Below are 56638 nucleotides of genomic sequence, written 5' to 3'. Positions count from 1 at the left end.
TCAGGGGGCCGCTGGCGTCGACCTCCGCGCGGTAGTTGTTCCATGAACCCGCGCTGGCCGAGAACTGCAATTGCTTGTCGGCCGTCGGACGCTTGCGCACCATGTTGATCGTGGCGCTGGGCGAGCCGGCCCCTTGCAGCAGGCCCGTGGCGCCGCGCACCACCTCCACGCGATCCAGCGTGGCGGCACTGCTCGTGAAGCTGTTGGCCTGGGGGTAGTAGAAGGCGCGGTTCACCCCGTCGTACTGGTAGCTGTCCACGCGAAAGCCCCGGGAGTAGACATAGCGCCCGCCCATCGGGCTGTCGTACATCGTGATGCCCGTGGTCTGCGCCAGCACGTCGTCGATGGTGTGCAGGTTCTGGTCGTCCATCTTCTGGCGCGTGACCACCGTGACGGACTGGGGGATTTCCTTGAGCGTCTGCTCGCCCTTGCCGACGGTGACGATGCGGCTGGCATATGACCCCGAGCCCTCGGTGATCGCACTGCGCTCGGCCTGCGCCGTGACGCGCACTTCGCTGAGCAGGTGGCTCTGCGCGTCCGCGGGTGCGGCCGGTGGGGTCGCGCCCGGTGCCGGATGACGCAGCGTGTAGCCGCCGCCTGCGCGTGCGACCGCTTCGAGGCCGGTGCCCGCGAGCAGTCGCGAAAAGCCGTCGCCGACCGCATGGGTGCCGCGCAATCCACCGGTGCGGCGGCCTTCTGTCAGCGAGGGCTCGAAGGACAGCGTGACGCCGGCCTGTGCGGCGAAGCGAGACAGCGCCGGGCCCAGTGCGCCTGCGGGAATGTCGTAGGCCTCGGTGGCGGCTGCCGGCGGGTTCGTCTGTGCGGTCGCGGCGCCTGAAGCGGCGAGCGCGAAGGCCAGGCAGAGGGTTCTCACGCCGTGGGTCACGGCGCTCGGGCGCGCGGGCACGCAAAGGGAAAGTGGCCGCATGGGCGCGGTGCGGGAGGAGGGCAATGCCATGGTTCGGTGGTCCTGTTCTTGCCGTACTCGCAGCACGGCTCCATGGCTTGCCCGACCAGGCTTCAAAAAGGGACAGGAATCAGCGAAAAAATTTTCGATCTCAGGCCGGCACCACCGTCACCCACCACCGCGTGCGCGTGAGCACCTGCACGGGCAGCGTGGTGGCCACCATCGAGAGCACGTAGTCGGTATCGCGCAGCTGGAACGCACCGGACAGGCGCAGGTTCGCCACCTCCGGGCTGCAGTGCAGCAGGCCGGGCCGGTAGCGCGACAGCTCGGTGCAGAAGTCGGCCAGGCGCATGTTCTCGGCGTAGAGCACGCCTTGTGTCCACGCCTGGCTCTCGGGTGAGACGGCGGTGAGGGCCGAGGCGCCCTGGGCGTTCAACACGGTCTGCCGGCCGGCCGCAACGATCCCCGCAGGCGACGACGCGCCGCGCAAGGTGACCTCGACCGCGCCTTCGGTGACGGCCAGACGCACATCGGGCGATGCGGTCTCGTGCGCGTCGTCGCCCAGGCGCACGGTGAAGCGCGTACCGAGCGCGCGCAGCCGGCCTTGCACCGTTTCCACGATGAAGGGGCGCGCGTCGGCCGCGGTCGTGACCCGGATGGCGCCCGCGCGCAGTCGTACCGTGCGCTGCGTGCCGTCGATGCGCACGTCGATCGCGCTGCCGGTGTCGAGCAGCACGCGGCTGCCGTCGGCCAGCCGCACGTCGCGCCGTTCACCGGTGGCGGTGGCGTGGTCGGCGGTCCAGCTGTCCCACGGCGCCAGGCGCCAGGCGAGCCAGGCGGCCGGCGCGGCAGTCGCCAGGACGGCCAGCGTGCGCAGTGCGGCCCTTCGGTTGCCGCGTGCCTGGCGCGCCAGCACCGGCACGCCGATGTTCGCCGGCACGGCGCCGAACTGTTGCGACAGGCGCTCGGCACGCTGCCATGCACGCTCGTGCGCCGGGTCCGCATGGCGCCAGGCCGCGCAGGCCGCGTGGTCCGCTTCGCCTGCCCGGCCGGAGTGCAGCCGCACCAGCCATTGCGCGGCCTCGCCCAGCGCGGCGCTGTCGGGTGCGGATGCGGGTGGCCGTGCGCTCATTCCACCAGCGCCAGGCAATGCGCGAAGCCCAGGGCCATGTGGCGCTTGACGGTGCGTTCGCTGACCGCCAGGCGCTGGGCGATCTGTGCGTAGGTCAGGCCTTCGAGCTGCGACAGCACGAAAGCCTCGCGCGCCTTGGGCGGCAGGCCGTCCAGCATCGCGTCGATGGCGTCCAGCGTCTGCAGCAGCTGCAGGCGGTCTTCGGGCGACAGCGCCAGCGCCTCGGGCACCTGCGCGAGCGCATCGATGTACGCGCGCTCCAGGGCCTGCCGGCGCCAGTGTTCGCTGACCACGCCCTTGGCCAGCGTCGTCAGGTAGGCGCGCGGCTCCCGCAACGTGGGCAGCACCTGCGGTCGCAGCAGGACGCGAACGAAGGTGTCCTGCGCCAGGTCGGCGGCGCTGTGCGCACAGCCCAGGCGCCGGCGCAGCCACGTGCTGAGCCAGCCGTGATGCTCGGTGTAGAGCGCGTGCACGGTGTGGGTGTCGGCGGAAAGCATGAAGAGGGAAGGCGATGCAATTGAGAATTACTCTCATTTTAAGAGCATCGCGGCCTGGTGCGCTGAGCGCAGCGTTCGGCGTTGCTGCGCAATGCAGCCAGACGCCGTCCCGGTACGGATCACGAATCCCGCAATCCGCGACCCCTCACCGCAACCCCGACTGCCGATCCGCCGCCTCCACCAGTTGCATCAACCCCGGCCCGATGGTGTCCAGCAGCTGCGCCTTTTTCCAGCGAAACCCCGGCACCGCGCAGTTGAACAGCAGCCGGCGCGGCCCGTAGCGGATGCGTGCGGCGGCGCCTGCGGCAAGCACGCCAAAACCTGAATCCCCAAGATTGATCGCGAAGCCGCGTTTGCCGTAGTGCGCCACGCTCTCGCGCACGCCTTCGAGGCAGCGCGCGTGCTCGTCGGGCCGCTCGTGCTTCACGCGGGCCAGGAACTCCTGGCGTTCGCCCGCGGGCAGCTGCGCCAGCCACGCACGGCCCATGGCGGTTTCGACGATGCCGCGCACGGCGCCCACGCCGGGGCGTTTGAGGGTGCCGCCCTCGTGGGCACAGGTTTCCAGGTAGACCACGTCGAGGTCGCTGGTCACGCCGACCGACACCGCGCCCTCGACGCGGTCGGCCAGCTGCTGCATGGCCGGGCGCAGCAGGGCCAGCATGGGCGTGTTGATGACGTAGGGGTAGCACAGCGCCACGGCGGCGGGGCCGATGAAGTAGCGGTCCAGGCGTTCGTCGTGGTCCAGGAAACCCATGGTCAGCAGGGTGCGGCACAGGCGCGAGACGGTGGGGCGCGACAGGCCCAGCTTGGCGGCGAACTCGCTGTTGGCGTGCGCGCGCGGGTCACCCACGAAGGTCTGCAGGATGAGCAGGCCCTTGGCCAGGGTGCCGGCGATGTACGGGTCTTCGTCCCGCACCCGGCGCAGGTCGTCGGAATGCTTCATGGGCTGGCGGCGATTCTGGACAGGGCGGGGCATGGGAGTGAATCGCAGTTTCAATGATTGAAATTCAGTGCCGGCAATTGTGGACCTGCTTCCTACAGTCGCGGCCACCATGATCCGAGACACTCCCCACTTCGAGGCCCTGCGGGCCGACATCCGCGCCTTCGTTCGCGAACGCTGGCATCCGCTGGAAGACCAGGTCAGCCGCGACAACGACATCCCGCCCGACGTGGTCGACGAACTGCGCCGCAAGGGCTACTTCGGCTGGAGCATTCCCGAGGCGTACGGCGGCCTGGGCCTCACGACCGAGGAACTGGTGCTGTGCGCGATGGAGCTGTCGCAGTCGTCGGTGGCGCTGCGCGCCCGCGTGGGCACCAACACGGGCATCGGCTCCGAAGCGCTGGTGGCCGACGGCACCGAGGCGCAGAAGCAGCGCTGGCTGCCGCGCATGGCCACGGGCGAGCTCACCGGCTGCCTGGCGCTGACGGAGCCCGAGGCCGGCTCGGAGGCGAGCAACGTGCAGACCACCGCGCGCCGCGAGGGCGACCACTACGTGCTCAACGGCAGCAAGCGCTTCATCACCAACGCGCCGGTGGCCGATGTGTTCACCGTCATCGCCCGCACCGAAGACGGCTCGAAGGGCAGCAAGGGCGTGTCGGCGTTCCTGGTCGAACGCGGGCCGGGCCTGACGACGGGCGCGCCCTACCGCATGATGGGCCAGGCCGGCTCGTTCGTGTCGGACGTGCATTTCGACGAATGCCGCGTGCACGCCGACCAGCTCATTGGCGGGCGCGAGGGCATGGGTTTTCAGACGGTGATGAAGGTGCTGAACAAGCAGCGCCTGCATTTGGCGGCGCTGTGCACGGGCCCGGCCATCCGCATGCTGGACCTGGCCATGGCGCACACCAGCGGCCGCAACCAGTTCGGCCAGGCCGTGGCCAACTTCCAGCTGGTGCAGGCCATGATCGCCGACAGCCGCACCGAGATCTACGCGGCGCGTTCGATGATCCTCGAGGCGGCACGCGCGCGCGATCGCGGCGAGGACGTGGCCCTGTCGGCCTCGATGTGCAAGTACTTCGCGTCGGAGATGTGCGGCCGCGTGGCCGACCGCGCGGTGCAGATGTTCGGTGGCTCGGGCTACGTGGCCGACTTCAGCCCCATCGAGCGCTACTACCGCGACGTGCGCCTGTTCCGCCTGTACGAGGGCACGAGCCAGATCCACCAGCTCAACATCGCCAAGCTGGCGCTGCGCGAGGCGGGCGCGCGATGAACGTGCGCACCGACCTCGTGCCACGGGTGCGCGACTTCGTCGAGCGGCATTGCATTCCGCTCGAATCGAATGCCCATGTGCACGACCCGCTGGCGCTCGACGCCGCGCTGTCGCAGCTGCGCCCGGTCGCGCGCGAGCTGGGCCTGTACCTGCCGCAGATGCCGTTGGAGGAGGGCGGGCTCGGCCTGTCGTCGGTCGAGCGCGCGGCGGTGTTCGAGGAGGCCGGCCGCAGCTACCTGGGCCCGGCCGCGCTGAACTGCGCCGCGCCCGACCAGCCCAACATGATCAGCCTGCTGCGCCAGGGCACGCCCGCGCAACAGCAGCACTACCTGCGGCCCTTGGCCGAGGGCCGCATCCGCTCGTGCTTCGCGATGACCGAGCCGGCACCCGGCGCGGGTTCCGACCCGTCGATGCTGCGCACCACCGCGCGGCGCGAGGGCGATGGCTGGGTCATCGACGGCCACAAGTGGTTCATCACCGGCGCGGTGGGCGCGGCCTTCTGCATCGTGCTGGCGCAGACGGACGAAGGACCCACGCAGTTCATCGTGAGCATGGACCACCCGGGCCTTTCGCTGGTGCGCGCCATCCGCGCCGTCGACCCCTTCGCCGTGGGCGGCCATGGCGAGCTGCGCTTCACCGCCTGCCGCGTGGGCGCCGACGCGGTGCTGGGCGAGGTGGGCTCGGGCTTCGTGGCGGCGCAGCAGCGGCTGGAGCCTGCGCGCTTGTCGCACTGTCTGCGCCTCATGGGCCGCGCGCGGCGCGCGCTCGAGATCGCGCAGGCCTATGTGAGCGAGCGCACGTCCTTCGGTGATCGGCTGGCCGACCTGCAGCAGGTCCAGGCGATGGTGGCCGACTGCCACATCGACCTGCATGCCAGCCGGCTCATGAGCCTGGACTGCGCGCGCCGCATGGACGAGGGCCTGTCGGTGAAGACCGAGTCGGCGATGACGAAGGTCTTCGTGTCCGAAGCCCTGAACCGCGTGGCCGACCGCGCGGCGCAGATGTGCGGCGCACTGGGCATGTCGGAGGACGCGCCCATCGCCCTCATCGTGCGCGAGCTGCGGCCTTTCCGTATCTACGACGGCGCCTCCGAGCTGCACCGCGCCACGCTCGGGCGCCGCTTCCTCACGCACTGACACGTTGAACACACAGAGAAACTGGAGACTGACGATGACGTCCTTGATCAAGAAAATTTCGCACGTGGCTGCCGGCCTTGCATTCGGCCTGGCCGGCTCGCTGGCCCTTGCCGCCTTCCCCGACCGCCCCGTGAAGCTGGTCGTGCCTTTCCCCGCCGGCGGCAGCACCGACCTGGTGGCGCGCGAGGTGGCGCTGGAGCTGGGCCATGCGCTGGGCCAGCCGGTCATCGTGGAGAACAAGCCCGGCGCCGGCAGCCTCATCGGTTCCGAGCTCGTGGCCAAGTCCGCGCCCGACGGCTACACGCTGCTCATGGCGGGCCTGACCAACATCTTTCTGCCCTACGTGCACAAGGGCCTCACCTGGAACCCGGTGGACGACTTCGTGCCCGTGGGCCTGGTGGCCGACCTGCCGAACGTCCTAGCGGTCAACGCGAAGACGCCGTACCAGAAGCTGCCCGAGCTCATTGCCGCCGACAAGGCCAAGCCCGGCCAACTCGCCTTTGGCTCCGCGGGCCCGAGCACGCCCTCGCACCTGGTGTGCGAAATGATCAACCACCAGGCCGGCATCAAGATGCAGCACGTGCCCTACAAGGGGAACGCGCCGGCGGTGAACGACCTGATCGCGGGCCACATCCCGGTGATGTGCAACAACCTCGGCGGCACGCTGCCCTACATGAGCAGCGGGCAGATCCGCATCCTGGCGCAGACCGGCCGCACGCGCTCGCCCTCGGCGCCCGACGTGCCCACCTTCGCCGAGCTGGGCCTGCAGGGCTTCGACAGCGGCCTGTGGGTGGGCATCGTCGCGCCCAAGGGCACGCCCGATGCGGTGACGCGTCCGCTGCGCGCGGCACTGGCCAAGGCCTTGCCCGCGGTGAAGGACAAGCTGGCCAAGCTGGGCGCGGCCGCGCTCGACCCGTTGCTGCCCGCCTACGGCCAGCGCATTGCCGCCGACCGCAAGCTGTGGGACCCCGTGCTCAAGCGCGTCGACCTGAAGGGCAACTGATGGGCCAGCCTGCCGACCACGCGCCCCTGCACGGGGTGCGCATTCTCGACATGGCGACCGTGCTCGCCGCGCCGTTCTCGGCCACGCTGTGCGGCGACATGGGCGCCGACGTCGTCAAGCTCGAGCTGCCGGGTGGCGGCGATCCGCTGCGCGGGCTCACGCCGGTGCACGAGGGCCACCCGCTGTTCTGGAAGACCGCGAACCGCGGCAAGAAGGGCATCTCGCTGGACGTGCGCAAGCCCGAGGGCCGCGCGCTGTTCCTGCGGCTCATCGCCGGCTTCGACGTGCTGGTGGAAAACTTCCGCACCGGCACGCTGGACGGCTGGGGCCTGGACATCGCCACGCTGCACACGGCCAACCCGCGCCTCATCGTGCTGCGCCTCACGGGTTTCGGCCAGACCGGCCCGTATGCGCGCCGGCCGGGCTTTGCGCGCATCTTCGAAGCGATGAGCGGGTTCACGCACCTGACCGGCGAGCCCGATGGTCCGCCGCAGCACATGAACTACCCGCTGGGCGATGTGGTGGCGGGCCTGTTCGGCGCTTTCGCCATCAGCACCGCGCTGGCCGAGCGCAATGCGTTGCCGCGCGATCGGCAGCGGGGCGCCGAGATCGACCTGTCGGCCACCGAGGCGATGTCGCGCCTGCTCGATCCGCTGGCGGCCGAGCACCGCATCGGCGGGGTCGTGCGCGAGCGCACGGGCTCGCGCGCCACCTACACCGCGCCGTCCAACGTGTTCCGCGCGCTCGACGGCGTGTGGTTCACGCTGGTGGGCACGGGTGGGCCGATCTTCGCGCGCATCTGCCGTGCCATCAACCGCGACGACCTGCTCACCGACGCACGCTTTGCCGACAACGCCGCGCGCATCCGCCACCTCGAGGCGCTGGACCGCATCATTGCCGACTGGTGCGGCAGTCTTCCATTCGCGGAACTGGCCGTGCGGCTGGACCGCGAAGACGTGCCCTACAGCAAGGTGTATTCGATCGCCGACCTGCGGGCCGATCCGCACATGCAGGCACGCGGTGCCTTCATCGACGTGCCCGACGAGCAGTTCGGCACCGTGCCCGCACCGGCGCCGGTGCCGCGCTTCGTGGGGCGCGAAGGCGTGCGCCCGGCCGCCACGGGGCCGCGCACGGGGCAGCACAACGCCGAGGTGTATGGCGAACTGGGCCTGGGCGAGGCGCAGCTCGAGGCACTGCGCGACGCGCAGGTGATCTGAAGCGCGCCTGCGCTTTCGCCTGCCCTGCGGGGTAGGCGTTTTGTCATGCCTGTCCCCGTGCCGTCGCGGGACACCTGACTCCCCCAGAAAAGGGCGCTCCGCTCATGTGCGAAGGCGGTGCGATTCCTACAGTCATCCCCATGCCGAACGCTTCTTCCCACACCGGGAAGGCCAGCGGTTTCGGCCGGCCACGACCACCGGGGACACCGCATGGAACCGCTCGAAGTTCTGCCGAGAACCGCCCTGAGCCTGCTGCGCGAAGACGCCGGCATGTCGTTCATGGAGGTTGCGCTGATCGGTGCGCTGGTGATGGTCGTGGCCATTTTGCTGGTGCTCGCCCTGCGGCGCAGTGCCTGAACACGGGGAGCCCGCCATGCAGGAATTCAACGCTGTTCTCGAACTGCTCGCGATGCTGGCGACCGACATCCGCATGCTGGCGCTCTTCGCGCTGCTCGGCGTGGCGGCTGTCAGCGACTGGCGCTCTTATCGGATTCCCAACTGGCTGACCTTCGGCGGCGCGTGCTTCGCCCTCATCTACGTCACGATGGCGGCACGCACGCCGGCGTCGGGCGCGGCGAGTGCATTCGGTGGCCTGGCCGTGGGCTTCGCCGCGATGCTGCCGTTCTATGCGCTCGGGATCATGGGCGCCGGCGACGTCAAGCTGATGGCGATGACCGGGGCCTTCCTCGGGCCCCAGCAGACGCTGATGGCCGTGCTCTTCACTTTCATCGCGGGCGGCGTCGCGGCGCTGGCCTTCGCGATCCATCGCCGCCGCCTGGTCCACATGCTTGGCAACGTCAAGGCCACAGCGCAGGGCATGGTCATTTCCACCATCGCAGGCATGCGGCCCGACGGGCGCCTGCAGGCGGGCCAGTCCGTGGGCAAGTTGCCCTACGGCGTCTGCATCGCGGCGGGCACGGTGGTCCAAGTGCTGGCGCACCAGCTGGGCTTTGTCTAGCTCCTACATGTTTCACCCCTGGCGGAGGTTCGTATGAAGAACATCAAGGCGATCGGGCTGATCTTTCTGGCCCTGCTGTTCGGGCTGGCGGCCGCGGTCTACGCGACCGGCTGGATCTCCCGACAAAGTGGCATCGCGTCCAACAAGGTCGTGGTGGCCGCCGTCGACATCGACCTGGGCAGCCGCGTCAATGCGCAGATGCTGTCCACGGTCGACTGGCCCAGCGGCTCGGTGCCGAACGGCTCCTTCAGCGACATCAAGGCGCTGAACGACCGCGTGGTGAAGGTCGGCGTGCTGCGCGGCGAGGCGCTCATGGAGGGCAAGCTGGCGCCGGTGGGCACGCAGGGCGGGCTGTCGGCAGTGATCGCCAGCGGCAAGCGGGCCATGACGGTGCGCGTCAATGACGTCGTCGGCGTGGCGGGCTTCGCGCTGCCGGGCAACTACGTCGACGTGATGGTCAACGCCCAACAGGACAAAGGGCGCGGCGAAGACGCGCTGCAGATCAGCAAGACCGTGCTCGAGAAGGTGCTGGTGCTGGCGGTGGCCCAGGAGGCCAACCGCGACGACACCAAGCCGAAGGTCGTGAGCGCGGTGACGCTCGAGCTCTCGCTCGAAGACTCCGAGAAGCTCGACCTGGCGCGCAGCGTGGGCACCCTGTCGCTCGTGCTGCGCAACCAGATGGACAAGACCACGGTCGCCACCCTGGGCATCACCAAGGGGCAGCTGTTCGGCGAGAAGAAGGACATCGTGCCGGTCTCCACCGCGGCGGCTCCGGATCGCCCGCGGGTGCGGCTGGCAGGTCCCGCCACGCCGCGAGCCACCGAATGCGTGGAGGTGATCCAGAGCGCCGCCCGTTCGGTCACCTGTTTCTGATCGTCCATCAGGAGGAACACCAAGTGCGCCCACTCACAACAACCATCGCCCGTCTGCTGGCGACCCTCGCGACAGTGGCGACCCCCGCCATGGCCGCGGAGGTCGTGGCAGCCGCCCCGGCCACGGCCGTCGCCATGCCTGCGCCTGCTGCAACCGCTGCAGCAGCAACTGTTGCGGCAGCACCCGCAGCCCCGGCCAGCCGGCGCTGTACTGCCATCATCCCGGACTCCGAGCCGACCTATGCCGTGCTCGGCAAGTCGGTGGTCATTCCGTTGAAGGCGCGCGTGGTGCGCATCGTGTTCGGCGGACAGCCGCAGGGCCGGGCGACCGCGCCAGCAGCACCGGCGCAGCCCGGAGCAGCGATGCCGGCGCCCAATGCGAACGTGGGCGACGGCGTAGCTGACATCGAGGTCACGCTGCTGAGTCCGACCGACCTGTTCTTCCGCGGCCGCCAGGCCGGCTCGATGAACGTGGTGCTGCAAAGTGCCGACGGCACCTGCTACATCAAGGATGTGGTCGTTACCGTCGACCCCGGGGCGCTGCAGTCCAAGCTGGCGGAACTGATGCCGGAAGAGAGCCGCATCCGAGTGCGCAGCGCGGAAAAATCCATTGTGCTCACCGGCGAGATCAGCGACGCGCTCAAGCTCGATGACGTGATGAGTCTGGCCTCGGCCTACGGCGCCGACGGCAAGAAGGTGGTGAACCTGCTGCGTGTCACTGCGCCACAGCAGGTCATGCTCGAAGTGAAGATCGCCGAGATCAGCAAGAACTTGCTGGACCGCCTTGGCGCACGCGTCGGGCTGGCCCGCTCCGGTAACGGTGGTCTCAACAGCTATTCGCTGATCTCCAATTTCCTGAGCGGCGGTGGCGGCCTGATCGAGGCGTTGAGGATCGGTCGCACGTCGATCTCCATCGACGGCCAGAAGGACGACGGCCTGGTGCGCATCCTGGCGGAGCCCAACATCATGGCCATCAGCGGCCAGCAGGCGAGCTTCCTGTCGGGCGGCAAGATCTTCATTCCGGTGGCGCAGAGCTCCTCCAGCGGCAATGGCACGAACATCACGCTGGAAGAAAAGGAGTTCGGCATCGGGGTCAAGTTCACCCCGACCGTGCTCAACGGCGGCCGCGTCAATCTCAAGATGGTCTCGGAGGTGTCGGACCTGTCGCAAACCGGCTCGCCTTTCACCACCATCGGCGGCGTGACCGCCGTGCTGCCATCGCTCACGGTGCGCCGTGCCGACACCACCGTGCAACTCAACGACGGGCAGAGCTTCGTCATCGCAGGGCTCATCAAGAGCAACGTCACGGAGTCCATCAAGCGCTATCCCGGATTGGGCGAAGTGCCGGTGATGGGGGCGTTGTTCCGCAGCACGGAGTTCCAGAACGACCAGACCGAGCTGATGTTCGTGATCACGCCCCGCCTGGTCCGGCCGCTGGCCGAGTCGCCTCGCCTGCCGACCGACAACCACGTCGTTCCCAGCCGTGCGGAGGTTTATCTGAACGGCAGCCTCGAAAGCGCCACCCCGGCACCGGCCGCACCGGCCACCAATACCCAGTGAGGAGCATCACCATGTTCATCAAGTCGACGACTCTCGCATTGACGCTGCTCCTGGGCACCGGATGCTCCCACGTCACTCCCAACTACGACGCGCGCTTCGGCGACGCGGTGCGCGACGCGAAAAGGAAGATGACGATCAATCCCGATGCCGGCAAGGACGGCAATCCGGTGGCGGGCATGGACGGCCGGGCGGCACGGGAGTCGATGGTGCAGTACCAGAAGTCCTACAAGGCGCCGCCGCCGGCGGTGAACGTCATCAACATCGGTGGCGGGATTGGTGGTGGAGATAACGGCGGCGGGGGTCGTTAGGCGGCCCTCGAACGATTCTTGAATTCGATCAGAAAGGAGTTGCCACGCAAAGATAGAAGTCAATCAACCCAAGAACCAACGCAAGATTTTTCTGTTTTCTTACTGCAATTCAAAGGTGAAAAAAATGAACCAACTTTTTGTCCGTGCCGGCAACTTCATGTCCTCGTTCGTCAAGGAAGAGGATGGTGCTCAAGTGATCGAGTACGCGCTCATCATCGCAGTCGTGTCGATCGCCCTGGTCATTGCACTGCAGGGCCTGACCACCGGAGGTTATTTCACAACCTTCATTAACCGCGTGGCCGCTTGCCTCCAGGGCAACATGGCCGTCTGCAACCCTTAAGCCCGGCAATCGCATCTATTGGAACGATGGCTATGGCGGTGGCGGTGGCGGGGCCGGCTTGTCCGTTGCCCGCCGCCGCCCAGTACAAAGCGAGGTACTCATCATGTTCAAGTCATTCTTGCGGGATGAGAGCGGCGCCCAAGTGATGGAGTACGCGCTGGTCATTGCCGTGATCTCGATCCTGCTGGCCATCGCGTTGCGGCCATTGGTGACGGACACCGACCTCAGCAATGTTGTCGATCTCGTCCGCACCTGCCTTGGCGGCGTGACATGTGGCTGAAGCACAGAGATTTTTCGAACCGCCACCCACACTCAGGAAGCCGATCATGAAAGCCCACACTTCCGGCCACAGCCAAGGCGGCGCGGTAATCGTCACCGTCGCTCTGGTCCTGCTGTTCCTCCTCGGGTTCATGGGCATCGCACTGGACTTCGGTCGCCTCTTCATCGTGAAAACGGAGCTGCAAACCGCCATGGACAGCTGTGCCCTGTCTGCCGCGCAGGAACTCGACGGCGCCAGCGATGCGTTGACGCGTGCCACCAGCGCAGGAAAGACCGCGGCCGATCTCAACAAGATCAATTTTCAGGGTGGGGCGACCGGCATCGCCCAGACCGATATCGTGTTCAGCGACTCGCTTATCGGCACCTACAGCCATACCTTTACGCCCGTAGCGAATGCCAGGTACGCCAAGTGCCTGCATACGAAGTCGGGCATCGCGCCTTGGATCCTCAATGCCCTTGGCGCGTTCAGCGGAAGTGCTACTTATGGGGCATCGCACAGCGTGGCCGCAGTCGCCGTTGCCACCAGGGCTCCGTCCCAGTCCAACTGCCTCATTCCAGTCGGTATCTGCCAAAAATCCACCGCCCCCGGCTGGGGGTTCACGCGGGGGGAATGGGTCGAGGGCGTGACCAATGACAACGACGATGTGGAGTCCGGTCAGTTTCACTGGGTGGATTTCACCGGCAGCGGCGGCGGGGCGCGCGAGATCAAGGATCTCCTGACCAGCAGCGGGCAATGCGGTCTTCCCGGTATGGATACAAACATCGGCAAGGCGGGCAAGACCAATGGAGCGGTTGCCGCGTGGAATACCCGCTTCGGCATCTATCAGGGCAGCCTCAACGCCGCGACTGCCGTTCCCGATCAGACCGGGTACGCCTGGTATGCCGACAGCGCTGCCGCCGTGAAGCCAGGCAGGTATGACGACCCCGGCTCGAACGGATTTGCTGCCAAGCGCAATTCATTCGCGCCTTACGAAGGGGACAACAAGAACCCCGACACCAAGAACCTCAAGACTCAGGGAAATTTCAATGCCACCGACTACACCAAGGGTGCCAATCGACGTGTGGTCACGACTGCGGTGGTCGACTGCCCGTCGATCACGCTCAAGGGTTTCGGCTGCATGCTGATGCTGCATCCGCTGGAAAAGAATGCGAGCGGAAAGAAGTCGAAGATGTGGCTCGAGTTCATTGGCGATGCGACGCTCGCCGGCAGTCCATGCGCCACTGCGGGTTTGGCCGGCGGCACAAACGGACCCCGGGTCCCGACGCTCGTTCAGTAGGAGCTGGCATGAAAAAGAAACAGAACGGCGTGGCTCTGGTCGAATTCGCCCTGATTCTTCCCTTGCTGCTCATCCTGACGTTCATCACGACCGAATTCGGGCGGGCGCTGTACCAGTACAACACCATCGCGAAATCGCTGCGCGACGCCTCTCGCTATCTGTCCGCCCAGGACCCGTCGATCGCAACCACGGATCCCTCCAAGATCACGACTGCCAGGAACCTGGTGGTCTATGGCAACCCGACCGGTGGCGGCTCGCCATTGGTCCTGGGCCTCGACACTTCTCACGTCCCCACCCCGACCTGGCAATTCAAGGGCAGTGGCCCGGCCATCAATACCGTGACCATCAAGGTCACGGGATACAAGTTCCGCCCGCTCCTCACCGGCGCGTTCGGGCTTGGTTTTGGTGATGCGAACGGAGAAATTCCCTTCGGGGATATCAGCGCCACCATGCGAGGTCAATCATGAATCGAACAAGACAGATGGGTGCGACCGCGGTGGAGTTCGCGCTGGTCCTGATGTTCTTCCTGACCTTCCTGCTGGGCATCATGGATTTCGTGCGCATGTTGTGGACGTGGAATGCAGCCGCCGAAGCGACGCGCTGGGGTGCTCGTGCGGCCGTCGTGTGCGACCGAAACGCCACGGTCGTACTTTCCAACATGCAGAAATTCCTGCCCCAGTTGACGGCAGCCAATGTCAGTGTCGACTGGTACGACGCGGCAGGCAGCATCAGCGCGACCTGTACTTCCGCCAATTGCAGCGGCGTGAACGTCCGCATCGTCGATCTCGACTACCAATGGATTTCGCCCATCGGATTCGGAACTCGTTCTCCGATCCCGATGCCGGGTTTTTCCACCTACCTGCCGCGCGAAATCATGGGGCAGGACCCGAACAGCAACGCCGTCTGCTCCTAGCAACACACCGGACACGACCATGACCATGAAGATCGCCATCGTTTCCCCCAATCCGAACCACCTGCAGGACATGCGCAAGGTGCTGGAGCCGCGCGGCCATGCCGTGTCGCTCTTCGAAGGCGGCAAGAGCCGGATGCAGGCGGTCGTCGACAAGGTCGCACCCGACCTGCTGCTGGTCGACGGCATGTGCTGCGACCCGCAGGAGCTCTCGCTGGTGGAGGCCCTGACGCTTCGGCATCCGGCGGTGGCGGTGGTGCTGCTGTGCGCGATGCAGACGCCCGAGTTCCTGATCCACGCGATGCGCGCAGGCGTGCGCGAGGTGCTGCCGTCGCCCGCCGACACCGCCGCGCTCGAGGCCACCGTCGATCGCATTGCGCTCAAGATGGCCGGCTCGCAGGCGCGCAGCCCCGGGCGGGTGGTGGCGTTCATGCCGTGCAAGGGCGGCAGCGGCGCGACCTTTCTCGCGACCAACATCGCGCACCAGCTGTCGCGCGAGCGCTCGGTGCTGCTGATCGACCTGAACCTGCAGTTCGGCGATGCGCTGTCGTATGTGAGCGACCTGCGCCCGACCGCGACGATGGCCGACGTGGCGCGCGACATCGGGCGCCTCGATGCCTCGCTGCTCGCAGCGAGCGTGGTGCGCGTGTCGCCCAGCTACAGCATCCTGCCTGCGCCCGAGGACCTGGCGCGCGCGATGGACGTCAAGGCCGAGCACATCGACGCCATCCTGCAGGTGGCGCTCGCACAGTACGACTTCGTGATCTTCGACCTCGGCCCGCGCATCGACACGCTCACGCTGCGCGTGCTCGACCGCGCGGAGCGCATCTTTCCCGTGATGCAGACCAGCCTGCCGCACATCCGCAACGTGACGCGCCTGATGCAGGTGTTCAAGTCGCTCGGCTACGCCGCCGGCAAGGTCGAGCTGCTGGTGAACCGCAGCACCGGCGGCGGCGAGATCGGGTTGTCGGACATGCGCCGGTCGCTGCCCGGCGCGACGTTCACGACGGTGCCGGACGGCGGCAAGGATGTCGACGCCTCCATCAACCGCGGCGTGCCGCTGGCGGAGATGTCGCGCGGCAGCGCGCTCGCCAAGCGCCTCGACGAGATTGCCCACACCCTCAGCCCGCGGCCGGAAACGACGCCCGGCTTCATGGGGCGGCTGTTCCGCCGTGCCTGAGACAGGGCGGATTCCCATCAATACCCAGGCGGAGGTGCCAACATGTCATTCAGGGAACAACTCAATGCGATCGACAGCGATGCCAGCGCGCGGCCGGCGGGGCCGGTCGTCGAGCTGACCGCGTCGCCTTTCGCCTCGGACACCTACAAGCTGCTGAAGGAGCGCATGCACCTGAAGCTGCTGGACCGCTTCGACCTGGCGGCGCTCGAAACCCTCCAGCCCGACGCGCTGCGGCAGGAAATCTCGACCATGGTCGGGCGGCTGCTGCAGGAAGAGCCCGAGGCGCTCAACGACATCGAGCGGCGCACGCTGATCCGCGACATCCAGCACGAGATGCTGGGCTTCGGGCCCATCGAGCTGCTGATGGCCGACCCGACCGTGTCGGACATCCTGGTCAACTCGCCCACCAGCATCTACGTGGAGCGGCGGGGCCGGCTGGAGCTGACCAACGTGAGCTTCACCGACGAGAAGCACCTGCTGCGCATCATCGACAAGATCGTCTCGCTGGTGGGGCGGCGCATCGACGAGTCCAGCCCCATGGTCGATGCGCGGCTGCCCGACGGTTCGCGGGTCAACGCCGTCATTGCGCCGGTGGCGCTGGACGGGCCGATGATGTCGATCCGCCGTTTCGCGAAGATACCGCTGCGCATGAACAACCTCGTGAACGATCTCAAGTCGCTCACGCCGCCGATGGCGCAGATGCTCGAAGGCCTGGCGCAAGCCAAGGTCAACATGCTGATCTCGGGCGGCACCGGGGCAGGGAAGACCACGCTGCTGAACATTCTCTCGGGCTTCATTCCGGAGTCCGAGCGCATCATCACCATCGAGGATGCGGCCGAGCTCCAGCTGCAGCAGCCGCACGTCGCGCGCATGGAGACGCGGCCGACGAACATCGAAGGCAAGGGCGAGATCACGCAGCGCGCGCTGGTGCGCAATGCGCTGCGCATGCGGCCCGACCGCATCGTGATCGGCGAGGTGCGCGGCGCCGAGGCGGTCGACATGCTGCAGGCGATGAACACCGGCCACGAAGGCTCGCTCACCACCATCCACGCCAACACGCCGCGCGATGCGCTGGCCCGGCTGGAAAACATGATCGGCATGGCCAACCTGAACCTGCCCCACCGCACCGTGCGCCAGCAGATCGCCTCGGCGATCACGGTGGTCGTCCAGGTGCTGCGGCTGATCGACGGGCGGCGCAAGGTCACCAGCATCCAGGAGATCACCGGCATGGAGGGCGAGATCGTCACCATGCAGGAGATCTTCACCTTCCATCAGACGGGCATGAGCCCCGACGGCCAGGTGCGCGGCCATTTCCATGCGACCGGCGTGCGGCCGAAGTTCATGGAGCGGCTGCACGCGTACGGCGTGGAGCTGCCCGACAGCATCTTCGATCCCGAAAAGCACTACGAATAGGAGCGCGCCATGTTCGACAACCTGGGGGGGAACACGCTGGTCACGGTCACGGTGCTGGTCTTCGTGACCGCGCTGCTCATGATCGAGGGGCTCTACCTGCTGTGGCGGTCTTACAAGGGGCCCGGCGCGCGCAAGATCGAAAAGCGCTTGCAGGCGATGTCCGCCGCGGTCGACCGCACGCCGCAGGCCCATCTCGCCAAGGAACGCATGCTCAGCGACATGCCGTGGATGCAGCGCCAGTTGCTGGCGCTGCCGCGGGCGCACCGGCTGGACCGCTTCATCCTGCAGGCGGGGCTGGACTGGACGGTGTCGAGCTTTCTGCTGGCCTGCGGTGCACTCGGTGCGTTCGCGTTCTTCGCCGTGTGGCTGGCGCACCAGCCCGTGTGGCTGGCGCTGCTGGCCGGGGCCGTGGCCGCGCTGCTTCCCATCCTGTACCTGCAGCATCAGCGCAGCCGCCGGCTGGATCGCCTCGAAAAGCAGCTGCCGGACGCGCTGGACCTCGTGACGCGCGCGCTGCGCGCGGGCCACTCCTTTGCCAGCGGCGTGCAGATGATCGGCGAGGAAATGCCCGACCCGATCGCCAGCGAGTTCCGCCTGGTGGCCGACGAGGTAAATTTCGGCGTCTCGCTGCAGCAGGCGCTGACCAACCTCAGCGAGCGCGTGCCGCTCACCGACCTGCGCTACTTCGTGGTGTCGGTGCTGATCCAGCGCGATTCGGGCGGCAACCTGACCGAGGTGCTGGGCAACCTGAGCCAGCTCATCCGCGCGCGCTTCAAGCTGCTCGCGCGGGTGCGGGTGCTGTCGTCGGAAGGGCGGCTGTCGGCCTGGATCCTGGGCATCATGCCGTTCGCCCTGGCGGCACTCATGAACATCTTCAATCCCGAGTTCATGTCGCCGCTGTGGACCGACCCGATCGGCCAGACGGTGCTGCGCTACATGCTGGTGCTGATGCTCGTGGGCATCGTGCTGCTGCGCAAGATCGTGAAGATTCACGTCTGAAGGAGAAGCGTCATGGCCATGTTGTTCCCCATCCTGGTTTTTCTGTCCGTGTCGCTGACGGTCATCGGCCTGGCGGTGTGGTTCTCCCCGTCGCGCACCGCGCAGCGGCTGCAGGCGGTGGCGATGCCGTCCGGCAAGTCGGCCTGGACCGAGACCGCCGTCAAGCTCGTCGGGCCGTTCGCGCAGCTGTCGTCGCCGACCGGCGACGCCGACCTGTCGCCGATGCGCGTGCGCTTTCTCAATGCCGGCATCCGCCACCCGGATGCGTACCTCATCTACTTCGGCCTGAAGACGCTGCTGCCGCTGGGCTTCGCGGCCGTCGCGTTCCTCATGCTGCGCGCGGCGGGTTCGGCGGGCGGCATGACGATGCTGCTGTGGCTGGCGCTGGCGGCGCTGGCCGGCTGCTACCTGCCCAACGCGCTGCTGTACCTTCGCATCCGCACGCGGCGCCGCGAGATCTTCGAAAACTTTCCCGACGCCGCCGACCTCATGCTGGTGTGCGTGGAGGCGGGGCTCGGGCTGGACGCCGGGCTGGCCAAGGTCACGGAGGAAATCCAGATCAAGAGCCGGGCGCTCGCACAGGAACTGCACTGGACCAACCTGGAAATGCGCGCCGGCGGCACACGCGAGAAGTCGCTGCGCAACCTGGCGCTGCGCACGGGCGTGGAAGAAATAGGCACCTTCGCCACCATGCTGACCCAGGCGGACCGCTTCGGCACCAGCATCGGAGAGTCGCTGCGCGTGTTTTCGGACGACCTGCGTCACAAGCGCCAGGTGCGCGCCGAGGAGCTGGCGGCGAAGGTGCCGACCAAGATGCTGCTGCCGCTGGTGCTGTGCATCTTCCCGTGCATCTCGCTCGTGATCCTCACGCCGGCGGCGATCCGCGTGATCCGGATGATCGGGCCGATGCTGACCGGGCATCAGTGAGGAGCCGACCGGGCCGGAAGGCCGGCTGGGCGCCGCTGCGGCGGATCAGGACGCCAGCGCGTCGAGCTGGTGCTTGATCGCGTAGATGTACAGCTCGAGCCGGTTCGTGACGCCCAGCTTCTGGTAGATCGCGCACAGGTGGTTGCGCAGCGTGTGCTCGGTGACGAAGGCACGCTCGGCGAGCGCCTTGTTGGAGGCGCCGCATCCGGTCGCGACGATGCGGATGATCTCGCGCTCCTTGTGCGTCAGCGTGGCCTGGCGCGCCGTGTCGGGGTCGGCCTTCGGCGGCTTCCTGGCCGACGTGAGTTCGGAGAAGACGCGGCCCATGGTCTGCGCGTCGACGCACAGCTCGCCACGGAACACGCGCTCGATGGCGTCGAGCAGCTGCTGCGCCGAGGCGTCCTTGCCCACCACGCCGCGCGCGCCGCGCAGTATGGCCAGGTCGAGCGTGCGCTGTTCTTTCTCGGCCGTCAGCACCATCACGCGCGACACCTCGTTGGTCAGCAGCCGGGGCAGGATGTCCAGCGCGCTGTGGCCGTCCAGGTCGAGGTCGAGCACGATGACATCGGGCGCGAGGCTTTGCGCCGTGGCCACCGCCTCGTCGCAACAGCTGGCCGTGCCGACCACCTTCATGCGCGGCTGTTCGCCGTCGATCAGCTTCGACAGGCCCCACAGCATGGTCTTGTGGTCGTCCACGAGCAGCACGGCAATGGGATGGTCGGGATGGTCGAGGGTTTGCATGACGGACTCCTTCCTGTGTCTGCGGCGGGCGGTCAGATCGGGATTTCGATCCGTACCGCCGTGCCGCCGTTTGCGCATCGGTCGACATGCGCCTGGCCGCCCAGGGCCGCGGCGCGCTCGGTGAGGGAGCGGGGGTGGAAGGCGGTGAAGCTTTCCTGGCAGGCGTCGTTCTCGATGCACAACGCCAGCTGGCCGTTCTTGTAGTCGATGCGCACGCTGCCGTGGCGCGCATGGGTGTGCTTGCAGATGTTGTTCAGCCCTTCGCTGACCATCTGCAGCAGCTCCGCGGTCACGCGGTCGTCCAGGTGCAGCGGGCCGTCGATGGCCATCACGATGTCGATGTCGATGCCGTACAGGCCCTTGATCCGCGCGGCCTGGCGCTCCAGGTGGGGCCGCACGAGCCCGCCGGGATCGTTCGTGCCGTGCCTGACTTCGCCGGCGTAGCGGCGCAGGTCGGCGATCACGCCGTCGGCCACGTCCGCGAGCTTGTCCAGGTCTTCGCGCAGCGGGTTGTCGGCGGCGGCCCGCTTGCGCAGCGCGCACAGGCCCATGCGCAGGCCGATGTAAGGCTGGATGGCCGTGTCGTGCAGGTTGAGCGCGATCTTCAGGCGCTCCGTCGACGCGGCTTCCGAGGCCATGCGGTCGAGCACCTCGATGGTCTCGATGACCGGGAAGATCTGTTCCATCAGGTGGGCAAGAAACAGCGCGTCGGACTTGCCCAGCCGCCCGTCGCGCGACGAGATGAACACCCGGCCTTCGCCCAGGCGCATCGGCAGCGGCGCGCTGATGAAGGCCCGCGCCTCCAGCAGGGCGGCGATGGTGGTGCAGTGCGCCGCGCCGGCTTCGTCGGCGCTGCGCCAGGCGGTCGTGCCGGCTTCGAAGACACGGTGCTGCGCGCGCAGGTGGTTCAGCGGCCAGGGCAGGCGGCTGCTCAGCACGACGCTGTCGGGCGCCAGGGCCATGAGCGGCGATTCCGCGAGGCGGCCGATGGTCTCGATGCTCACCTGCTCGCAGGTGTCGTCCTCGCGCAGCGTGCGCAGCAGCCAGGTGCCGGTGGCGAGGTCGCGCGTCAGCAGGATGCAATGGCTGGCCCGGAAGAAGGCCAGCGTGCGCTCCATCGTGCGGGCGATGGTGCGCCCGGCGCCGAAGCGCGGGTTCGACAGCTGGCTCACGTCGCCCAGCAGCGCCAGGCGCCGTTGCAGCGCCAGCTTGGAGCCGCCCCAGTACACGATCATGTGCCCGAGCGCGAGCAGGAAGGCGGTGCGCATCAGCAGCTGCGACGTGTCGCCCGTGCACGTGGCCAGCCCGCAGGCGGTGAACGAGGCGACCGAGGCGATCGTCACGCGGGCGCCTTCCTCGAAGCCCCAGCGGAACGAGGAGGTGAGGATGGCGAAGAAGTAGAAAAGGAAGAACAGGCTGTGGGTGCCGTCGGTCACCGCCACGATCAGCGTGAACCACAGCACGTCGGACCAGTGGATGGTCCGGCCCTGGAAGTAAGGCCGGCCCACCGCCGTGCAGACGTGGATCAGCAGGCTGTGAAGGATGTAACCGAGGAAGGCCAGCCAGACCGTGGCGGGAACCTGGTTGTGGCTATCGGCGGCGTCTACCGTGATCGCCAGCAGGGCCGAGATCGACAGCACGAGGCGCATGCGTCCCACCATGAGCGCATCCGCCGCCAGGCTGGCGTCGATGCTGGGGGCGGAGCCGCGCACTCGCATGGGGATGCATCCTGTGCATGGACCATGTCAGGCACCGCGAGAGATCGCGGTACGGACGGAAGCGCTTGGCAGTGACAGTTTGGAATACATTTTTCTTGCCAGAGACCACAACGTGTGACGAGTTCACATTACTACTTTGGTGTTCAGATGCAATTGAAATCTTGTTCCATTAACATTTGGTAACTATATTTGCATTAGATTTCATGCGGATAAATGGGCCACTGCACGAGGGTGGCGAGAGGTCATGGCGCCGGCAGGGGAGGCCCCGGAGAGGGTGAGGTACCTCAACGGGGGCGTCCGCCCGCCTTGGCAAAGGCGCAGGCCGCGGTGTAACCCGGTTGCGCGGCCTCAGGGCAGGAACAGCAGCATCCCGTACACCGCAAACAGCATCAGGTGCATGAGCCCCTGGATCGGCGAGGTGCGCTGCCCGTTGAAGCTCAGCAGGCTCAGCACCGCCGTCACCGCGAACAGCAGGGTTTCGGCGCCCGAGATGCCCATGAGCACCTGCTTGCCCGTGACCAGCCCGATGACCAGCACGGCCGGCACCGTGAGCCCGACGGTGGAGACGAAGGCGCCCAGGCACAGGTTGATGGCGCGCTGCATCTCGTTGTTCATCGCGGCGCGCACGGCGGTGATTGACTCGGGCGTGAACACGATGATGGCGATGAGCACGCCGCCCACGGCCGCGGGCGCGCCGGCGGCGGCAATGCCGTAGTCGGTGACCACCGCAAGGTAGTGCGCGAGCAGCACGATGGGCAGGATCATCGCGAGCAACAGCAGCGAGCGAACGACCACGGCGCGCTTGTCCAGGGCTTCGTGACGGGCCTGCACCGCAGGCGAGGGCGAGGTCGCCCGCACCGACATCCGCCCCGGCGCCGGCTGGATGAAGAAGCGCTGGTGGCTGCGCATCTGCATCCAGAGAAACGCGCCGTACAGCACGGCGGTGAGCACCGACATGCCGATCGCCTGCACCGGCGTGAACTCGCCCGCGCCCGAGGTGTGGTTGGGCAGCACCAGCGCCGTGCCGGTCAGCAGCACGATCATCGACAGGTAGGCGCCCGCGCCCTGTGCGTTGTACTCCTGGTCGCAGTGGCGTGCCGCGCCCGCGATCAGGCAGATGCCGATGACGAGGTTCAGGATGATCATCATCACGGCGAAGATCGAGTCGCGCCCGATGGTCGGAAACTCGCCCGGGCCCAGCAGCACCGAGGCGATGAGGATCACCTCGATCGACACGATCGAGAGCGTCAGGATCAGCGTGCCATACGGTTCGCCCAGCTGGTGCGCCAGGTGGTCCGCCTCGCGCACCACGCCGAACGAGGCGGCCAGGATGGTGACGAACAGTGCCAGGAAGACGCAGCCGGCCACCACGGGGCTGATCGGCGCGGCCAGCCAGCGGTCGCCGAAAGCCACGAAGAGCCCGACCACGAGCCAGGCGGCGGCGATCAGGGCCCAGGTGGCGGGCGGGACGAGGCGGGCGGGGGAAGGTGTTGTTGTCATGGGCGTTGTCACTCCGACATCAAGAGGGAAGCCAGGGCCACCAGGCCACTGCCAGCGAGGCTCAGCCCGCTGGCGGCCCACAGGGCTTTCACGTCGCGTAGCTCACAGCCTTCGCGGCGCGCATGCCAGGCGGCGTAGGCCAGGGCCCCCGCCATGGTCAGCGCGGGCCAGTGCAGATCAAGACCGTTCATCGCGCGGCTCCCGATGCGGCGCGTGCGCGAGGGCATTCGGCGCGGTACGACAGCCGGGTCGCGCCCGTGCGCACGTGCAGGCGCACGGCGCCGAGCGTCAGCCGGAAGGCATCCGGCACGGTGGCACGAGAAAGACGGAAACGGGAGAAGAAACGTTGCGCGGCGAGGCGCCAGGAAGGGAGCAGTGCGGCCATGTCGAAACTTCGCGAGAAGTCAGGAAAGGGCCGTCCCTTGCAAGGTGAAGGTGCAAGACCGAGGTCGTCCTCGGCCCGGTTCGCACAGGGCGCGCGAACGAAAAAATGATAGCAGGGAAATCGGGGTCGACGCCCTCAGCCCCCGCGTGCGCGCACCTGGGCCGCATGCAGGAGGCGGGCGCTGTCCACCTTCTGCTTGGACAGGAGCCGCATCTTGCTGCAACTCGAGCAGCGGTACAGGCGCAGCCAGGGCAGCAGGCGCATCCACCCTCTGCGCGGCTGGCGGTCCATGTCCTGAAGGTGGCAGGGGCAGGCGGAAACCGAATGAGTCGACGACATTTGTCAGAGTGACCATGCTGTCCAGATCCCACCCTGACCAAGCTCTGCGGCTCTTCGGCTACTGGGAATTGAAAGTATTCATTCTTACGACAAATGTAAACAAGCACACTCACCTGTTCTGGGTATTCGGTGGCCTTCCCCCGCGTGCTTGCCGGCGCGCCACTGGCAGCAGTTCGCATTGCAAAACGCGTTGAAAGTGTGGAGCGCCCCCTTGCGCAACACGTTCTCGTGCGCATCGAGGTCGTGTACAGCTGTCGCTACCAACACGCCCCGCTTTTACAAATTCGGCGAATTAGAAAGTTTGAACTTTTGGCTCAATTTATTTTTCACTCCCATGAATTGCCACCGGTTTGATCTCACACCTTAACAAGGCGTCATTTAAATCGGAGGCAGCCCGTTGCTCGATTGGAAAACGAATGGATTACTCTCAGTTCTCCTGTGAAAACTCCTCTGGCACGTGTGAGAAAATAGAGATCAAATAGAAAGAAAATTAACCTTCACATGATCAGGTAGGGAGCGTGCCTGATGTATTTGGATGCAATTGCGAAAGGCGGTGATTGCGCGCCTTTCTTGAAAACAAGAATCAAAGGGGGAGTCCGCGTGAACCACATCGTGGCGAGATTGTTCTTGCACGGTCGCATCCGATGAGCGACCCGTCGAGCCCTCATCTCGCGGAGCTTGTCGCAGACCGGCAGCACGACCGGCTGCTGCGACTGTCGTTCCCCCAGGGCGGGGAGCCCGCAGGTGGCGACCTCGTGGTCAACACACTCTCTGCGTCCGAAGGCCTGTCGCGCGACTTCGATTTCACGGTCGGGCTCCTGAGCAGCAATGCCGATCTGGCACTCAAGGATCTGCAGGGCAAGATGCTTTGCATCGAGCTGGTGCGCCCCGACGGAACGCTTCGCTATTTCACCGGCATCGTCTTCGAGTTCCGGCTCGTGCGCACGGACGGCAACCTGGCCTTCTATGAAGCCAGGCTCGGCCCGTGGTTGAAGTACCTGCGGCTGCGCGCGAACAATCGCCTCTTCCATCGCCAGACGCTGCGCGCGCAGACCGAGGCCATCTTCGGCGACTACGGCGTGCTGCCCCAATGGGAGTGGCTCGTTCGCGGCGACGACGCACCTCACACGATGGCCATGCAGGGCGGCGGGGCTGGTGGTGAGACCGACCATAACTACCTGCACCGGCGCTGGGAGGCGGCGGGCTACAGCTACTGGTACGAGCATTCGGCCGAGGGTCACACCCTGCATGTATGCGACGACAGCACGCTTGCCAAGGCCGTGGACGGTTCGGTGCCGGAGATCCGGTTCCAGGACGAAGGTGGCGCGCAAGAAGAGGATGGCATCGGTCAGTGGAGTGCGGTGCGCGAGCTGGTCTCGGCGCAAGCGGCCGTCAGCGCCTTCGACTTCAAGAACGCGCGTCCGCAGCATGCCTCTATGCCCAGTAACAACCAGCAGGGGGATGTGCCTCACCTGGAGGTGCATGAGTACGGTGGCGCGCGTCACTTCAAGACGTCGCTCGAAGGCGAAGGTGTGGCACGTCGGCGCATCGGCGAGATCGAGGCGAAGGCCAAGCGCTTCGAGGCGCAGGGCAACAATCGATTCGTGCTGCCCGGGCGCTGGTTCCGGCTGACCGACCACTTCGGACGCACGCAAGGCGAAAGCTCTGAAAGCGAATTCCTCGTCCTTTCGGTGGAGCATCGCGCGAGCAACAACTACCTGCAGGAGCCCGCCACCGCGGAGGGCAAACCCAAGGGGTCGCGGGCCGAGTACAGGAACAGTTTCGTCTGCAGCCGCCGCTTCGTCCCGTGGCGCCCTGGTCGCGGCTTCCACAGCGTGGAGCAGCGCGTCATGGCGCCACAGACGGCGACCGTGGTGGGGCCGTCTGCCGAGGGCAGCATCCACACCGACGAGTACGGCCGTATCCGGGTGCAATTTCACTGGGACCGCGAAGGCCAGAGCGACGAGCGCAGCTCCGCGTGGGTGCGTGTGATGAGCCTGTGGGCCGGCGGCGAGACCGGGGCGGTCTCCACGCCCCGCGTCGGCTCGGAAGTCATCGTGCAATGCCTGGACGGCAACCCCGATCACCCGATCGTCATGGGGGTGGTCTACAACGCGCAGCGCATGCCGCCGTGGAAGCTGCCCGAGCAAAAGGCCCTCACGGGTCTCAGAAGCCGTGAACTCGCGGGCGCCAGCGGCAACGAGGCCGGCGGCAAGAGCAACCACCTGCTGCTGGACGACACCGAAGGAAAGATCCAGGCGCAACTCAAGAGCGACCATGACAGCAGCTCTCTGAGCCTGGGGCACATCACGCGCATCGAAGACAACGCAGGACGCAAGGACGCCCGGGGCCAGGGCTTCGAGCTGCGCACGGACGGCCACGGCGCCATCCGGGCCCAGGACGGGCTCCTGATCAGCACCGAGGCGCGTGCCAACGCGCAGGCTCACATCACCGACATGGGCGAGACGGTGCAGCGCCTGACCCAGGGACGGGAGCTGCACGAGGGCTTGAGCGAAGCGGCGCAACAGGCCAAGGCACACGAGGCCGGCGACCAGGACGAAGTGACCCAAAGCCTGAAGGCGCAGAACGATGCGATCAAGGGCTCGGGCAGCGGCAACAAGGCCGAGGGCGAGTTCCCCGAACTCAACGAGCCGCATGTGGTGTTGGCCAGTCCTGTGGGAATCGAGGCCACCACGGGTGGTTCGATTCATCTGGTGAGCACCGAGCACCATGCGATCACCAGCGGGGCGCACACCAGCATTGCGGCGGGCAAGAGCTTGCTGGTCAGTGCCAAGGACGCGGTGCGCATCGCAGCCTTCGAGAAAGGCATGCGGCTCATCGCCGCCAATTCCGACATCGACATCCAGGCCCTGAAGGACAACATCAACATCCTGGCCAAACTGGACGTCAAGGCCGAAGCCAACAAGATCACGATCACGGCCAAGGAAGAAGTGATCATCAACGGCGGTGCCAGCTACACCCATTGGAACGGAGGAGGCATCGAGAACGGCACCACGGGCATCTGGCGCGAGCACGCGGCTTCCCACATCACGACGGGCCCTAAGAACCTGCCGGTGCCGGAGATGCGTTTACCTCAAGCCGTGTGCAAAGAGTGCATGGCAAAGGCTGCAGCGCGCGCTGCCGCAGTGGCACCTCGACAGTGACCGTGTCAGCGTATCCAACCCAACAAGCGATGCCGGTCGACGGCGGTCTGCAGCCGCACGAGCTCGTGGTGTTCAACAAGGAAGTCGCGCAGACACTGGTGCATGACATGGGGGTGCTGCTGGCCTGCAGTGCGAGCATGCCGCGCTATGCGTTGGTCGAACTCGGCCAGTGCGAGATGGCCGATCGCGGGGCCATTGCCCTCGGTGTCCAAACGCATGGGCTGGAGGTGGAGCGCTTGTTCGAAGGCACGCCCGAATCCGAACTGGCCGATCAGGGGCCGTGGTTGATCCGGTTTCCGGCACAGCCTGCGGGCACTCTGCTGGAGACGCTGGCCCTGCATGCAGGCGTTCATCATGCGTTGAGCATGGTGGCCTCACCCCTCGCTTTGGGCGATCTGGCGAGCCACATGAGAAGCTGGCTGGAGGGCCTGATTCCGCCGGACCCGATGATCGAGGGCGATGAACCCTGCGGTGCGGTGCTGCGCTGGTTCGACCCACGCATCGGGCTGGACATGCCCGGCTGCTGGCCTGCAGCGGATCGCCAGCAATTCATGCAGGCATTTCGTTGGTGGGCCGCCTGGCGTGCCGATTTCTCACCGCGCTTGATGCAGGGGCCCAGTTTCAACAGGGCAGCCCCGCGCGCCGAGCCGCTGCCGCTTGACCAGACGCTGCTGCTGGCACTCGACCAACTCAACACGGCAGAAACCATGCTCGCTTCCGTGCGTGAAAACGACATCGAGCCCGGTGAACTCGATCACATGGCGCCGGCGTTGCAACACCGCCTGGCGCATCAGTTGCGTGACGATGCCCGGCGTCTTGGCTTGGAGGACTGGGCCGATCAATACATGTTGCTGGCCATGGGGTTGCGCCTGCACCCCGACATTGCCGATGCACAGGCACTGCAACCCATCCTTGCCGCGGCGGCAACCGGCGAGCGGGGCCTCGGTGCCGCCATCGCGGACATCGACAACGCGGTGTGGCAAGACCTGGTCGAAGAGGCGCCGCAGGTGCTTGCGCTGCATTCGCACGCACTGCTCGAACCCCTGCGCCAACGACGTCTCGCTGCCGTATCCGCACACCCCTTTCACATCCCGCGCACCGAAGTTCGCTGAATCATGGCCACCGTTCCCAACCTCGGCAGCAGCGCTGCCAACGCGCAATCCGCCAAGAACCGCATCCCGGGCGTTTGTGATTGCAGTGACCCGGTCGACAAATCGGCGCTCATCCTTTATCCGAGCCTGGGAACGCCGTTGCTGCTCAAAGAAGGGCAGACCAAGTGCAGCATCTTCATCGTCGGCGAGTCGAGCTTGAAGGCGGCCTCGGGTGCAGGCGCTGCCATCCCCGCACCTGCGCCCAACCTGCATGTCTTCGTCGACCGTCATCTGAGGCTCTACTCCATCAAGGAAAAGGGCACCCAGACCGACACGACCACCGGCACGCTGTTTGGCGATGGCAACACCTGCGCAACGGCCCCGCAGCACATCAACGCCTGGCGCGTCGGTCGCTTCGGAGCAGGGGTACTGATCAAGGATCGCCACGGACGGCCCTTTGCCACTATCGCGTCGATGGCGGCACAGGTCTACAAGGATCTGCAAGGCGGCGACATCTACGAGATCGAGATCGATCTGAAGGCCGCGCCGTTCCAGGGCATCAATTCGGGCGACTTCATGAGCTTTGCCTGGATGGTCAAACTCAACGACGCCGGCAAGCAACTCCTGCCCAACGCCACGCACGCCGAGCCGCAGGACCTGATGATTGCCAAGTTCCTGCGCGAGCAATCCACCAAGGACCCTTTCCACTTCGCGAACCTCCACGAATTCGACCTGTCCAAGGGCGCCCGCACCACGGCCAACCAGTTGCCGCCGCAAAAAACCGGTGCAGGCGAACGCCTGCAAAGCTGGCACCCCGTGAAGTACATGCCCGCGCGTCCTTTGAAGCTGGGCCACCTGTCCGACGTGCATGTAAATGTTCGCCATACCGCGATGGGCAAGAGCATGGCCCAGGTGCTCGAAGGCGATGTGGCCGATGTGAAATGGAACACACCAGTCGGCACCAAGGTGTGCAACAGCTTCGATGCGCTGCGCGCCTTGTTCGAGAAGATGGCTTTGGGTGGTGACAAGATCGAGAAGGCCGACGCGGTGCTGCTTACCGGCGACCTGATCGATTTCAACCGCAACCTCAACCCGGCGCAGGTCGCTGCGGGAAAAGCAACGGGCAACAAGGCCATCGGCGAGCAATGGAAGAGCTTCAACCTGCTGGCGAACATCGATGACCCGAGCAACGGCAAGAGGCTGTACCCGCGCGGGCTGGACGACATGCTCGTGTTCAGCCTGGTGCGTGAGATGTACCGCAAGCACAGCCTGCCCGTCTTCATGACCAGCGGCAACCATGAGGCGTACCAGGTGCCCTACGGCATCAGTGCACGGGTGGAAGAAGGAAGTTGGGGCTATCAACTCGGATCTCTGGAAGTCAAGGCCGATCCCGAAAACCTCGCCGTAGTGGCTGGTCGCGGCGCCAGTGCCACAGCGGAAGTTGTCGCAGGCGTGGCCGGCGGCCTCAAGGCGAGCTTTTTCGGCGGGATCGGTGAAGCGCTGGAGAATCTCACGCGAAGACCGAAAGTCGGAGAGAAGCCGGAAGGCCTGGTCTCCCGGCTGACGGGGGGGAAGGCGGCACTCCAGAAACACCTGGAGAACAAGGAGGCCGCCAGCAAGTGGGTTCGAGGAAAAGCCAACGAAGGCATGAGCCGTGATCACAACATGACCATCTACGAGGCATGTCTGGCTTATGGTCCTACGTATGGCCAAGTGCTCAGCGGCTTCAACTTCAACACTGGGCAGTTCGATTGGTTCTATGCCCTTTTCACCCCTCTGGCCGACTGTGTGATCGCGTATGGCGCTGGCAGCGACGATGCAAGCGGCAGCAGCACCGTGCAGACGATTGCGGCATTGGGCTGGGGTGACAAGGAAAACTATCTGAACGCCTACGACGCCATCGATGGCAAAGGCGGGGGCGTGGATCGGCAAGGCACCGGTATTTTGCCCAGGGCGGTGGAGTCGTTCAGCAACGACCAACTCACTCTGCTGAAACAGGCAGCAAGCTACAAGGGGGCGAGCAAATCCACACTGACGGTTGCCAGCCATTTCACCATCGTCAGCTTTGATGAACCCGAGCCCTTCAGCAATGTCGAGAAGGCCAAGGATCGGTGCAAATTTGTGCCCTATAACGGCTCGACTGGAATGAATATGCGAGGCGCGTTCAACCAAGTCAATGTCGGCACTTGCGAGCGCAATCAGGCCACTTATCTGGAGCACTACGTCAACGTGGGGGGGCGTCGCGGCAGGGGCCCTGGTGCGGACTGGCATCTTTCGGGCCACAGCCACCGCTCGGGCGTGTACAAGGTGCGATGGCATCAGGACTACTCCAGTGCCGCTGGCAGGCAGTGGGTGCAAGTGCACAGTGCCAAGGACCCCGGCATCCACAAGGCCCAGATGGTGCCGCCGGATACCGAAGCAGCCCTGATCGTCAGCAGTTGCGGTGGTCCGATCGGCTACCAGAACCTGGACGGCGAGCTCAGCGCATGGACAGGGCGGCCCCCTGCGGGCACCTTGCTCGAGCCGGCCACGGGCAAGATCAGCCAAGTCAGTACTCGCCGCTGCCGCATCGAGGATGGACAGGCGTACAACGAGAAGCCTCGCCTGTGCGTGGCGCTGGACTATCTGCATGTGATGAACGGCTTGCCGGAGAAGGGCAACATCCACACGCCGCTCGAGTTTGGCGACATCTCGCCTTTCGCCCCGGGCAATACGCAGATCCCGCTTCGATTGAGTCGGCAGATGAAAAAGCTCAACTGCATCAAAAGCTTGACGCTGTGGGTGTTTGAGGGGGGAGGTCTCGATGAAGCCGATAAGCCTAAGCCAAACAAATGGCATCGCGTCGGCACCGAGCTGGACAAACCAGGCTCCCCCAGCAGTGTGACGATCAGCAGCGAAGGGATGGCGGCACTCGCAAAAGCCTTCGCAACAGGTGTGGTGGGCAGGCAGGCCAACTCGACATTCCGACGCATTCAGTCAGCCTTTTGCGAGGTGGGTCTTCAAAGGCCTGGCCCTACGGATGCTGGCGAAGACTGGGCCCTGCACATGCAATGCACCGATCCATGGGTTTTTCCGATCAGTGCGGTGAGCCTGAACGCAGGGGGAACAATGTCCAATCTTGTGCGTTTCGGCGGAGAGAAGGGGGAGGTGCCGGATTGGAAGTGGCTGGCCAAGACGTTCGAAGCCAACGGCTACATCAGCCCCGAGGCTGCTATCGCTGGCAAAGCCTCCGCCCCAGGAAAAACCAGGTCATGACCCGCAGGCGATTCCTCAAACTTGGCGCCGCGATGGCGGGCGCTGTTCTGTACGGATGTGAAATGAACGGCAAGAAGAACATCAAGGACTTCGGCAGGACCTTCGACTATCTGAGCGATCCGGTGCTTCGTAAGAAGGACCTGGGCGATGCGCAACTTGTGGTGGAGGGCGCCGAGTTCAGCGGTGTCAAGTTTCAGGGCCAGGAGTGGCGAAACATCAAGTTTGTCAACTGCGATTTCGTGGGTGCCTACGACATCAAGCAGGCGCTGATTGCGCAATCGAGCTTCGAAGGATGCAAGTTCGCAGGCATTTTCAATCTGGGCGTTTTGAAGCAAGTGCGGTTCGTGCGCTGCCTGATCAGCGGCACCAGCCATGTGGTCGGCGATACGGGCAGCCTGGACGTGACGTTCGAGCAATGCGAGCAGATCGGAAAAGATCCCGAGCCCAACCATTGGGGCAGCTTCGGTAGCTACGGTGAAGTCGCATTCATCAAATGCAAGGCCAAGTGGACGAACGTGACGGGCGAGACCAAACACTTGATTCGCGACTGCGACTTCGAGAGTGTCGATTGCAGCGTCAGCAAAGACGGCGGCGGATCGGCAGTGTTGATCGAGAACTCACGTCTTCTCGGGGGCTTTGACATGCGGCCGGCCACGCTGCTGTCCCTCACCATCCGAGACACCACCATCGAAGGCACCTTCGACATGACAAACGCGACGGTCAAGGGTGACATCCTGATGGAGCGAGTGACTGCCGGTGTGATCAAAGCCGGGATCAAGGAAGGTGCTCGTTCGTTTACCTTGCGAGACAGTCAAATCAAGGGTGATGGCCAGCGCGTATGCAACATCTATGCGGGTGCGTTCCAGCATGTGTTGATGGAGAACGTGGTCTTTGGCCGTGCAGAAGGTCAGCCCGTGGGGGTCGGAGGAGGTTACGAACCAGATGACAAGAAGCCGCAGCCGGTGCTTACGCAAAGTCTGATCCTCAAGAATGTCAAGGCTCCCTCTTGGCGTTCAGCGCGGCTGAATGCAGCCTTGGTCCGTGTGGAGCGCAGCGAGTTTCTCGAGAGCAACTTCAAAGAAGGTCGCATCAATACGCTTGAGCTTGTCGACGTCACCGTAGGTTCCAGCATCGATTTCACCGGCACTCAAGTCGGAGAGTTCAAGCAAAGCGGGACCACCGACCTCAAGAGGCTAGGGCGGGGCTTGAAGCTGGAAGGCTCCAACATCAAGCTGCCACGTTGAGGCGTGAGAGGGCTGCGGATGTCCGATCAATTTTCAGCTGACCATCGCGACGATGGTTGCATCTTCAGGGAGTAGAGCCAAATGGCCGAAGGTATCCAGAGCGGAGGGGCACTTCTCGACCGCCAGCACGACCGGTTGCTGCGCCTGTCGTTTCCCCAGGGCGGCGAACCTGCGGGTGCGCGGCTGGTCATCAACCGGCTAGACGCCCGCGAAGGCGTGTCGCGCGACTTCGAATACACGGCCGAGCTGCTCTCGAGCAATGCCGACCTGGCGCTCAAGGACCTGCAAGGCAAGATGCTGTGCATCGATCTCGTGCGTGCGGACGGCAGCCTGCGCCACTTCACCGGCATCGTCTTCGCCTTCCGTCTCGTCAAGACCGACGGCAACCTTGCCTTCTACGAAGCCCGGCTTGGTCCGTGGTTGAGATATCTGCGCTTGCGCTCGAACAACCGCCTGTTCCACCGCCAGAAACTGCAAGAGCAGACTCAGGCCATCTTCAACGACTACGACACCTTGCCTCAATGGAAGTGGCAAGTCCGCAGCGAAGACCTCCCCATCACCATGGCCGCTCAAGGCGGAGGTGCCCAAGGCGAGAGCGACCACAACTACCTGCACCGGCGCTGGGAAGCCGCCGGCTACAGCTACTGGTACGAACATACAGCCCAAGGCCACACCCTCGTTCTCGCCGACGACACCACACTGGCCGAAGCCGTGGACGGGCCGACGCCCGACATCCGCTTCCAGCGCGAAGGCGGCGCCCAGGAAGAAGATGCCATCCACCAGTGGAGTGCTGCACGCACCCTCGTGTCCGGGCACACGGCCGTCAGCGCCTTCGACTTCAAGAACCCGCGAGCCCAGCACGCCGATACCCCCAGCGGCAACCAGCAAGGCGACGTCCCTCAGCTGGAAGTGCACGAATACGGCGGCCACCGGCACTTCAAGACCAGCCGCGAAGGCGATGCGCTTGCCAAGCGGCGCGTCGAAGAGATCGAAGCAGTTGCGAAGCACTTCGATGCGCGCGGCAACAACCGGCAAGTACTGCCCGGGCGCTACTTTCGCCTCACCGATCACTTCGGGCGCACGCAGGGCACAGGCCCCGAGAGCGAATTCCTGATCCTGGAGATCGAGCACAGCGCGAGCAACAACTACCTGCAAGGCGCAGGCGAGCTTGCCCAGTACAGCAACCGCTTCAGCTGCAGCCGACGCTTCGTCCCGTGGCGCCCCGGTCGAGGCTTTCACAGCGTGGAGCAGCGCGTGATGGCACCACAGACGGCGACCGTGGTGGGACCGTCCGCCGAGGGCAGCATCCACACCGACGAGTACGGCCGCATCCGGGTGCAATTTCATTGGGACCGCGAAGGCCAGAGCGACGAACGCAGCTCCGCCTGGGTGCGTGTGATGAGCCCCTGGGCGGGTGGAGAGACGGGCGCCGTCTCCACGCCCCGCGTCGGCTCGGAAGTCATCGTGCAATGCCTGGACGGCAACCCCGACCACCCGATCGTCATGGGGGTGGTCTACAACGCGCAGCGCATGCCGCCGTGGAAGCTGCCCGAGCAAAAGGCCCTGACCGGACTCAGAAGCCGTGAGCTCGCAGGCGCCAGCGGCAACGAGGCCGGCGGCAAGAGCAACCACCTGCTGCTGGACGACACCGAAGGAAAGATCCAGGCGCAGCTCAAGAGCGACCACGACAGCAGCTCCCTGAGCCTGGGGCACATCACGCGCATCGAAGACAACGCCGGACGCAAGGATGCCCGGGGCCAGGGCTTCGAGCTGCGCACGGACGGTCACGGTGCGATCCGGGCCCAGGACGGACTCCTGATCAGCACCGAGGCGCGCGCCAACGCGCAGGCCCACATCACCGACATGGGCGAGACGGTGCAGCGCCTGTCCCAGGGACGGGAGCTGCACGAGGGCTTGAGCGAAGCGGCGCGACAGGCCAAGGCGCACGAGGCCGGCGACCAGGACGAAGTGACCCAAAGCCTGAAGGCGCAGAACGATGCGATCAAGGGTTCTGGTGGCGGCAACAAGGCCGAGGGCGAGTTCCCCGAACTCAACGAGCCGCATGTGGTGCTGGCCAGCCCTGTGGGAATCGAGGCCACCACGGGGGGCTCGATTCATCTGGTGAGCACCGAGCACCATGCGGTCACCAGCGGGGCGCACACCAGCATTGCGGCGGGCAAGAGCTTGCTGGTCAGTGCCAAGGACGCGGTGCGCATCGCCGCCTTCGAGAAAGGCATTCGCCTGGTGGCGGCAGCGGCGGACATCGACATCACGGCCCTCAAGAGTTGCATCAATGTCATCGCCAAGCTCGACATCAAGATGGAGGCCAATCGCATCACCATCACCGCCAAGGAAGAGGTTCTGGTCAATGGCGGCACCAGCTACACACGCTGGAACGCGAGCGGCATCGAGAGCGGCACCAATGGCATCTGGCGCGAGCATGCGGCCGTGCATAGCCTGGTCGGGCCGAACAGCAAAGGGTCGCCCAAACTGCCGGAGCCGGCCCAGCTGCCGAAAGGGCAGCTGGATCTGCACAACCACTACATCAAGAGCGATGGCACGCCGCGACAGGCCGTGAAGCAGGGCGAGTACACGGTGGTGGATTCGGAAGGCGGTACCCACAGCGGCAACCTCGATGCCAAAGGTTTCGCGACGGTGTCGGGCTTGCCGATCGGCGGCGCCAAGATCACCTTCGGTCCGGATCCGCGCGATCCCTGGGACGAGGGCAGTTACTTCGGGCCACCGCACGAATGGCCGCCCAAGCCGCTGGACGAGAAATCGACGACGAGCCCTGCAGGCGATGCAGGGGCCTTGCCTGCAGCGAACCTGCTGTCGGCCAAGGGCGTTCTGGGCGGAGCCAAGGGCGCGTTGGGACAGATCGGCCAGGTGGCCGGAACGGCGCAGCAAGCCGTTGCGGCCGTCCAGGCCGTGCAGCAAGGCGGCGCGCAGGCGTTGCTGGGGCAAGCGGGGCAGATGGCCTCTGGCGCAGCGACCCAAGCCATTGGAAAGGCCGTCGGCGGTGCGCTCGGCCCGATGGGTGCGCCCGCAGCAGGCGTGGCCGGCAGCGTGGTGGCCGGTGGCATGAATGGCGGGCTGGCGGGCGCGGCTGCCGCGGCGCAGAGCAGCGTGAGCGGTGCGGCGGCGTCGCTCGTTCCCAAGCTGCCTGGCGCATTGCCCAGCCTGCCGTCCTTGGGCGGCGCGAACCCTGCGACAGCCATGACTGGCAGAACGCCCGGTTTCGCAGGTTGACGGCGACACAGGCCCGCCGGTTGCGCGGGCCTGAAGAGAACAAATCAGATCGAGGAAGCACAAAAAATGGCAACGCAGGGACCGCAGGAAACCAAGCCGCGCGAGAAGCAGACCGCGGTCGCGCCGCTCAACGCCATCGCGCCGCAGGACATCGGTGCCGGCGCGGCGCGTTTCGACAAGTGGTTGCGCGACATCAGCAACGACTACGTCACGCTGGAACGCTTGAGCACCGTGGCGGGCAGCCTGCCTGTCATCGGCAACATCATGGCGCTGATCGACGTGATCATGGACATCGTCCTGATCAGCGGACGATTCATCAAGAAAGAGGCTGTTGACTTCCTTGCGTGGGTCAACCTGGGCATCAACCTGATCGGCATCATTCCTGCACCGCCGAGCATGGCGGCTGCCCGCATGAGCCTGCGCCCGGCACTGCATCTCGTCAAACAGCAGCTCAAGCACAGCGCCTCGAACATTGGCGACGCGTTGATCTCCGTGCTGGTGATGCACCTCAACGACAAGATCGCCGGCGAGATCGAGAAGTTTGTCGACGGTGCGATGAGCAAGCTCTCGGGCATCCTGAACAATTGCGCGGACAAGGCCGATGGCGTTGTCGATGACCTCATCAGCGTGTTGCGCCGCTGCACCGGCGGCGAAGACCTGTTCAAGATCGCGGGCCCCAAGCCGGAGAGGAACACCTACAACCCCAAGAAGGAGAGCATGTGGAACCGCATGCTCGCCGCAGCGGACCGCTATGCCAAACAGGCGGCCAACTACGCCGTCAAGGTGGCGGCCGCACGCCTGCCCGACAAGGCGAAGGCGGTGGTCAACATCGTCATCGGCAGCCTGACCGACTTCAAGGGAGCGCTGCGAGCCAAGTTGATGGCGCTGGCCAGCGCCGAGACCGAGCGCTCGATCATGTGGCTGCTCAAGCGCCTGTTTGCCGCCGTCAAGAAATTCAAGGCCAAGCGTGCCGCTGTCGTGCCGCCCACCAAGGGCGCCCAGGCGCAGGCCGCCAGGCCGGGTCACGAACTCGGCGCCGTGAACACCCAGGCCGGCGCCACGGGAAGTGGCAACTGCTGCAAGCAGGGCGCAGCCAAGGCCAAGACCCGCAAGTCCATCAGCTTCGCCACAGGAAGCGAGAGCTTCACCCACACGGATTTCGTGCTGCCGGCCACGCTGCCCATCGAATGGAACCGCACCTACAGCAGTGACCTTGAGGCCTATGACCAAGGCAGCTTCGGCGCGCGCTGGTTGATCCCGTACACGACGCGCGTCGACGTCGTCGAGTCCAGGGGCCGACGTGCACTGGTCTATCGTGCCGCCGACGGTCGCAGCCACGACATCCCCTGGCTGGCCGTGGGCCAAAGCCATCGCAACGCCATCGAGGAATTCAGTGCCACGCGTGTGAGCGACACGCTGCTGGTGCTCGATTTCGGCAAGCCGTTGCCCGCCGGTGAACCGGCCGACTGGCGCGAGAGCTACGAACTCGTCGACACGGTCAGCAGCAAGGCCGCCACCCAAGGCACGCAGCACTTCCGCCTGGTGGCTCAACATGCCAAGGACGGCGCCGCGATCGGCCTGCGCTACGACCATGCATTGCCTTCCGGCGAGCAGGTGCTGAGCGATGTCGTCAGCAAGCAGGGCGACGTCACGCTCGCACACGTCGGCATCCGGCCTCATGCGATCTCCGGGCGCATCGAATCCGTGTGGGAACTGAAAGACGGACAGGTCGTTCGTCAACTCGCCGCCTACACGCACGACGAAGCGGGCGACCTGGTCGCGGCGCAGGACGAGAACGGCGCCGCCTGGGCCTACCAGTACAGCCACCACCTCATCACCCGCTACACCGACCGCACCGGCCGCGGCATGAACCTGGCCTACGACGGCACCGGGGCGCAGGCCAAGGCGATTCGCGAGTGGGCGGACGACGGCAGCTTCGACACCCGCCTGGAGTGGGATGAGAACATCCGCCTGACCTATGTGACCGATGCGCTGGGCCAGGAAACGTGGATCTACTACGACATCCTTGGCTACACCTACCGCGTCATCCACCCGGACGAGAACGAGGAATGGTTCTTCCGCGACGACGCCAAGAACATCACCCGCCATGTGCACGCTGACGGCACGACCGACGACTATGTCTACGACGACGCTGGCAACCTGCAAACCCACACGCAGGCCGATGGCAGCCAGGTCCACTTCGAGTACGACAAGCTGAGCCGCCTGACCGGCGTGCGCGATGCCGAAGGCGGCGCCTGGCGGCGCGACTACAACCCGCAGGGTCACCTCATCGAGGAAACCGACCCGCTCGGCCACAAGACCCAATACGCCTACGACAAGGCCGGGCGGCCGGTGCAGATCACTGACGCCAAGGGCGGTGTCAAGAAGCTCGCCTACACCCCGACCGGCGAACTCGCCAGCTACACCGACTGCTCGGGCAAGACGACCACCTGGACCTACGACCCTCAAGGCCGCCTCGCCCAAAGCACCGACGCCGCCGGCCAGGTCACCAAGTACCGCTACACCACGCTCGACGAGCAAACGCTGACGGCAGCCCAGGCGGGTGCCAATCACCCCGGCCAGCTCGAAGAAGTGATCCACCCCGATCAGACCAGCGAGCGCCTGGCTCACGACGCCGAGGGCCGCCTGCTGACGCACACCGACGCCCTCGCGCGAAGCACCCGTTACCACTACGCCGACGCGGGGCTCATCGCTGGGCGCACTGACGCTGCAGGCCACACGCTGAGCTACCAATGGGACAAACTGGGGCGCCTCACTCAGCTCGACAACGAGAACCGCAGCCACTACAGCTTCAAGTACGACCCCGTCGGTCGCCTGCTCGAAGAAACCGGCTTCGACGGCAAGGTGACCCAGTACCGCTACGAAGCAACCAGCGGCGTGCTCACCGAAGTGGCAGAAGCAGGGCAGGTCACCCGACTCGCCTTCGACCCATTGGGTCGACTTGTCGAACGCGAGGCCGCAGCCCAAGCCGAAACCTTCGCCTACGACGGCAACGGCCGCCTTGTCGAAGCCCGGAACCAGGACGCCAAGCTCCAGTGGTTCTACGACCCCGCCGGCAACCTCACCCGTGAGCACCACGCCGATCTCGCCAGGGGGCACACCGCCATCTGGCAGCACCGCTACAACGAACTCAACCAGAGAGTCGGCAGCACCCGCCCCGACGGCCACACCCAGGAGTGGCTCACCTACGGCAGTGGCCACGTGCACGGCCTGCTGCTCAACGGCCAGGACATCCTGAGCCTGGAGCGCGACGACCTCCACCGTGAAGTCGGCCGCCAGCAGCACAACGGCCTGGCCCAGACGCAAACCTACGACCCCGCCGGGCGGTTGCTCGAGCAGCAGATCACGCACACGAAGCCGGCTCTCGGCACGACAGGCACCACCACCGTCGGCATCCGTCGCAGCTACCGCTACGACAAAGCCGGCCAGCTCACCGGCATCGGCGACAGCCGGCGCGGGCGGCTGGACTACCGCTACGACCCGGTCGGGAGATTGCTCGAGGCCCAGAGCCAACTGGGCAAGGAAGTGTTCGCCTTCGACCCTGCTGGCAACATCGCCGACCCGGTACTGAAGGAGCCCGGCACGGCAGCACTCGCGCGCGAACAGGGCGTGGCCCCCGGCAAGTTGCTGGACAACCTGCTCAAAGAGTACGCAGGCACGAGCTACAAATACGATGCGCACGGCAACCTCATCCAGCGGACGAAGAACGGGCAGAAGACCCTCTTCAGCTGGGACGGCTTCAACCGCATGGTCAGCGCAAAGAGCGAGGAGGGCACCACGACCTTCCGCTACGACCCGATGGGCCGGCGCATTGCCAAGACAAGCGGATCGAGAGAGACCCTCTTCGGTTGGGACGGCGACAACCTCGCCTACGAAAGCGCAACGCCGCTGGACCCCAGGGCCCGAGAGCAGGCGCACACCGTGCACTACGTCCACGAGAAGGACAGCTTCGTGCCGCTGGCGCAGGTGCGAAGACAGGCGCCCCTTCATCTGAGCCCCACCACCGACGTGAAGGCGCTGATGCAGGCCAACGGCGGGGCCTACGACATCGAGCAGGACCCGCTATGGAACGGGCAGGGACTGCAGCAAGCCAGCGCCGAACCGTTCAGGCCCGAAGAAATCGCTTTCTACCAGTGCGACCACCTCGGCACGCCACAGGAATTGACCGACTCGGAAGGCCAGGTCTGCTGGAGCGCGAACTACAAGGCCTGGGGCGAGGCGAAGCAGGCGATCAGCAAGGCGGCAGGGGTCGCGGGGATCACGAATCCGATTCGGTTCCAAGGGCAGTATTTCGACGAGGAAACGGAGCTGCACTACAACCGGTATCGCTACTACGATCCGCACAGTGGGAGGTTTGTATCGAGTGATCCGATTGGATTTTTCGGGGATTCGAATTTTTACGCATATACGAAAAACCCAGTTGAATGGCTTGACCCGCTTGGATTAAAGCCGCGCCGACCGCAAACAGGAGCACCGACACACGCAGGAGCACACGTCCGTCCAGTGAACGGCAGAAGGCCGCTTAATTACTGTTTCGCGGGCAAAACCATGACCGGCTCCGATCTGCCGGCCAGTGTTCGTGGCAAGTATCCGCATGGCGTCCCGTTTAATATGTTGGGGTTTCCCGATTTTTCCAGATATGCGGTGAAAAAAGTGAATGTTGGAAGTTTCAATAACGACGATGCAGACTTCAGGGCTGCAAATGATGCAGCATTTGGTGCAAATAACGGATTTGGATCAAAAGCGCCGCCAGGCTACCGCTGGCATCATACGCAGTATGATGGGCGCCTCCAGCTTATTCCCGCCGATATTCATGACGCGGTTCGGCACACCGGAGGTGCCGCTGTTTGTGGTACCAGGAGATAATTCATGGTCAATTTTAAATCGCTGGGCCTCAGTGAGGCTGAACTTTCAAAGTTCGAAAAACTTGGAATTCCGTATAAAAAATCTCTTAAAAAAGAGCTTCTTGCCGCATCGAAAATAGGGCCGGCGAGCGAGGCTGAAATAAATGAACTTGAAGCCGATTTTGGCCGTTTGCCAGAAGATTATCGAGAATTTTTGTCTACGGTTAACGGCGGGGTGCCAGATAGAAATGGATTTGTTTTGAATGGAAAAAAGATTTCACTGAGCGAATTTTTTGCTGTTGATGGTCCGAAAAATATCTCTCAAACCATTCGATCGAAGCTTGTCGGGTATGAAAATCGAATACCGTCAAATTCGATTCCTATTGGAGGAACGGTTGGCGGGGATTTGATTTTGATGTTTGTCGGAGGGCATAGTGGGTTCTCCGGAATATATCTTTGGAGACACGAAATCGAGGCGGAAAATGCAGGCAATGAATTTTATGGAAATGTCGAAAAATTGACGGAAGATTTTTCGTCCCTATTGGCCTCCTTGGTTTGAATTAAATGGGGTGAATCTGTTATCGATCCGAGGGGCGGGAACACGTGGTTCTGAGGGGATGCAAGCTGCGGTGGAAGCCTCTGCTGCGTCTATGTGCCTCAATTTCTTGCGCAACGAATTCAGGATGTTAGGAAGTATCGAAATTCCGTGACTCAAGCTTTTGGGCGCTTCGATGGAGAGGTGCGGAGTAGGGGCGGCGGCATGACATGCAGAGACAATCAGTGTGCGGCCGTGGCTGCTAGAGATAGCTCGAAAGAAAGCTCTCGCCCCAAAGCAAAAGGACGATACGGAAGATGACGAAACCATTCACTATTCATATTCCGATGCTCCGGGAAAAAGGAATGCTCGATAGGATGAGTGATTTCTATGAAGGTATTCTGGGTTATGAACGAGATTTGGAATTGAATATCCTGCGAGTGCCGAATCATTCAAATTTGGCAATTTGCTTTAAGTATTCAAATTTTGCCAAAGGAGGGGTGGAAGAAATAAAGAGTCGCTCTATGAATTTTTCGTCGAGAAGAGTTTTCCCAGTCTTTGCCGAAATTTGAAAGAAAAAGGGGTTGAGTTTGACATGCTTGCATGCACTCCTGGGTTCTATTTTGCGAGAATCATGGATCCTTCTGGAAATTTAATAGAAATAATCTCGGAGAGCTTCGAGGATGATCTGAATTTCGACATATCGAGTTGGGGCATCCATCAGGATGTCGGCTGAAATTTCGCGTTGATGGCGAATTAACTTGCAAGCTAGGGCGCCTATGATGAAGGAATTCCATGCACTTGCGATTGAGGAAGTTGAAGGATCGATTGATCGATTAAAAGCCGAGGGCCTTCTTCTTGAGGAGATGGTTTCTATTGCAGAGGCAGATGTGCTGCGTTGCCGATTTTTGGGGAGGCGTATTAATATTAGGATTGATCTTGCATATGGTGCGGAGATCGATCCGGTTGATTCGTTTTCTAGCAAGAAAATCGATGAAATTTCAAATCTAATCTTGGCGAAGTTGTGATTTGAATTTTTCAACAATCGCTAGGAAGGCCTCCGATTTTGCGCGACATTCGGTGTGAATAATCTTGGGGCTGTGTTGCTGATGGGAATTTCGTCGTCCTGTGTCGAAGGGGTGTTGAGAGATTTAAATGGCTAGAGTATTGATCCATCTTCATGCAAGCGACATTCCGGGCAGCATTGAGTTCTATAGGAATTTCGGATTTTCCCTTGCGACTGATGATGTTGATGGATCTGGACTCAGAATCGCAAGAATGACTCACAGCTCCGCACCGTCTCTGGTCCTGAATTTTCGTGACAACAACTCTTTGTTGCGCGCCTACAAGGAGGTCGATGGCGCGGACCTTCCCGTGGTGGCATTCGGTCTGATTTCTTCTTGGGATGAAGAGTTTTTCGGTTGGCAGGACTTGATATTCAAGAGCTTCAGTGATCTTGTTATAAGAAACGTTTCTCAGCCATACGGAGAGTGGATTTATTTGAAAGATCCTGCTGGAAATAACATCTTGTTTGCCAATTCTGATTTTTATTGAAATTCCAAATGTCTTGATGTGTTGCCATCAATGAGCCCAAGACCATGCCCTCCCAAGTGATCATCCAAAACCACAACCTCTGGCGCAAAGGCGCCGGAGGTGCCCCCGCAGGTCTTGCCGGCATGGCCGACAGCTATGCCTATGCCGGACTGGACCTGAACCTCGCCCAGTTCGCCAGCACTGTCTTCACCGGCACCAGCTTTGCTGCGTGCACGTTCAAGCAGGCCGGCTGGACCGGATGCCAGTTCTCGGGCTGCACCTTCACCACGTGCGACTTCGAGGGCATTTCCATCTCTGGGTGCACGTTCTCCAACTGCACCTTCTCGCAGTCACAGTTCCAGCAAAGTCGGCTCAGCGCTTGTCAGTTCAACAACTGCCAGTGGAACGGCTTGAATTTCGATGGAGGTCACTGGTCCGATGTCGCCGTGCTTGGATGCACGGGCACCACGGTTGAGGCCGATGGCCTGCGTGGGGAGCATGTGGACTTCACTGGCAGCTACTTCGAGCACATGGAGATGCGCAACACGCAGATCAATTGAGTTCGCAAAGCGGCGCGATCTTTCGGAGCATCCATGCCAAGAGGCACCCCCAACCCCAATCCCATGTACGGAATCTACGGCTACGACGACTATTGGAGCGTCGATATTCGCCGTAACAAGGTGCGCATGGTCAAGGCGTTCTACTTCAACACCCACGGCGGTCGCGAGGGTGCCTTGGCGCATGCCCAGGCGCATCGAGATCAATTCGTGCGCGAACACTTGCCGGTGTTGAAGCGCGAGATCGCCCAGCGCGTGCGGCGCGACAACAAGAGTGGTGTGGCGGGGGTGTATTTTCGGGAGGAGCCGGGCGGGAAGAATCCGATGTGGATCGCGATGACCAGAGTCAGCCCGGAGAAATCGGTCAGCAAGGCTTTTTCGGTCGGACGGTATGGCCCTCGCGCGCGAGAACTGGCGATTGCCGAGCGACAAAAGCAACTCGAGCAGATGACGGGGTATGCCTCGCGTCATCCGGCGGATGGGTCGACATCACCTTCGATCGCAAGGCCCCCGTCGAGCCCGACAGCGGCCAGCTCCAATCGCTCATAGACCGCCCAAAAGGGGCCGAAGGAACGGGGCGGGAAGGCCCGGATTTCCTCGACTTCTGTCACACCCCGTTTCACTTCTCCCGCGCTTCCTGTGCACCAGTTCACAGAGGGAAAGCCGCCAGTTGACCGGTGTAAACTGCCCGGTTTTCTCCCTCTCTCGCGGTATGGTGCAAGTGTCACGGCGCACAGGCTTCACCGGCTCGGCGCTCACTCGCTTGCTCGCTCAATTGAGTGACATCGACGTTCCCGAATCCAGGCAAGCCCTCGCGGATCGTTTGAGTCAGTGGTTCAGTTGGACCGACGCCATCTCCTTGTCTGCAGCTTTGGATTCCGATCTGGGCGTCGCCGTGTCCGGCGCCCGGGCGTCCGAGGGTGCCGAGGAGGCGCAGGAGTGCGCGCGCCTGAAGGCCGCGCTGGCCAAGGGCAATGCCGATGGCGGCGTGGCCTCGGTGCTGCCGGGCGCGAACGACGACTTTCCGCCGTACCGCCGCCGCTACTTCGCGCGGCAGCAGGCCATGGAAACAGCCATCGAACCGCTGCGCGCGCGCCTGCGGGCCCGGCTGGCCACCCGCTCGCCCGAGCTGGCCCGGCTGGCTGCGGTGGACGCCATCCTGGAACAGGTGGTGGGCGCGCGCGAACGCAGCCTGCTGGCGAGCGTGCCCACGCTGCTGGAGAAACACTTCAAGCGCCTGCGCGAGGCCCATCAGGCCGCGCAGGACGCCACCCCCGACAACCCCCAGCCGCCAGCGACCGCCGCCGCCGGCTGGCTGGACGTGTTCGGCCGCGACATGCAAAGCGTGTTGCGGGCCGAGCTGGACATTCGCATGCAACCGGTCGAAGGCCTGCTCGAGGCCCTTCGCGACCGCTAGCGTGCCGCCCTACAAGAGACAACAAGCTTCCATGAACAGATTTTTCCATTACGCCGTCTTCCTCGTGGGCCTGGCCGTCGTGTGCTGGGTCGGCGCCAGCTATGTCGGCCACAACCCGCTGGCCCTGGTGATCACGGCGCTGATCGGCGCGTTCTACCTGATGGGCGCGCTGGAGCTGCACCGCTTCCACCAGGCCACCGGCACGCTGTCGCATGCGGTGAACGACCTGTCGGCGCCGCCGGCGAGCCTCGGCGACTGGCTCGCGGGCCTGCATCCTTCGCTGCGCAACGCGGTGCGCCTGCGCATCGAAGGCGAGCGTGTCGGCCTGCCGGGCCCGGCGCTCACGCCGTACCTCGCGGGCCTGCTGGTGCTGCTGGGCATGCTGGGCACCTTCCTGGGCATGGTGGTCACGCTCAACGGCACAGGTCTGGCGCTCGAAAGCGCGACCGACGTGCAGGCCATCCGCAACTCGCTGTCGGCGCCCGTGCGCGGCCTGGGCCTGGCCTTCGGCACCTCGGTGGCGGGCGTGGCCGCATCGGCCATGTTGGGCCTGGCCTCGGCGCTGTGCCGGCGCGAACGCCTGCTGGCCGGGCAGTCGCTCGACACGCTCATCGCCACGTCGCTGCGCGGCCATTCGCTGGCGCACCGCCGCGAAGAGTCGTTCAAGCTGATGCAGCAGCAGGCCCACGCGATGCCCGCGCTGGTCGACCAGCTGCAGGCCATGGTGGCCGCGATGGACCGCCAGAGCCAGTCGATCAACGAACGCCTCGTGGCCAGCCAGGACCAGTTCCATCAGAAGACCGAAGCCGCCTACACGGGGCTCGCCGCCTCGGTCGACCGCTCGCTCAAAGACAGCCTGGCCGACAGCGCGCGCATCGCCGGAGAAACCATCCAGCCCGTGGCGAAGGTGATGCCCGAGCTGGTCGGCCAGCTGCAGACCATGATGGCCGCGATGGAGCGCCAGACCCAGACGCAGAACGACCGCCTCGTGGCCAGCCAGGACAGCTTCCACCAGAAGGCCGAAGCCGCGTACACGGGGCTCGCCGCCTCGGTCGATCGCTCGCTGAAGGACAGCCTGGCCGACAGCGCCCGCATCGCCGGCGAAACCATCCAGCCGGTGGCGAAGGTGATGCCCGAGCTGGTCGGCCAGCTGCAGACCATGATGGCCGCGCTGGAACGCCAGGGCCAGTCGCAGAACGACCGCCTCGTGGCCAGCCAGGACAGCTTCCACCAGAAGGCCGAAGCCGCCTACAGCGGCCTGGCCGCCTCGGTCGATCGCTCGCTCAAGGACAGCCTCACCGACACCGCCCGCATCGCCGGCGCGACGATCCAGCCCGTGGTCGAGGCGGCCATGCTCGGCATCGCGCGCGAAGCGGCCTCGCTGCAGGGCGGCATGGCGCAGGCCGTCGAACGGCAGCTCGAAGGCCTCACGGGCCGCTTCGAGGCGTCGACCGCCGGCGTGGCCGACACCTGGAAGGCCGCGTTGGCCGAACACGAGCGCGCGAGCGGGGCGCTGTCGAGCGACCTGCGCGACACCCTCGAGCGCTTTGCCGAAACCTTCGAGCAGCGCTCGGCCGCGCTGGTCGATGGCGTGTCGGCCCGTCTCGAAAGCACCGTGGGCAGCGTGTCCGACACCTGGGGCAGCGCGCTCGCGCAGCACCAGCGCGTCAGCGAAAAACTGTCGGGCGATTCGCACCAGGCGCTCGCCGCCGCGGCCGCTACCTTCGAACAGCATTCGGTGTCGCTGCTGCGCACCGTGGGCGAGGCGCACACCAGCCTGCAGACCGAACTGGCGGCGCGCGATGCGCAGCGCCTGTCGGCCTGGAGCCAGTCGCTCGAAGCCATGGCCGCATCGCTGCAGAAGGAATGGCAGCAGGCCGGCGCGCACACGCTGAGCCAGCAACAGCAGCTGAGCGATACGCTGGCGCAGGCCGCGCGCGACGTGTCGGCGCAGGCCGAGGCGCATGCGAAGCAGACCGTCGCCGAAGTCGCGCAGCTGCTGCAGGCCGCATCGGACGCACCCCGCGCCGCGGCCTCGCTGCTCGACACCGTGCGTGAGGCGCACGCCAACCTGCAGACCGAACTCGCCACGCGCGACGCGCAGCGCCTTGCGGCCTGGAGCGGCTCGCTCGAGACCATGGCCGCCTCGCTGCAGAAGGAATGGCAGCAGGCCGGCGCGCACAGCCTGAGCCAGCAGCAGCAGATGAGCGAGACGCTGGCGCAGACCGTGCGCGACATGTCGGCGCAGGCCGAGGCCAATGCGAAGCAGACCGTGGCCGAAGTCGCGCAGCTGCTGCAGGTGGCCGCCGAAGCACCGAAGGCCGCGGCCGACGTGATCGCCGAGCTGCGCCAGAAGCTGTCCGACGGCATGGCGCGCGACAACGACATGCTCGAAGAGCGCAGCCGCATCCTTGGCACGCTCGAGACCTTGCTGGGCGCGGTGAACCATGCCTCGACCGAACAGCGCAGCGCCATCGACGCGCTCGTCACGGCCTCGGCCGACATGATGGAACGCGTGGGCAGCCGCTTCACCGAGAAGGTCGAGAGCGAGACCGAGAAGATGGCCGGCATCGCCGCGCAGATCACCGGCGGCGCGGTCGAGGTGGCGAGCCTGGGCGAAGCCTTCGGCTTTGCCGTGCAGCGCTTCGGCGAATCGAACGACAAGCTGGTGGCGCACCTGCAGCGCATCGAAGGCGCGCTGGGCAAGTCGCTGGCGCGCAGCGACGAGCAGCTGGCCTACTACGTGGCGCAGGCGCGCGAGGTGATCGACCTGAGCATCATGTCGCAAAAGCAGATCGTCGAAGACCTGCAGCAGTTCGCCAGCCGCCAGACCGCCGTGGGCAGCGAGGCCTGAAATGGTGCGCGACGAGATCGACCTCGACGCCGGCCTGGAGCCGACCGTCCCCGTGTGGGCGGTGTTCGGCGACCTGATGGCGGGCATGCTGGGTGCGTTCGTGCTGATCCTGGTGTGCGTGCTCGGCATGCAGCTGGACCTGGCGAGCCGCCTCGAGACCGAGGTGCAGCAGCGCCGCGCCGAATCGCAGCGCCGCGAGGCGCTCGAGCAGGCGCTGGCCGGCCCGCTCGCCGCGGGCCGCGTGACGCTCAACAACGGCCGCATCGGCATCAGCGGCAGCGTGCTGTTCGCCTTCAATTCCGCCGACCTGCAACCCGGCGGGCGGCAACTGCTGAAAAGCCTGGCCGGCCCCCTGGGCGCCTACCTGAAGGCGCGCGACGAGATCCTGATGGTGAGCGGTTTCACCGACGACCGGCAGATGCGCGACGGCGCGCGCCTGTTCGCCGACAACTGGGAGCTGTCGGCCCAGCGCGCGCTCACCGTGACGCGCGCGCTGATCGAAGAGGGCGTGCCCTCGTCGTCGGTGTTCGCCGCCGCCTTCGGCGCCGAGCAGGCCGTGGCCTCGAACAGCGACGCCGAAGGCCGCGCGAAGAACCGGCGCGTGGAAATGGCGCCGACGCCCCGGCCCAAAAACGCCCCCGACGCTGCGAAGTCCCGTGAGTAACGACACGGCACCGGACGATCAGGTCGACGCGATCGCGGCGCTCGACGCCTGGCGCGCGCGCGGCGATGACCGCTTCGACCCGGTGCGCTTCCGCTTCATCGAGGCGATGGCGCTGCGCGCGGCGGCGCACGAGGGCGAGGCACGGCGCCTGCTCGATGCGCGGCTGGCCAGCCTCATGGCGACCTACCGCGCCGATCTGGAGAAGGTCGAACCCGAGGCCGAAGCGCCGGCCGAGGCACCGTTGCACACCGCGCTCGCCGAGCTGATGAACCACATCGCCCAGCTCGCGCCGCTGCCGCCCCCGCCCGACGCGGAGGCGACCGACGGAGACACCGTGCCCAGCCTGTCCACGGCACCCGAGCTCAAGACGCTGAGCTACTTCCGCGGCACCTGGTCCAAGCTCGCCGCCGACCAGCGCGTGACGCAGTCGCTCGCCAAGGTGCCCAAGAACGCCGGCCCGCTCAACACGCACCACCTGGTGCAGCGCGCGCTCACGCTGATGCGCGACCTGTCGCCGCAGTACCTGCAGCGCTTCATGGCGCATGTCGATGCGCTGCTGTGGATCGAGCAGGTGAACGCCGCCGCCGAGGCCGCGCGCGTGGCGCGCACCGAGAGCCCGCGCAAGAGTTCGCGCAGCCGCGCGAGCTAGAAGCTCAGCCCGCCGCGTCGTGGCACACGACGCACAGCTTGTTGCCGTCCGGGTCGCGGAAGTACGCGCCGTAGTAGTCGGGGTGGTAGTGCGTGCGCAGCCCCGGCGGGCCTTCGCAGCTGCCGCCGTGCGCGAGCGCGATGCGGTGCACCGCGTCGACCATCGCCCGCGTGCCGGCGGTGAACGCCGCCATCTGGCCGTTGCCCGCGTCGTGCGGCCGGCCGTCGTGGGGCTTGCAGATCACGAAGAAGGGCCGCGCGCGCCCCGCGCTGTGCCAGCCCGCCCAGGGTTTTGCCGGCTCGCAGAAACGGCGCTCCAGGCCGAGGCCGTCCATCACCGCGTCGTAGAAGACCAGCGCGCGGTCGAAATCGGAGACGCTGAAGAAGACATGAGAGAACATTTCGGCTCCTTGTGAAGCGGATGAACTTCCAGCGGATTGTCGTCAGCGCGGCCAGAGCCGCCAGGCCAATCCGGCCGCCACCAACACCCAGATGCCGATGACCAGCGCCATGCCGGCCTTGCTCGTCGGCTTGCTGCCCGTGCGCGCCATCCATTCCTCGGCCCGCACGCGGCTGCGCACGATGACCTCGGGCGGCAGCAGGCGCACCGCGAGCCAGATCAGCGCGGGCAGCAGCAGCACGTCGTCGAGGTAGCCGAGCACGGGAATGAAGTCGGGAATCAGGTCGATGGGGCTCAGCGCATAGGCCACGGTGAACCAGCACAGCGCCTTCGGCAGCCATGGCGTGGCGGGGTCGCGGCAGGCGAACCAGAGGGTGACGGCGTCGCGCTTGATGCGGCGCGCCCAGTCGCGCAGGTTCATCGTGATCACGCGCCTCAAGCTGCGCTGCGCGGCCCGAACATGATGATGCCCATGCCGACGAAGCACACGGCCACGCCGACCCAGTCGCTGGTGGACGGCGTCACCTTGTCCACGGCCCAGAGCCACAGGATGGCCACGCCGATGTAGACCCCGCCGTAGGCCGCATACACGCGGCCGGCAGCCGTCGGGTGCAGCGAGAGCAGCCACGCGAAAAGCGCCAGGCTCAGCGCGGCGGGCAGCAGCAGCCAGGCCGACTGGCCCTGCTTGAGCCACAGGTAGGGCAGGTAGCAGCCGACGATTTCCGCGAGCGCGGTCGCGATGAAGAGGCCGAGGGTCTTGAGCAGGTCCATGGCCGCCATTGTGGCGGCCGACCGTTGATGTCAGGGCTGTCGTCCGGGCCCGGTGCCCGGGCGCGACGAAGGCTCCCACACGTCGGGCGTGGTGGCGACCAGCGACTTGAAGTCTTTCCAAGGCCGCGCGCCCGGCACCGTGCGCCCGCCGACGATCACCACCTTCGCGTAGGCCACCATGCGCTCGCGCAGGTAGCGGCGCTCGGACTCGGGCCAGGTCTCGATGGCGTGCGGTCCGCGCGACAGCACGATCTCCTTCACGCCGCGGATGCGGTTGTAGGCGGCCACGGTGCCTTCGAGCGATTCGGCGCGGTCCCACAGGCCCTTGCCGAAGAAGGCGGCGGGCCAGCGGTCCATGCCCGCGAGCGTGGCGGAGTTCGGATAGAAAAGGATGTGGTGGTCCGCCGCCATGCCGCCCAGAAACAGGTTGCGGTCGGCCAGGTCGGGCGCGTCGGGCAGGTAGCCCGCGCCGCTGGCGAACGACGACAGCAGGATCGCCCCGCGGATGTTGCGCCAGCCGCGCGCCGGCGTGCAGTTGGGCACGGGCATGTCGAAGCTGCAGGCGGCCACGTAGTTGCGCGTCATGGCCCAGGCGGTCGACATCGAGCCGCGCGAGTAGCCGCCCAGCACCAGCGGAATCTCGCTGGCCTTCTGGCCCGCCAGCAGCCGGCCGCGCGCGGCATTGCCTTCGAGCAATTGGCCCGAGGGCGTGAGCAGCCGCAGGCCCTGGCCGTGTTCGAGCTGGGCGAGCACGCGGAACACGTCCTCGCCTTGCTCCAGCGTGTTGGTGTCGCTCACGCCGCCCGACAGGCCTTCGCCGCGCCGGTCGTAGGCCAGCACGTCGAAGCCGGCCTGGTTCAGCGCGTGCAGGTTCTCGCGCCACCAGCGCTGGCCCATGGCCTCGGTGGTGCCGTTGGGGAAAGACACCGGCACGGCCTTGCCGCTGGCGCCCTCGATGCGGTAGGCCACCTCGTCCGGATGCTGGAGCGCCGTGAGCTGCCCGCCGCCGCCCGCCGCCATGACGGCCAGGGCGCGCACCTTGCGGCCGCGCCCGTCGTCCACGCCCGCGCCTTCGAGGTACCAGCCGCGCAGCTTGATCGGGTCGGCGAGCTTCAGGTCGAGCCGCTCGAAGGTGTCGCGCGGCACGGTGAACTCGACGATATGGGTGCGCGCGTCGGCCTCGGCAATGCCTTCGCGGTAGGGCGCCTTCGCGAAGAAGGCGGGGCGGCGGATCTGTTTCAGGTCGACGTTCGGGCTGTCGGCATCGATGCGCCCGGCCGGATCGACCGCGCCCGTCACGCGCGTGGCGCGCGCCTTGTTGGGCGGCAGCCAGCGCTGCATCTGCGCGTTCACGCGCTCGAAGCAGGCCGGTTCGGCCTTGCAGGTGCGCCAGCGCGCCTTGAGCTGGTCGTCGGTGAACGCGCCCACGTGGTAGTCGCCGCCCGCATAGTTGGTGGGCACGGGGTAGGCACTCATGAGCACCGGCACGCACACGCGCGGGCCGCCGGCGTTCACCGCGGTGCCGGCCTGCGGCAGCAGGTAGCCGCCCACCCGCGCGTTGCGGTCGGCGCCGACCCAGGCCATGCAGTCGGTGGGCGGAGGCTTGCTGGCGGCGGCCTGGCGCTGTTCGGCGGTGGTGCCGGTGGTGCAGGCGGACACGCCCAGCAGGGCACCGAGCAGGGCGAGCGGAAGGGTGGCGCGGGAGGAACGCATGGGGCGGGAAACGCTCGCGGAATGAAGAACCATGTGATTGGAACGCAGCCGGGGCGCAAAAAGGGACCGCGCAGGACCAAGCGTGAACAAATGGATGCCGATACTGTTGCAGAAGGCGTGCCAGCGCAGCAGTTGTGAACGCCGCGTTCTGGCGCAGGAGGGGTCCTACTGCTTGTTGCCGGACACTGCCTCCCGAAGCAGGGGCTGGCGCGCCATCACCTCGTCGCGCGGGCCGTGGTCGCGCACATGGCCGGCTTCCATGAGGATCACCGTGTCGAAGCGCTCGAGCAGGCTCAGCCGGTGCACCGAGGCGATCACGCAGGCCTGCGGAAACGCCGCCGCGATGCGCCCCAGCACGCGCGCCTCGGTGGCGGCGTCGAGCGCGCTGGTCGGCTCGTCGAGCAGCAGCAGCGAACTGCCTTCGGCCGCGAGCACACCGCGCGCCAGGCACAGCCGCTGGCGCTGGCCGCCCGACAGGTTGAAACCGCGTTCCGAGATGGCGCTGTCGAGGTCGCCGTGCGTGGCCTTCAGCACCTCGTCGAAGGTGCTGGTGTGCAGCGCGGCGCGCAGGCGCTCGTCGTCGCAGGGACGACCGAAGGCCAGGTTCTCGCGCACGCTGGCCTCGAACAGCTCGGTCTCCTGCGGGATCAGCGTGGCGAGCTGGCGCAGCCGGGCCCAGTCGGTCCGCTCGCCGTCGAGCGAGAGCGTGCCGCCGTGCGGCGCATACAGGCCGGCCAGCACGCGCAGCAGCGTGCTCTTGCCGCCGCCGCTGGGGCCTACGAGCGCCACGCGCTGGCCCCGGCGCAGCGAGAGCGCCACGTCGTGCAGGCCGCTGCGCGTGGGCGCGGCCGGATCATCGGCGACGGCGCCGCGCGGGGCGTAGCGCCATTGCAGCTGCGCGACCTGCAGCTGCGTCCACGGCGCCTGCGCGTCGATGCGTTCGTGCGCCGGCACTGCCTCGGGCGGGGCCTCGAGCGTGGGGCTCGTCGGCGCGTGCCAGATCGGCTCGGCGCTGCTGTAGTCGGTGTGCATGCGCGCAAAGAAACTGAAGTTGGCCGCCACCGAGGTGACCACGCCCGCCGCTTGCTGCGCGTACTGGTAGATCATGAACACCGCGCCCAGCATCACGGCCTGGCCCGGTGCGCGCGCCTGCCACACGTAGATCACCACCAGGCCCCAGGTCAGCGCCAGCCCCATCAGGTCGACCGCGAACCACTTGCCTTCGTTGAGCACCACGGTGCGCTTGAGCGGCAGCGACACGGCCGCCATGCGACGGCGCAGCAACAGGCGCGACGCGCCCTGCAGCCGCAGGCCGATCACCGTGGAGGCGTTGCCCAGGAAGTCGAGCAGCGCGGCCACGTAGCGCCGGTCGGCGTCGTTCTCGGCGCGCGCGAGCTTCATGAGCGCGCGGTCGATGCGCACGATCACCACGCCGATCAGCACATAGCCCGCGAGCGCCGTCACGCCGCTGGTGCGCGACAGCAGCGCCAGCGCCACCAACGGCCCGACGAAGTTGACCGCGTTGGTGAGCCAGATGAACTGGTTCTGCGCGAAGTCCGCGAGCGCGCGGCTGGCCTGGTGCACGCGGTGCTGCAGCTCGCCCGAGTGGTGGCTGTCGTGCCAGGCGAGCGGCGCGGCGGCGATGCGCGCATAGAGCTGGTCGGCCAGCGTCTCGCGCACCTTCAGGCCCACGTTGCGCTCCAGGATGCGGCCCGGCCCGTGCAGCGCCCACGCGCCGACGTACACCCCCGCGAGCGTGGCGATCCAGCGGCCCGCCGCGGGCAGGTCGCCGCGCTGCAGCGCGTTGATGGCCTGGCCGGCGAGGTAGGGCAGCGTGAGGCGGATCAGCTGCGAGCTCGCGAGCAATGCGGTGGCGGCCAGCAGCTGCGCACGCGCACCGGCGGCGAAGTGCCACAGCGCGGCGTAGAGCGCACGGATCGCGCGGCCGGGAGATTCGGTGGAGGAGGTCGGCGGACTCGTCATGCGCGCATCAACCCGCCTTGCGGAAGGTGAGGTTGATGCGCTGCGCGCCGAGCCGTGCCTGCAGCGGATGCGGTGCGTCCTTGAGCGGCAGCACGCCATGAAAGCGCAGGCGGTCCACGCCGCCCCACACCACCACGTCGCCGTGCACCAGCGGAATGCGGGTGGTCTTGTCGGCGCGCGCGAGCCCGCCGAACTGGAACACCGCCGGCATGCCCAGCGACACCGACACGATCGGCGCGCCGTGGTCGCGCTCGTCACGGTCCTGGTGCAGCGAGAGCCGGCTGCCCGGCTGGTAGCGGTTGACCAGGCAGGCGTCGGGCGCAAAGCCGTCGAAGCCGGCCAGCGCCGCCGCGTCCCGCGCGAGCAGCGCAAAGGCCTCGGGCATCGCGGGCCAGGGCGCGCCGCTGTCGGGGTCGGCCGCGCTGTAGCGGTAGCCGCGCCGGTCGCTGGTCCAGCCGAGCGCGCCGCAGTTGGTGAGCGCGACCGACATGGTGAAGCCGCCCGGCGTGACCAGGTGGCGGAACGGCGCGCGCGCCGCCACGCCGTCGATGGCATCGAGCAGCGCCTCGGCGCGCGGCAGCGCAAAGCCCGGCAGCACGAAGGCGGCCGGGCCGATCGGCTCGCGCGCGGCGCGCGGCGGGGCGTCGAAGAGGTCGAACGTCATGGGGGCATTGTCGCCAGCGACAGGGGCGCTTCGGACCGTGGCCGTGGCTGCGATGCATTCAAGCTGTCACAAAGCGTCACTAGCATTCCGAGCACCAAAGCAGTACGCGGCACCGGCCCGGCGCCTGCGATTCCTCCTTCGTCACAGGACCCGGCATGTCTCGCGTTGCTCGGTCACGGTGGGTGTGTGTCTTGACCCTGATCCTCGGAATTCTGTCCCTCGCGGCCGTGTCGCATGCCGGCGAACCTGCGCCTTCGCCCGATGCGGCGGGGCGCATCGCCTTCGACCTGCCGGCCCAGCCGCTGGCCACCGCCGTGCAGGTCTACGCGCAGGCGACGGGGCAGTCCGTGTTCTTCGACGGGCAGCTCACCGCCGGCCTCAAATCCGCCGCGTTGCACGGCCTGTTCACTCCGCGCGAAGCGCTGCAGCGCCTGCTGGCCGGCACGCGGCTGGCCGCGCGCCACACCGACGCGCGCACCTTCACGCTGGTCGAGGCCGAGGCACCGCCGCCCGTGGTTGCGACAGCGCCGGCTGCGCCTGCCGCTCCCGCCATGTCTTCGCGCGACGCGCGCGTGGTGCAGCAGGCGCTGGAGCGCACGCTGTGCCGCTGGCCGCATGCGCGCCCCGGCACCTACCGCGCGCTCGTGCAGCTGTGGGTCGGGCCCGGCGGCCATGTGCGGCGCACGCGGCTGCTCAGTTCCACCGGCCTGGCGCAGCGCGACGCCGCGCTCGAAGCCGCGATGAACACGCTGGTGCTCGAGCGCCCACCCGAAGGCGAGGCCGACCAGCCGCTCACGGTGCTGCTGCTGCCGCGCACCGGCGACCGCCCCGACGTCTGCGACGCAGCGGTTTCTCCCTGAGCACGCCGTGGAACAGGACACCCCCGGCTTCCTGCGCAGCCTGCTGACCAGCCGCTACATCGACTTCCGCAACCGCCTGCGCCGCCGCCTGGGCTCGGAAGAGCAGGCCGACGACGTGCTGCACGAGACCTGGCTGCGCGTGCAGCGCATGAGCGACCCCGGCCCGGTGCAAAGCCCCATGGCCTACCTGCTGCGCATCGCGTCGAACGTGGCGGAAGACCGGCGCATCTCCCACGGGCGCCTGCTCGACTTCGTGGAGGTCGAGGAGCTGCTGCATTTTTCGGACGACAGCCACGACCCGGCCCGTGTCTCGGAGGCACGCAGCGAGGTGCAGGCGCTGGAGCGCGCGCTCGAGGAACTGCCGCGCCGCCGCCGCGACATCTTCATCGCCTCGCGCGTGGACGAGACGCCGCATGCCGACCTGGCGCGGCGCTACGGCGTGTCGGTGCGCATCGTCGAGCGCGAAGTGAAGGCCGCGCTGGTGCATTGCGCCGGCCGTTTGGGACGCGATGTGATCCAGCGGTTCGGTCCCGGCGCCGGAAAACAGTCTGAGAAGACATGATGGCCGCCCCCAACCCGATCCCAGACGCCGACCGCGCAGCCCTGGATACCCAGGCGCACGACTGGCTCGTGCGCCTGACCTCCGGCCGCGCCACCACCGGCGACGCGCAGGATTTCCGTCGCTGGTGCGCCCGCAGCCCGCAGCATGCGCAGGCCATGGCCGACGCGACGCGCCTGTGGGATTTGACCCGGCCCGCCGCCGAAGCGGTGGCACAACGCATGCCCGCGATGGACACAACGCCGCGGGCGGCCACGGCCATCGCCGCGTCGCGCCCGCCGATGTTCGGCCGTCGCCTGTTCCTCGGCGCCGCGCTCGCGGCCGGTGCCGCCGCCTTCGTGGTGGTGCGCCCGCCCGCCGGCCTGTGGCCCGCGCTGTCCGACATGACGGCCGACTACCGCACCGGCACCGGTGAGCAGCGCCGCGTGGTGCTGGCTGATGCAGCGGCGGTGGTCGAAATGAACACGCAGACCAGCCTCAACCTCGCGCGCGGCGCCGAGGGCGAGCCGCCCGTGCTCGACATGCTCGGCGGCGAGGCGCAGGTGCAGCTCGACGCGGCGCGCCGCGCGCCCTTCACCATGACGGTGGGCGGCGCGCGCCTCGTGGCCGCGTCGGCCAGCCGCTTCAACGTGCGTGCCACGGGCGGCGAGGTGTGCGTGACCTGCTTCGCGGGCTCGGTCGAGCTGCGCGACGGCGAGCGCGTGCTGGTGGCGGGCGAGGCGCAGCAGATCCGCTACGGCGGCCGGCGCGAAGCCGAGGTGGCGCGCGCGCCCGACCTCGCGGCGGTGGCTGCCTGGCGCGAGC

Annotated in this window: 54 protein-coding genes (2 of these 54 only partly in view); 38 read left to right on the top strand and 16 right to left on the bottom strand. The window is 66.1% G+C overall.

From position 1 onward, the window contains the following. The 4 genes from FFI97_RS00740 to FFI97_RS00725 all read right to left on the bottom strand — a co-directional run. Positions 1-958, bottom strand: the 5' portion of a protein-coding gene (locus FFI97_RS00740; RefSeq protein ID WP_260684863.1) for a TonB-dependent siderophore receptor. It extends 1562 nt beyond the left edge of the window; only the first 958 of its 2520 coding nucleotides appear in the window; the start codon lies at positions 956-958; its stop codon lies beyond the left edge, outside the window. 100 nt (positions 959-1058) lie between these two features. Then, complete coding sequence (locus FFI97_RS00735) at positions 1059-2039, bottom strand: FecR domain-containing protein (protein ID WP_139702501.1); 981 nt, start codon at positions 2037-2039, stop codon at positions 1059-1061. Further along, the gene (locus FFI97_RS00730) at positions 2036-2536 is read right to left on the bottom strand and encodes a sigma-70 family RNA polymerase sigma factor (RefSeq protein WP_139702500.1); all 501 of its coding nucleotides are present in this window, start codon (positions 2534-2536) and stop codon (positions 2036-2038) included. Before FFI97_RS00730 ends, FFI97_RS00735 begins: the two co-directional genes overlap by 4 nt. Positions 2537-2681: 145 nt before the next feature. Further along, on the bottom strand, positions 2682-3479 hold the full coding sequence (locus FFI97_RS00725; protein ID WP_240531139.1) for an IclR family transcriptional regulator: 798 nt from the start codon (positions 3477-3479) through the stop codon (positions 2682-2684). Positions 3480-3588: 109 nt separating this feature from the next. Here FFI97_RS00725 and FFI97_RS00720 point away from each other — a divergent pair, with 109 nt between their 5' ends. The 18 genes from FFI97_RS00720 (at position 3589) to FFI97_RS00640 (ending at position 19125) form a co-directional block, all read left to right on the top strand. Then, the gene (locus tag FFI97_RS00720) at positions 3589-4746 is read left to right on the top strand and encodes an acyl-CoA dehydrogenase family protein (protein WP_139702499.1); all 1158 of its coding nucleotides are present in this window, start codon (positions 3589-3591) and stop codon (positions 4744-4746) included. Continuing rightward, entirely contained in the window at positions 4743-5882 is a 1140-nt protein-coding gene (locus tag FFI97_RS00715; protein WP_139702498.1) for an acyl-CoA dehydrogenase family protein, read from the top strand. The genes FFI97_RS00720 and FFI97_RS00715 overlap by 4 nt, the downstream gene beginning before the upstream one ends. 34 nt (positions 5883-5916) lie before the next feature. Continuing rightward, positions 5917-6885 (top strand): Bug family tripartite tricarboxylate transporter substrate binding protein, encoded by a 969-nt coding sequence (locus tag FFI97_RS00710; protein ID WP_139702497.1) that lies wholly within the window; start codon positions 5917-5919, stop codon positions 6883-6885. Continuing rightward, positions 6885-8102: a CaiB/BaiF CoA transferase family protein gene (locus FFI97_RS00705; RefSeq protein ID WP_139702496.1), complete on the top strand. Its 1218-nt coding sequence runs from the start codon at positions 6885-6887 to the stop codon at positions 8100-8102. The genes FFI97_RS00710 and FFI97_RS00705 overlap by 1 nt, the downstream gene beginning before the upstream one ends. A gap of 210 nt (positions 8103-8312) precedes the next feature. Then, positions 8313-8459 (top strand): hypothetical protein, encoded by a 147-nt coding sequence (locus FFI97_RS33525; protein WP_167395048.1) that lies wholly within the window; start codon positions 8313-8315, stop codon positions 8457-8459. Between the two features lie 16 nt (positions 8460-8475). Further along, entirely contained in the window at positions 8476-9060 is a 585-nt protein-coding gene (locus FFI97_RS00700; protein WP_139702495.1) for a prepilin peptidase, read from the top strand. A 33-nt stretch (positions 9061-9093) separates the two neighbouring features. Then, the gene (gene cpaB / locus FFI97_RS00695; RefSeq protein WP_139702494.1) at positions 9094-9933 is read left to right on the top strand and encodes a Flp pilus assembly protein CpaB; all 840 of its coding nucleotides are present in this window, start codon (positions 9094-9096) and stop codon (positions 9931-9933) included. An 89-nt stretch (positions 9934-10022) separates the two neighbouring features. Further along, positions 10023-11492 carry a type II and III secretion system protein family protein gene (locus FFI97_RS00690; RefSeq protein ID WP_260685014.1) on the top strand — a complete coding sequence of 490 codons (1470 nt, stop codon included), beginning with the start codon at positions 10023-10025 and terminating at the stop codon, positions 11490-11492. A gap of 11 nt (positions 11493-11503) precedes the next feature. After that, positions 11504-11800, top strand: coding sequence for a hypothetical protein (locus FFI97_RS00685; protein ID WP_062474152.1), 297 nt, complete (start codon positions 11504-11506; stop codon positions 11798-11800). A gap of 124 nt (positions 11801-11924) precedes the next feature. Next, positions 11925-12140: a Flp family type IVb pilin gene (locus tag FFI97_RS00680; RefSeq protein ID WP_139702492.1), complete on the top strand. Its 216-nt coding sequence runs from the start codon at positions 11925-11927 to the stop codon at positions 12138-12140. 103 nt (positions 12141-12243) lie between these two features. Beyond that, complete coding sequence (locus tag FFI97_RS00675; protein ID WP_139702491.1) at positions 12244-12420, top strand: Flp family type IVb pilin; 177 nt, start codon at positions 12244-12246, stop codon at positions 12418-12420. Between the two features lie 46 nt (positions 12421-12466). Beyond that, the gene (locus FFI97_RS00670) at positions 12467-13696 is read left to right on the top strand and encodes a TadE/TadG family type IV pilus assembly protein (protein WP_139702490.1); all 1230 of its coding nucleotides are present in this window, start codon (positions 12467-12469) and stop codon (positions 13694-13696) included. Between the two features lie 8 nt (positions 13697-13704). After that, positions 13705-14163, top strand: a complete 459-nt coding sequence (locus FFI97_RS00665; RefSeq protein ID WP_139702489.1) for a TadE/TadG family type IV pilus assembly protein — start codon at positions 13705-13707, stop codon at positions 14161-14163. After that, positions 14160-14609, top strand: a complete 450-nt coding sequence (locus FFI97_RS00660; protein WP_062474161.1) for a TadE/TadG family type IV pilus assembly protein — start codon at positions 14160-14162, stop codon at positions 14607-14609. The genes FFI97_RS00665 and FFI97_RS00660 overlap by 4 nt, the downstream gene beginning before the upstream one ends. Positions 14610-14628: 19 nt before the next feature. Further along, the gene (locus FFI97_RS00655) at positions 14629-15786 is read left to right on the top strand and encodes an AAA family ATPase (protein ID WP_260684862.1); all 1158 of its coding nucleotides are present in this window, start codon (positions 14629-14631) and stop codon (positions 15784-15786) included. Positions 15787-15828: 42 nt separating this feature from the next. Next, entirely contained in the window at positions 15829-17199 is a 1371-nt protein-coding gene (locus FFI97_RS00650; RefSeq protein ID WP_062474163.1) for a CpaF family protein, read from the top strand. 9 nt (positions 17200-17208) lie between these two features. Further along, positions 17209-18198, top strand: coding sequence for a type II secretion system F family protein (locus tag FFI97_RS00645; RefSeq protein ID WP_139702488.1), 990 nt, complete (start codon positions 17209-17211; stop codon positions 18196-18198). Between the two features lie 12 nt (positions 18199-18210). Beyond that, a complete protein-coding gene (locus FFI97_RS00640; protein WP_062474167.1) occupies positions 18211-19125 on the top strand; it encodes a type II secretion system F family protein in 915 nt (304 codons plus the stop codon). 45 nt (positions 19126-19170) lie between these two features. Here the strand turns inward: FFI97_RS00640 and FFI97_RS00635 are convergent, their stop codons facing one another. From FFI97_RS00635 to FFI97_RS33520, 6 genes are all read right to left on the bottom strand, one after another. Then, on the bottom strand, positions 19171-19866 hold the full coding sequence (locus FFI97_RS00635) for a response regulator (RefSeq protein ID WP_070061157.1): 696 nt from the start codon (positions 19864-19866) through the stop codon (positions 19171-19173). A gap of 32 nt (positions 19867-19898) precedes the next feature. Further along, on the bottom strand, positions 19899-21584 hold the full coding sequence (locus tag FFI97_RS00630) for a sensor histidine kinase (RefSeq protein ID WP_139702487.1): 1686 nt from the start codon (positions 21582-21584) through the stop codon (positions 19899-19901). Positions 21585-21932: 348 nt separating this feature from the next. Beyond that, on the bottom strand, positions 21933-23084 hold the full coding sequence (locus tag FFI97_RS00625; RefSeq protein WP_139702486.1) for a calcium:proton antiporter: 1152 nt from the start codon (positions 23082-23084) through the stop codon (positions 21933-21935). Between the two features lie 8 nt (positions 23085-23092). Further along, complete coding sequence (locus FFI97_RS00620) at positions 23093-23275, bottom strand: hypothetical protein (RefSeq protein ID WP_139702485.1); 183 nt, start codon at positions 23273-23275, stop codon at positions 23093-23095. Next, on the bottom strand, positions 23272-23469 hold the full coding sequence (locus FFI97_RS00615) for a hypothetical protein (protein WP_139702484.1): 198 nt from the start codon (positions 23467-23469) through the stop codon (positions 23272-23274). The genes FFI97_RS00620 and FFI97_RS00615 overlap by 4 nt, the downstream gene beginning before the upstream one ends. 135 nt (positions 23470-23604) lie before the next feature. Beyond that, positions 23605-23760 (bottom strand): hypothetical protein, encoded by a 156-nt coding sequence (locus FFI97_RS33520; protein ID WP_157627350.1) that lies wholly within the window; start codon positions 23758-23760, stop codon positions 23605-23607. A 177-nt stretch (positions 23761-23937) separates the two neighbouring features. On the opposite strand from FFI97_RS33520, the gene FFI97_RS33750 reads away from it, so the two are divergent. The 17 genes from FFI97_RS33750 to FFI97_RS00535 all read left to right on the top strand — a co-directional run bounded on the left by FFI97_RS33750 (position 23938) and on the right by FFI97_RS00535 (position 48885). Further along, positions 23938-24162, top strand: coding sequence for a hypothetical protein (locus FFI97_RS33750; RefSeq protein WP_221937653.1), 225 nt, complete (start codon positions 23938-23940; stop codon positions 24160-24162). Between the two features lie 290 nt (positions 24163-24452). Next, a complete protein-coding gene (locus tag FFI97_RS00610; protein WP_139702483.1) occupies positions 24453-26972 on the top strand; it encodes a type VI secretion system Vgr family protein in 2520 nt (839 codons plus the stop codon). Between the two features lie 29 nt (positions 26973-27001). Further along, positions 27002-28084, top strand: a complete 1083-nt coding sequence (locus tag FFI97_RS00605) for a DUF4123 domain-containing protein (RefSeq protein ID WP_139702482.1) — start codon at positions 27002-27004, stop codon at positions 28082-28084. Between the two features lie 3 nt (positions 28085-28087). Beyond that, entirely contained in the window at positions 28088-31318 is a 3231-nt protein-coding gene (locus FFI97_RS00600) for a metallophosphoesterase (RefSeq protein WP_139702481.1), read from the top strand. Then, positions 31315-32562: a pentapeptide repeat-containing protein gene (locus FFI97_RS00595; protein ID WP_139702480.1), complete on the top strand. Its 1248-nt coding sequence runs from the start codon at positions 31315-31317 to the stop codon at positions 32560-32562. The genes FFI97_RS00600 and FFI97_RS00595 overlap by 4 nt, the downstream gene beginning before the upstream one ends. A gap of 81 nt (positions 32563-32643) precedes the next feature. Continuing rightward, entirely contained in the window at positions 32644-35811 is a 3168-nt protein-coding gene (locus FFI97_RS00590; RefSeq protein WP_139702479.1) for a type VI secretion system Vgr family protein, read from the top strand. Between the two features lie 66 nt (positions 35812-35877). After that, on the top strand, positions 35878-40698 hold the full coding sequence (locus tag FFI97_RS00585; protein ID WP_139702478.1) for an RHS repeat-associated core domain-containing protein: 4821 nt from the start codon (positions 35878-35880) through the stop codon (positions 40696-40698). A 3-nt stretch (positions 40699-40701) separates the two neighbouring features. After that, positions 40702-41235, top strand: a complete 534-nt coding sequence (locus FFI97_RS00580; RefSeq protein ID WP_139702477.1) for an SMI1/KNR4 family protein — start codon at positions 40702-40704, stop codon at positions 41233-41235. 293 nt (positions 41236-41528) lie between these two features. Then, a complete protein-coding gene (locus FFI97_RS00575) occupies positions 41529-41783 on the top strand; it encodes a hypothetical protein (protein ID WP_139702476.1) in 255 nt (84 codons plus the stop codon). A gap of 210 nt (positions 41784-41993) precedes the next feature. Further along, positions 41994-42239 carry a hypothetical protein gene (locus FFI97_RS00570; protein WP_139702475.1) on the top strand — a complete coding sequence of 82 codons (246 nt, stop codon included), beginning with the start codon at positions 41994-41996 and terminating at the stop codon, positions 42237-42239. Positions 42240-42366: 127 nt separating this feature from the next. Then, positions 42367-42765: a VOC family protein gene (locus FFI97_RS00565; protein WP_139702474.1), complete on the top strand. Its 399-nt coding sequence runs from the start codon at positions 42367-42369 to the stop codon at positions 42763-42765. Between the two features lie 44 nt (positions 42766-42809). Then, positions 42810-43304 (top strand): pentapeptide repeat-containing protein, encoded by a 495-nt coding sequence (locus FFI97_RS00560; protein ID WP_139702473.1) that lies wholly within the window; start codon positions 42810-42812, stop codon positions 43302-43304. A gap of 63 nt (positions 43305-43367) precedes the next feature. Then, complete coding sequence (locus FFI97_RS00555; protein WP_139702472.1) at positions 43368-43850, top strand: hypothetical protein; 483 nt, start codon at positions 43368-43370, stop codon at positions 43848-43850. Positions 43851-44013: 163 nt separating this feature from the next. After that, a complete protein-coding gene (locus FFI97_RS00550; RefSeq protein WP_139702577.1) occupies positions 44014-44718 on the top strand; it encodes a DUF3348 domain-containing protein in 705 nt (234 codons plus the stop codon). Between the two features lie 31 nt (positions 44719-44749). Continuing rightward, positions 44750-47572 carry a DUF802 domain-containing protein gene (locus FFI97_RS00545; RefSeq protein WP_144004327.1) on the top strand — a complete coding sequence of 941 codons (2823 nt, stop codon included), beginning with the start codon at positions 44750-44752 and terminating at the stop codon, positions 47570-47572. A gap of 1 nt (position 47573) precedes the next feature. Further along, on the top strand, positions 47574-48236 hold the full coding sequence (locus tag FFI97_RS00540; RefSeq protein WP_139706701.1) for an OmpA family protein: 663 nt from the start codon (positions 47574-47576) through the stop codon (positions 48234-48236). Continuing rightward, positions 48229-48885 (top strand): DUF2894 domain-containing protein, encoded by a 657-nt coding sequence (locus tag FFI97_RS00535; protein WP_139706703.1) that lies wholly within the window; start codon positions 48229-48231, stop codon positions 48883-48885. Before FFI97_RS00540 ends, FFI97_RS00535 begins: the two co-directional genes overlap by 8 nt. A 4-nt stretch (positions 48886-48889) precedes the next feature. On the opposite strand, the gene FFI97_RS00530 is transcribed toward FFI97_RS00535, so the two are convergent. The 6 genes from FFI97_RS00530 to alkB form a co-directional block, all read right to left on the bottom strand. Further along, a complete protein-coding gene (locus FFI97_RS00530) occupies positions 48890-49285 on the bottom strand; it encodes a VOC family protein (protein WP_139706705.1) in 396 nt (131 codons plus the stop codon). A 42-nt stretch (positions 49286-49327) separates the two neighbouring features. Further along, entirely contained in the window at positions 49328-49705 is a 378-nt protein-coding gene (locus tag FFI97_RS00525; protein ID WP_139706719.1) for a YkvA family protein, read from the bottom strand. Between the two features lie 14 nt (positions 49706-49719). After that, a complete protein-coding gene (locus FFI97_RS00520) occupies positions 49720-50055 on the bottom strand; it encodes a YnfA family protein (protein WP_139706707.1) in 336 nt (111 codons plus the stop codon). Positions 50056-50085: 30 nt separating this feature from the next. Beyond that, positions 50086-51768, bottom strand: a complete 1683-nt coding sequence (locus tag FFI97_RS00515) for an alpha/beta fold hydrolase (RefSeq protein WP_139706708.1) — start codon at positions 51766-51768, stop codon at positions 50086-50088. A 165-nt stretch (positions 51769-51933) separates the two neighbouring features. Beyond that, the gene (locus tag FFI97_RS00510; protein WP_139706710.1) at positions 51934-53751 is read right to left on the bottom strand and encodes an ABC transporter ATP-binding protein; all 1818 of its coding nucleotides are present in this window, start codon (positions 53749-53751) and stop codon (positions 51934-51936) included. Positions 53752-53758: 7 nt separating this feature from the next. Next, positions 53759-54415, bottom strand: coding sequence for a DNA oxidative demethylase AlkB (alkB, locus tag FFI97_RS00505; RefSeq protein WP_139706712.1), 657 nt, complete (start codon positions 54413-54415; stop codon positions 53759-53761). 191 nt (positions 54416-54606) lie between these two features. On the opposite strand from alkB, the gene FFI97_RS00500 reads away from it, so the two are divergent. The 3 genes in view from FFI97_RS00500 to FFI97_RS00490 are tightly spaced (at most 7 nt apart) and all read left to right on the top strand, a layout consistent with a single transcriptional unit that may run on beyond the window. Then, positions 54607-55275: an STN domain-containing protein gene (locus tag FFI97_RS00500; RefSeq protein ID WP_185993526.1), complete on the top strand. Its 669-nt coding sequence runs from the start codon at positions 54607-54609 to the stop codon at positions 55273-55275. A gap of 7 nt (positions 55276-55282) precedes the next feature. Further along, a complete protein-coding gene (locus FFI97_RS00495; RefSeq protein ID WP_070061142.1) occupies positions 55283-55837 on the top strand; it encodes an RNA polymerase sigma factor in 555 nt (184 codons plus the stop codon). Beyond that, positions 55837-56638 carry the 5' portion of a FecR family protein gene (locus FFI97_RS00490; RefSeq protein ID WP_221937652.1) on the top strand. It continues 218 nt past the right edge of the window, so the window shows 802 of its 1020 coding nt (coding positions 1-802); it begins with the start codon at positions 55837-55839; the stop codon falls past the right edge of the window. The genes FFI97_RS00495 and FFI97_RS00490 overlap by 1 nt, the downstream gene beginning before the upstream one ends.

Origin of the sequence: Variovorax sp. KBS0712 (genome assembly GCF_006323185.2) — a bacterium.
GTDB classification, from domain to species: Bacteria; Pseudomonadota; Gammaproteobacteria; order Burkholderiales; family Burkholderiaceae_C; genus Variovorax; species Variovorax boronicumulans.
Note: the sequence above shows the minus strand (reverse complement) of the source record. Positions and strands in the feature narration are given on the sequence as shown.

What these genes read in the sequence shown, in the direction of transcription:
- cpaB (WP_139702494.1), top strand. Translation starts at nt 9,094, where the DNA reads ATGAAGAACATCAAGGCGATCGGGCTGATCTTTCTGGCCCTGCTGTTC.
- FFI97_RS00720 (WP_139702499.1), top strand. Translation starts at nt 3,589, where the DNA reads ATGATCCGAGACACTCCCCACTTCGAGGCCCTGCGGGCCGACATCCGC.
- FFI97_RS00625 (WP_139702486.1), bottom strand. Translation starts at nt 23,084, where the DNA reads ATGACAACAACACCTTCCCCCGCCCGCCTCGTCCCGCCCGCCACCTGG.
- FFI97_RS00615 (WP_139702484.1), bottom strand. Translation starts at nt 23,469, where the DNA reads ATGGCCGCACTGCTCCCTTCCTGGCGCCTCGCCGCGCAACGTTTCTTC.
- FFI97_RS00540 (WP_139706701.1), top strand. Translation starts at nt 47,574, where the DNA reads ATGGTGCGCGACGAGATCGACCTCGACGCCGGCCTGGAGCCGACCGTC.
- FFI97_RS00635 (WP_070061157.1), bottom strand. Translation starts at nt 19,866, where the DNA reads ATGCAAACCCTCGACCATCCCGACCATCCCATTGCCGTGCTGCTCGTG.
- FFI97_RS00575 (WP_139702476.1), top strand. Translation starts at nt 41,529, where the DNA reads ATGACGAAACCATTCACTATTCATATTCCGATGCTCCGGGAAAAAGGA.
- FFI97_RS00610 (WP_139702483.1), top strand. Translation starts at nt 24,453, where the DNA reads ATGAGCGACCCGTCGAGCCCTCATCTCGCGGAGCTTGTCGCAGACCGG.
- FFI97_RS00640 (WP_062474167.1), top strand. Translation starts at nt 18,211, where the DNA reads ATGGCCATGTTGTTCCCCATCCTGGTTTTTCTGTCCGTGTCGCTGACG.
- FFI97_RS00590 (WP_139702479.1), top strand. Translation starts at nt 32,644, where the DNA reads ATGGCCGAAGGTATCCAGAGCGGAGGGGCACTTCTCGACCGCCAGCAC.
- FFI97_RS00555 (WP_139702472.1), top strand. Translation starts at nt 43,368, where the DNA reads ATGTACGGAATCTACGGCTACGACGACTATTGGAGCGTCGATATTCGC.
- alkB (WP_139706712.1), bottom strand. Translation starts at nt 54,415, where the DNA reads ATGACGTTCGACCTCTTCGACGCCCCGCCGCGCGCCGCGCGCGAGCCG.
- FFI97_RS00605 (WP_139702482.1), top strand. Translation starts at nt 27,002, where the DNA reads ATGCCGGTCGACGGCGGTCTGCAGCCGCACGAGCTCGTGGTGTTCAAC.
- FFI97_RS00645 (WP_139702488.1), top strand. Translation starts at nt 17,209, where the DNA reads ATGTTCGACAACCTGGGGGGGAACACGCTGGTCACGGTCACGGTGCTG.
- FFI97_RS00510 (WP_139706710.1), bottom strand. Translation starts at nt 53,751, where the DNA reads ATGACGAGTCCGCCGACCTCCTCCACCGAATCTCCCGGCCGCGCGATC.
- FFI97_RS00530 (WP_139706705.1), bottom strand. Translation starts at nt 49,285, where the DNA reads ATGTTCTCTCATGTCTTCTTCAGCGTCTCCGATTTCGACCGCGCGCTG.
- FFI97_RS00545 (WP_144004327.1), top strand. Translation starts at nt 44,750, where the DNA reads ATGAACAGATTTTTCCATTACGCCGTCTTCCTCGTGGGCCTGGCCGTC.
- FFI97_RS00600 (WP_139702481.1), top strand. Translation starts at nt 28,088, where the DNA reads ATGGCCACCGTTCCCAACCTCGGCAGCAGCGCTGCCAACGCGCAATCC.
- FFI97_RS00550 (WP_139702577.1), top strand. Translation starts at nt 44,014, where the DNA reads ATGGTGCAAGTGTCACGGCGCACAGGCTTCACCGGCTCGGCGCTCACT.
- FFI97_RS00655 (WP_260684862.1), top strand. Translation starts at nt 14,629, where the DNA reads ATGACCATGAAGATCGCCATCGTTTCCCCCAATCCGAACCACCTGCAG.
- FFI97_RS00675 (WP_139702491.1), top strand. Translation starts at nt 12,244, where the DNA reads ATGTTCAAGTCATTCTTGCGGGATGAGAGCGGCGCCCAAGTGATGGAG.
- FFI97_RS00700 (WP_139702495.1), top strand. Translation starts at nt 8,476, where the DNA reads ATGCAGGAATTCAACGCTGTTCTCGAACTGCTCGCGATGCTGGCGACC.
- FFI97_RS00705 (WP_139702496.1), top strand. Translation starts at nt 6,885, where the DNA reads ATGGGCCAGCCTGCCGACCACGCGCCCCTGCACGGGGTGCGCATTCTC.
- FFI97_RS00730 (WP_139702500.1), bottom strand. Translation starts at nt 2,536, where the DNA reads ATGCTTTCCGCCGACACCCACACCGTGCACGCGCTCTACACCGAGCAT.
- FFI97_RS00735 (WP_139702501.1), bottom strand. Translation starts at nt 2,039, where the DNA reads ATGAGCGCACGGCCACCCGCATCCGCACCCGACAGCGCCGCGCTGGGC.
- FFI97_RS00515 (WP_139706708.1), bottom strand. Translation starts at nt 51,768, where the DNA reads ATGCGTTCCTCCCGCGCCACCCTTCCGCTCGCCCTGCTCGGTGCCCTG.
- FFI97_RS00585 (WP_139702478.1), top strand. Translation starts at nt 35,878, where the DNA reads ATGGCAACGCAGGGACCGCAGGAAACCAAGCCGCGCGAGAAGCAGACC.
- FFI97_RS00595 (WP_139702480.1), top strand. Translation starts at nt 31,315, where the DNA reads ATGACCCGCAGGCGATTCCTCAAACTTGGCGCCGCGATGGCGGGCGCT.
- FFI97_RS00520 (WP_139706707.1), bottom strand. Translation starts at nt 50,055, where the DNA reads ATGGACCTGCTCAAGACCCTCGGCCTCTTCATCGCGACCGCGCTCGCG.
- FFI97_RS33525 (WP_167395048.1), top strand. Translation starts at nt 8,313, where the DNA reads ATGGAACCGCTCGAAGTTCTGCCGAGAACCGCCCTGAGCCTGCTGCGC.
- FFI97_RS00710 (WP_139702497.1), top strand. Translation starts at nt 5,917, where the DNA reads ATGACGTCCTTGATCAAGAAAATTTCGCACGTGGCTGCCGGCCTTGCA.
- FFI97_RS00560 (WP_139702473.1), top strand. Translation starts at nt 42,810, where the DNA reads ATGCCCTCCCAAGTGATCATCCAAAACCACAACCTCTGGCGCAAAGGC.
- FFI97_RS00690 (WP_260685014.1), top strand. Translation starts at nt 10,023, where the DNA reads ATGGCCGCGGAGGTCGTGGCAGCCGCCCCGGCCACGGCCGTCGCCATG.
- FFI97_RS00630 (WP_139702487.1), bottom strand. Translation starts at nt 21,584, where the DNA reads ATGCGAGTGCGCGGCTCCGCCCCCAGCATCGACGCCAGCCTGGCGGCG.
- FFI97_RS33520 (WP_157627350.1), bottom strand. Translation starts at nt 23,760, where the DNA reads ATGGACCGCCAGCCGCGCAGAGGGTGGATGCGCCTGCTGCCCTGGCTG.
- FFI97_RS00660 (WP_062474161.1), top strand. Translation starts at nt 14,160, where the DNA reads ATGAATCGAACAAGACAGATGGGTGCGACCGCGGTGGAGTTCGCGCTG.
- FFI97_RS00725 (WP_240531139.1), bottom strand. Translation starts at nt 3,479, where the DNA reads ATGAAGCATTCCGACGACCTGCGCCGGGTGCGGGACGAAGACCCGTAC.
- FFI97_RS00570 (WP_139702475.1), top strand. Translation starts at nt 41,994, where the DNA reads ATGAAGGAATTCCATGCACTTGCGATTGAGGAAGTTGAAGGATCGATT.
- FFI97_RS00670 (WP_139702490.1), top strand. Translation starts at nt 12,467, where the DNA reads ATGAAAGCCCACACTTCCGGCCACAGCCAAGGCGGCGCGGTAATCGTC.
- FFI97_RS00680 (WP_139702492.1), top strand. Translation starts at nt 11,925, where the DNA reads ATGAACCAACTTTTTGTCCGTGCCGGCAACTTCATGTCCTCGTTCGTC.
- FFI97_RS00620 (WP_139702485.1), bottom strand. Translation starts at nt 23,275, where the DNA reads ATGAACGGTCTTGATCTGCACTGGCCCGCGCTGACCATGGCGGGGGCC.
- FFI97_RS00580 (WP_139702477.1), top strand. Translation starts at nt 40,702, where the DNA reads ATGGTCAATTTTAAATCGCTGGGCCTCAGTGAGGCTGAACTTTCAAAG.
- FFI97_RS00650 (WP_062474163.1), top strand. Translation starts at nt 15,829, where the DNA reads ATGTCATTCAGGGAACAACTCAATGCGATCGACAGCGATGCCAGCGCG.
- FFI97_RS00715 (WP_139702498.1), top strand. Translation starts at nt 4,743, where the DNA reads ATGAACGTGCGCACCGACCTCGTGCCACGGGTGCGCGACTTCGTCGAG.
- FFI97_RS00525 (WP_139706719.1), bottom strand. Translation starts at nt 49,705, where the DNA reads ATGAACCTGCGCGACTGGGCGCGCCGCATCAAGCGCGACGCCGTCACC.
- FFI97_RS00685 (WP_062474152.1), top strand. Translation starts at nt 11,504, where the DNA reads ATGTTCATCAAGTCGACGACTCTCGCATTGACGCTGCTCCTGGGCACC.
- FFI97_RS00565 (WP_139702474.1), top strand. Translation starts at nt 42,367, where the DNA reads ATGGCTAGAGTATTGATCCATCTTCATGCAAGCGACATTCCGGGCAGC.
- FFI97_RS00665 (WP_139702489.1), top strand. Translation starts at nt 13,705, where the DNA reads ATGAAAAAGAAACAGAACGGCGTGGCTCTGGTCGAATTCGCCCTGATT.